64 protein-coding genes, 2 tRNA genes and 2 pseudogenes (1 of these 68 only partly in view) are annotated in these 55800 nt (G+C 40.5%); 52 read left to right on the top strand and 16 right to left on the bottom strand.

The annotated features are described in order from the left end of the window. The 9 genes from dxs to AC1PJP_RS07585 form a co-directional block, all read left to right on the top strand. A protein-coding gene (dxs, locus tag AC1PJP_RS07625) for a 1-deoxy-D-xylulose-5-phosphate synthase (RefSeq protein WP_479766756.1) crosses the window boundary here: on the top strand, positions 1-1464 show its 3' portion. Its footprint begins 441 nt before the window's first position; 1464 of the gene's 1905 nt are visible here — the last part of the coding sequence; its start codon lies off the left edge, out of view; its stop codon occupies positions 1462-1464. Between the two features lie 117 nt (positions 1465-1581). Beyond that, on the top strand, positions 1582-2412 hold the full coding sequence (locus tag AC1PJP_RS07620) for an inositol monophosphatase family protein (protein WP_479766755.1): 831 nt from the start codon (positions 1582-1584) through the stop codon (positions 2410-2412). Positions 2413-2820: 408 nt separating this feature from the next. Then, positions 2821-4755 carry a DEAD/DEAH box helicase gene (locus AC1PJP_RS07615; RefSeq protein WP_013196768.1) on the top strand — a complete coding sequence of 645 codons (1935 nt, stop codon included), beginning with the start codon at positions 2821-2823 and terminating at the stop codon, positions 4753-4755. Between the two features lie 108 nt (positions 4756-4863). After that, complete coding sequence (locus tag AC1PJP_RS07610) at positions 4864-5073, top strand: hypothetical protein (RefSeq protein WP_192835015.1); 210 nt, start codon at positions 4864-4866, stop codon at positions 5071-5073. Between the two features lie 90 nt (positions 5074-5163). Continuing rightward, on the top strand, positions 5164-5982 hold the full coding sequence (locus AC1PJP_RS07605; RefSeq protein WP_005301184.1) for an ABC transporter ATP-binding protein: 819 nt from the start codon (positions 5164-5166) through the stop codon (positions 5980-5982). Further along, positions 5979-6758 carry a lipid asymmetry maintenance ABC transporter permease subunit MlaE gene (gene mlaE, locus AC1PJP_RS07600; protein ID WP_005301186.1) on the top strand — a complete coding sequence of 260 codons (780 nt, stop codon included), beginning with the start codon at positions 5979-5981 and terminating at the stop codon, positions 6756-6758. The genes AC1PJP_RS07605 and mlaE overlap by 4 nt, the downstream gene beginning before the upstream one ends. Beyond that, a complete protein-coding gene (gene mlaD / locus AC1PJP_RS07595; protein ID WP_005301188.1) occupies positions 6758-7441 on the top strand; it encodes an outer membrane lipid asymmetry maintenance protein MlaD in 684 nt (227 codons plus the stop codon). Before mlaE ends, mlaD begins: the two co-directional genes overlap by 1 nt. A 26-nt stretch (positions 7442-7467) precedes the next feature. Beyond that, positions 7468-8109 carry an MlaC/ttg2D family ABC transporter substrate-binding protein gene (locus AC1PJP_RS07590; RefSeq protein WP_004789665.1) on the top strand — a complete coding sequence of 214 codons (642 nt, stop codon included), beginning with the start codon at positions 7468-7470 and terminating at the stop codon, positions 8107-8109. 10 nt (positions 8110-8119) lie between these two features. Continuing rightward, positions 8120-8407 carry an STAS domain-containing protein gene (locus AC1PJP_RS07585; RefSeq protein ID WP_004789663.1) on the top strand — a complete coding sequence of 96 codons (288 nt, stop codon included), beginning with the start codon at positions 8120-8122 and terminating at the stop codon, positions 8405-8407. Positions 8408-8479: 72 nt separating this feature from the next. Here AC1PJP_RS07585 and AC1PJP_RS07580 read toward each other — a convergent pair whose 3' ends face one another. Beyond that, on the bottom strand, positions 8480-9493 hold the full coding sequence (locus AC1PJP_RS07580; protein WP_004789661.1) for a CorA family divalent cation transporter: 1014 nt from the start codon (positions 9491-9493) through the stop codon (positions 8480-8482). A 158-nt stretch (positions 9494-9651) separates the two neighbouring features. Between AC1PJP_RS07580 and AC1PJP_RS07575 the strand changes: the two genes are divergently transcribed. Together AC1PJP_RS07575 and AC1PJP_RS07570 are read left to right on the top strand one after the other, a co-directional pair. Continuing rightward, positions 9652-10233 (top strand): LOG family protein, encoded by a 582-nt coding sequence (locus AC1PJP_RS07575; protein ID WP_005301199.1) that lies wholly within the window; start codon positions 9652-9654, stop codon positions 10231-10233. 14 nt (positions 10234-10247) lie between these two features. Then, positions 10248-10646 (top strand): NUDIX hydrolase, encoded by a 399-nt coding sequence (locus AC1PJP_RS07570; protein WP_013196770.1) that lies wholly within the window; start codon positions 10248-10250, stop codon positions 10644-10646. 5 nt (positions 10647-10651) lie between these two features. On the opposite strand, the gene AC1PJP_RS07565 is transcribed toward AC1PJP_RS07570, so the two are convergent. Together AC1PJP_RS07565 and recG are read right to left on the bottom strand one after the other, a co-directional pair. Then, on the bottom strand, positions 10652-11281 hold the full coding sequence (locus tag AC1PJP_RS07565; RefSeq protein ID WP_479766754.1) for a ComF family protein: 630 nt from the start codon (positions 11279-11281) through the stop codon (positions 10652-10654). Then, complete coding sequence (gene recG / locus AC1PJP_RS07560) at positions 11274-13319, bottom strand: ATP-dependent DNA helicase RecG (protein WP_479766753.1); 2046 nt, start codon at positions 13317-13319, stop codon at positions 11274-11276. The genes AC1PJP_RS07565 and recG overlap by 8 nt, the downstream gene beginning before the upstream one ends. A gap of 20 nt (positions 13320-13339) precedes the next feature. On the opposite strand from recG, the gene AC1PJP_RS07555 reads away from it, so the two are divergent. After that, the gene (locus tag AC1PJP_RS07555) at positions 13340-14155 is read left to right on the top strand and encodes an NAD(P)H-binding protein (protein WP_479766752.1); all 816 of its coding nucleotides are present in this window, start codon (positions 13340-13342) and stop codon (positions 14153-14155) included. Between the two features lie 79 nt (positions 14156-14234). Next, a complete protein-coding gene (locus tag AC1PJP_RS07550; RefSeq protein WP_479766751.1) occupies positions 14235-15218 on the top strand; it encodes a putative solute-binding protein in 984 nt (327 codons plus the stop codon). A 46-nt stretch (positions 15219-15264) separates the two neighbouring features. Here the strand turns inward: AC1PJP_RS07550 and plsB are convergent, their stop codons facing one another. Further along, on the bottom strand, positions 15265-17838 hold the full coding sequence (gene plsB / locus AC1PJP_RS07545) for a glycerol-3-phosphate 1-O-acyltransferase PlsB (RefSeq protein ID WP_479766750.1): 2574 nt from the start codon (positions 17836-17838) through the stop codon (positions 15265-15267). A 277-nt stretch (positions 17839-18115) separates the two neighbouring features. On the opposite strand from plsB, the gene AC1PJP_RS07540 reads away from it, so the two are divergent. Further along, complete coding sequence (locus AC1PJP_RS07540) at positions 18116-18988, top strand: acyl-CoA thioesterase (RefSeq protein WP_003653674.1); 873 nt, start codon at positions 18116-18118, stop codon at positions 18986-18988. 108 nt (positions 18989-19096) lie between these two features. After that, a complete protein-coding gene (locus AC1PJP_RS07535; RefSeq protein WP_005301217.1) occupies positions 19097-20362 on the top strand; it encodes a dicarboxylate/amino acid:cation symporter in 1266 nt (421 codons plus the stop codon). 46 nt (positions 20363-20408) lie between these two features. Here the strand turns inward: AC1PJP_RS07535 and AC1PJP_RS07530 are convergent, their stop codons facing one another. The 7 genes and pseudogenes from AC1PJP_RS07530 to AC1PJP_RS07500 all read right to left on the bottom strand — a co-directional run bounded on the left by AC1PJP_RS07530 (position 20409) and on the right by AC1PJP_RS07500 (position 26574). Further along, positions 20409-21359 (bottom strand): metal-dependent hydrolase, encoded by a 951-nt coding sequence (locus tag AC1PJP_RS07530; RefSeq protein ID WP_151988639.1) that lies wholly within the window; start codon positions 21357-21359, stop codon positions 20409-20411. Between the two features lie 123 nt (positions 21360-21482). Continuing rightward, positions 21483-22259, bottom strand: coding sequence for a ribosome biogenesis GTP-binding protein YihA/YsxC (yihA, locus tag AC1PJP_RS07525; RefSeq protein ID WP_479766749.1), 777 nt, complete (start codon positions 22257-22259; stop codon positions 21483-21485). A 100-nt stretch (positions 22260-22359) separates the two neighbouring features. After that, a complete protein-coding gene (locus AC1PJP_RS07520) occupies positions 22360-22797 on the bottom strand; it encodes an RrF2 family transcriptional regulator (RefSeq protein WP_479766748.1) in 438 nt (145 codons plus the stop codon). 85 nt (positions 22798-22882) lie between these two features. Continuing rightward, complete coding sequence (locus AC1PJP_RS07515; protein WP_107882025.1) at positions 22883-23647, bottom strand: globin domain-containing protein; 765 nt, start codon at positions 23645-23647, stop codon at positions 22883-22885. A 2-nt stretch (positions 23648-23649) separates the two neighbouring features. After that, positions 23650-23762, bottom strand: a pseudogene (locus tag AC1PJP_RS07510) (hypothetical protein); the annotation flags it as partial. A 30-nt stretch (positions 23763-23792) separates the two neighbouring features. Continuing rightward, positions 23793-25340, bottom strand: a complete 1548-nt coding sequence (locus AC1PJP_RS07505) for a helicase HerA-like domain-containing protein (RefSeq protein ID WP_479766747.1) — start codon at positions 25338-25340, stop codon at positions 23793-23795. 43 nt (positions 25341-25383) lie between these two features. After that, entirely contained in the window at positions 25384-26574 is a 1191-nt protein-coding gene (locus AC1PJP_RS07500; protein ID WP_111855008.1) for a PLP-dependent transferase, read from the bottom strand. 168 nt (positions 26575-26742) lie between these two features. Here AC1PJP_RS07500 and AC1PJP_RS07495 point away from each other — a divergent pair, with 168 nt between their 5' ends. The 30 genes and pseudogenes from AC1PJP_RS07495 (at position 26743) to AC1PJP_RS07350 (ending at position 42954) form a co-directional block, all read left to right on the top strand. Beyond that, positions 26743-27471 carry a type 1 glutamine amidotransferase gene (locus AC1PJP_RS07495; protein WP_004789634.1) on the top strand — a complete coding sequence of 243 codons (729 nt, stop codon included), beginning with the start codon at positions 26743-26745 and terminating at the stop codon, positions 27469-27471. 252 nt (positions 27472-27723) lie between these two features. Continuing rightward, complete coding sequence (gene rpsJ, locus AC1PJP_RS07490; RefSeq protein WP_000070912.1) at positions 27724-28035, top strand: 30S ribosomal protein S10; 312 nt, start codon at positions 27724-27726, stop codon at positions 28033-28035. 58 nt (positions 28036-28093) lie between these two features. Further along, entirely contained in the window at positions 28094-28732 is a 639-nt protein-coding gene (gene rplC, locus AC1PJP_RS07485) for a 50S ribosomal protein L3 (RefSeq protein ID WP_004639526.1), read from the top strand. An 11-nt stretch (positions 28733-28743) separates the two neighbouring features. After that, complete coding sequence (gene rplD / locus AC1PJP_RS07480; protein ID WP_003653663.1) at positions 28744-29346, top strand: 50S ribosomal protein L4; 603 nt, start codon at positions 28744-28746, stop codon at positions 29344-29346. After that, a complete protein-coding gene (gene rplW, locus AC1PJP_RS07475; protein WP_003653662.1) occupies positions 29343-29663 on the top strand; it encodes a 50S ribosomal protein L23 in 321 nt (106 codons plus the stop codon). Before rplD ends, rplW begins: the two co-directional genes overlap by 4 nt. Positions 29664-29674: 11 nt before the next feature. After that, on the top strand, positions 29675-30499 hold the full coding sequence (gene rplB / locus AC1PJP_RS07470) for a 50S ribosomal protein L2 (RefSeq protein WP_004789629.1): 825 nt from the start codon (positions 29675-29677) through the stop codon (positions 30497-30499). A gap of 13 nt (positions 30500-30512) precedes the next feature. Next, positions 30513-30788, top strand: a complete 276-nt coding sequence (gene rpsS, locus AC1PJP_RS07465) for a 30S ribosomal protein S19 (protein ID WP_001138119.1) — start codon at positions 30513-30515, stop codon at positions 30786-30788. Positions 30789-30799: 11 nt separating this feature from the next. After that, a complete protein-coding gene (gene rplV / locus AC1PJP_RS07460; RefSeq protein WP_004639524.1) occupies positions 30800-31129 on the top strand; it encodes a 50S ribosomal protein L22 in 330 nt (109 codons plus the stop codon). 1 nt (position 31130) lies between these two features. Beyond that, positions 31131-31947 (top strand): annotated as a pseudogene (gene rpsC, locus AC1PJP_RS07455) (30S ribosomal protein S3). Continuing rightward, positions 31887-32300, top strand: coding sequence for a 50S ribosomal protein L16 (gene rplP, locus AC1PJP_RS07450; RefSeq protein WP_002049688.1), 414 nt, complete (start codon positions 31887-31889; stop codon positions 32298-32300). Before rpsC ends, rplP begins: the two are co-directional and overlap by 61 nt. Continuing rightward, positions 32300-32497 carry a 50S ribosomal protein L29 gene (rpmC, locus tag AC1PJP_RS07445; RefSeq protein ID WP_000849928.1) on the top strand — a complete coding sequence of 66 codons (198 nt, stop codon included), beginning with the start codon at positions 32300-32302 and terminating at the stop codon, positions 32495-32497. The genes rplP and rpmC overlap by 1 nt, the downstream gene beginning before the upstream one ends. After that, a complete protein-coding gene (gene rpsQ, locus AC1PJP_RS07440) occupies positions 32494-32751 on the top strand; it encodes a 30S ribosomal protein S17 (RefSeq protein WP_001291845.1) in 258 nt (85 codons plus the stop codon). The genes rpmC and rpsQ overlap by 4 nt, the downstream gene beginning before the upstream one ends. 92 nt (positions 32752-32843) lie before the next feature. Further along, entirely contained in the window at positions 32844-33212 is a 369-nt protein-coding gene (gene rplN, locus AC1PJP_RS07435) for a 50S ribosomal protein L14 (protein ID WP_001982634.1), read from the top strand. Positions 33213-33221: 9 nt separating this feature from the next. Beyond that, the gene (rplX, locus tag AC1PJP_RS07430; protein ID WP_002116820.1) at positions 33222-33539 is read left to right on the top strand and encodes a 50S ribosomal protein L24; all 318 of its coding nucleotides are present in this window, start codon (positions 33222-33224) and stop codon (positions 33537-33539) included. Between the two features lie 15 nt (positions 33540-33554). Then, positions 33555-34091 carry a 50S ribosomal protein L5 gene (gene rplE / locus AC1PJP_RS07425; RefSeq protein WP_004789621.1) on the top strand — a complete coding sequence of 179 codons (537 nt, stop codon included), beginning with the start codon at positions 33555-33557 and terminating at the stop codon, positions 34089-34091. 9 nt (positions 34092-34100) lie between these two features. After that, a complete protein-coding gene (gene rpsN / locus AC1PJP_RS07420) occupies positions 34101-34406 on the top strand; it encodes a 30S ribosomal protein S14 (protein ID WP_004789619.1) in 306 nt (101 codons plus the stop codon). Positions 34407-34417: 11 nt separating this feature from the next. After that, positions 34418-34813, top strand: coding sequence for a 30S ribosomal protein S8 (gene rpsH, locus AC1PJP_RS07415; protein ID WP_004789617.1), 396 nt, complete (start codon positions 34418-34420; stop codon positions 34811-34813). A 13-nt stretch (positions 34814-34826) separates the two neighbouring features. Beyond that, positions 34827-35360, top strand: coding sequence for a 50S ribosomal protein L6 (gene rplF / locus AC1PJP_RS07410; protein WP_005301272.1), 534 nt, complete (start codon positions 34827-34829; stop codon positions 35358-35360). Positions 35361-35374: 14 nt separating this feature from the next. After that, positions 35375-35725: a 50S ribosomal protein L18 gene (rplR, locus tag AC1PJP_RS07405; protein ID WP_003653654.1), complete on the top strand. Its 351-nt coding sequence runs from the start codon at positions 35375-35377 to the stop codon at positions 35723-35725. Between the two features lie 2 nt (positions 35726-35727). Continuing rightward, complete coding sequence (gene rpsE / locus AC1PJP_RS07400) at positions 35728-36225, top strand: 30S ribosomal protein S5 (RefSeq protein WP_003653653.1); 498 nt, start codon at positions 35728-35730, stop codon at positions 36223-36225. Between the two features lie 6 nt (positions 36226-36231). Next, positions 36232-36408, top strand: a complete 177-nt coding sequence (gene rpmD, locus AC1PJP_RS07395; RefSeq protein ID WP_000849088.1) for a 50S ribosomal protein L30 — start codon at positions 36232-36234, stop codon at positions 36406-36408. Positions 36409-36411: 3 nt separating this feature from the next. Further along, positions 36412-36852: a 50S ribosomal protein L15 gene (rplO, locus tag AC1PJP_RS07390; protein WP_004789613.1), complete on the top strand. Its 441-nt coding sequence runs from the start codon at positions 36412-36414 to the stop codon at positions 36850-36852. A gap of 45 nt (positions 36853-36897) precedes the next feature. Continuing rightward, the gene (gene secY, locus AC1PJP_RS07385) at positions 36898-38217 is read left to right on the top strand and encodes a preprotein translocase subunit SecY (RefSeq protein WP_171056864.1); all 1320 of its coding nucleotides are present in this window, start codon (positions 36898-36900) and stop codon (positions 38215-38217) included. A gap of 20 nt (positions 38218-38237) precedes the next feature. Next, the gene (gene rpmJ / locus AC1PJP_RS07380; protein WP_000867907.1) at positions 38238-38354 is read left to right on the top strand and encodes a 50S ribosomal protein L36; all 117 of its coding nucleotides are present in this window, start codon (positions 38238-38240) and stop codon (positions 38352-38354) included. A 105-nt stretch (positions 38355-38459) separates the two neighbouring features. Continuing rightward, positions 38460-38816: a 30S ribosomal protein S13 gene (gene rpsM, locus AC1PJP_RS07375; protein ID WP_004789609.1), complete on the top strand. Its 357-nt coding sequence runs from the start codon at positions 38460-38462 to the stop codon at positions 38814-38816. 19 nt (positions 38817-38835) lie between these two features. Next, positions 38836-39222 carry a 30S ribosomal protein S11 gene (rpsK, locus tag AC1PJP_RS07370; RefSeq protein ID WP_001040166.1) on the top strand — a complete coding sequence of 129 codons (387 nt, stop codon included), beginning with the start codon at positions 38836-38838 and terminating at the stop codon, positions 39220-39222. Between the two features lie 12 nt (positions 39223-39234). Beyond that, on the top strand, positions 39235-39861 hold the full coding sequence (gene rpsD, locus AC1PJP_RS07365; protein ID WP_005301294.1) for a 30S ribosomal protein S4: 627 nt from the start codon (positions 39235-39237) through the stop codon (positions 39859-39861). 17 nt (positions 39862-39878) lie between these two features. Further along, positions 39879-40886: a DNA-directed RNA polymerase subunit alpha gene (locus tag AC1PJP_RS07360; RefSeq protein ID WP_003653641.1), complete on the top strand. Its 1008-nt coding sequence runs from the start codon at positions 39879-39881 to the stop codon at positions 40884-40886. A gap of 18 nt (positions 40887-40904) precedes the next feature. Further along, positions 40905-41282 carry a 50S ribosomal protein L17 gene (rplQ, locus tag AC1PJP_RS07355; protein WP_002049717.1) on the top strand — a complete coding sequence of 126 codons (378 nt, stop codon included), beginning with the start codon at positions 40905-40907 and terminating at the stop codon, positions 41280-41282. Between the two features lie 181 nt (positions 41283-41463). Then, entirely contained in the window at positions 41464-42954 is a 1491-nt protein-coding gene (locus tag AC1PJP_RS07350; RefSeq protein ID WP_479766746.1) for a flavin-containing monooxygenase, read from the top strand. A gap of 51 nt (positions 42955-43005) precedes the next feature. On the opposite strand, the gene AC1PJP_RS07345 is transcribed toward AC1PJP_RS07350, so the two are convergent. Beyond that, positions 43006-44178, bottom strand: coding sequence for an acyl-CoA dehydrogenase family protein (locus tag AC1PJP_RS07345; RefSeq protein WP_192835005.1), 1173 nt, complete (start codon positions 44176-44178; stop codon positions 43006-43008). A gap of 189 nt (positions 44179-44367) precedes the next feature. Between AC1PJP_RS07345 and AC1PJP_RS07340 the strand changes: the two genes are divergently transcribed. From AC1PJP_RS07340 to AC1PJP_RS07320, 5 genes are all read left to right on the top strand, one after another. Continuing rightward, complete coding sequence (locus tag AC1PJP_RS07340) at positions 44368-44625, top strand: FAD assembly factor SdhE (RefSeq protein ID WP_479766745.1); 258 nt, start codon at positions 44368-44370, stop codon at positions 44623-44625. A gap of 6 nt (positions 44626-44631) precedes the next feature. Beyond that, positions 44632-45021, top strand: coding sequence for a hypothetical protein (locus AC1PJP_RS07335; RefSeq protein ID WP_479766744.1), 390 nt, complete (start codon positions 44632-44634; stop codon positions 45019-45021). A gap of 769 nt (positions 45022-45790) precedes the next feature. Beyond that, positions 45791-46879, top strand: coding sequence for a hypothetical protein (locus AC1PJP_RS07330; protein ID WP_013196784.1), 1089 nt, complete (start codon positions 45791-45793; stop codon positions 46877-46879). Positions 46880-46962: 83 nt separating this feature from the next. Further along, positions 46963-47538, top strand: coding sequence for a rhombosortase (gene rrtA / locus AC1PJP_RS07325; protein WP_004789598.1), 576 nt, complete (start codon positions 46963-46965; stop codon positions 47536-47538). A gap of 177 nt (positions 47539-47715) precedes the next feature. Next, positions 47716-49911: a TRAP transporter large permease subunit gene (locus tag AC1PJP_RS07320; protein WP_005301316.1), complete on the top strand. Its 2196-nt coding sequence runs from the start codon at positions 47716-47718 to the stop codon at positions 49909-49911. Between the two features lie 160 nt (positions 49912-50071). Here the strand turns inward: AC1PJP_RS07320 and AC1PJP_RS07315 are convergent, their stop codons facing one another. The 4 genes from AC1PJP_RS07315 to rnr all read right to left on the bottom strand — a co-directional run bounded on the left by AC1PJP_RS07315 (position 50072) and on the right by rnr (position 55361). Then, positions 50072-50497, bottom strand: a complete 426-nt coding sequence (locus AC1PJP_RS07315; RefSeq protein ID WP_151823102.1) for a hypothetical protein — start codon at positions 50495-50497, stop codon at positions 50072-50074. 11 nt (positions 50498-50508) lie between these two features. Then, positions 50509-50718 (bottom strand): YheV family putative zinc ribbon protein, encoded by a 210-nt coding sequence (locus AC1PJP_RS07310; protein WP_004639498.1) that lies wholly within the window; start codon positions 50716-50718, stop codon positions 50509-50511. Between the two features lie 40 nt (positions 50719-50758). After that, on the bottom strand, positions 50759-52813 hold the full coding sequence (locus AC1PJP_RS07305) for a M3 family metallopeptidase (protein ID WP_479766743.1): 2055 nt from the start codon (positions 52811-52813) through the stop codon (positions 50759-50761). 133 nt (positions 52814-52946) lie between these two features. Next, positions 52947-55361 carry a ribonuclease R gene (gene rnr, locus AC1PJP_RS07300; RefSeq protein ID WP_192836316.1) on the bottom strand — a complete coding sequence of 805 codons (2415 nt, stop codon included), beginning with the start codon at positions 55359-55361 and terminating at the stop codon, positions 52947-52949. Between the two features lie 261 nt (positions 55362-55622). Here rnr and AC1PJP_RS07295 point away from each other — a divergent pair. Together AC1PJP_RS07295 and AC1PJP_RS07290 are read left to right on the top strand one after the other, a co-directional pair. Next, positions 55623-55713 (top strand) — tRNA-Ser (locus AC1PJP_RS07295). Between the two features lie 10 nt (positions 55714-55723). Continuing rightward, positions 55724-55800 (top strand) — tRNA-Arg (locus AC1PJP_RS07290).

Genomic DNA, 55800 nt, shown 5'->3' with positions numbered 1-55800 from the left:
CCATGTGAAGTCGTTTGTATTGTTGGTGATGGTGCAATGACAGCAGGTATGGCGTTTGAAGCCATGAACGACGCTGTTGCACATGATGCTGATTTAATTGTTGTGCTGAATGACAATGACATGTCAATTTCTTGTAGCACAGGCGGTTTTGCTAAACATTTAGCTGCAATTTGGGAAAAAGGCCATTTAGTAAATGTAGATGAACATGGTGAGGCTTACATTCAGCCACATCCAAAATGGACCTATAACTCTCGTTTACATCAATCGGCAACAGATGCGGCAGACAATTTATTTAAAGCGATTGGTTTTGATTATTTTGGTCCATTCGATGGCCATGACGTAAATCAACTGGCCCAAGTATTTAATGCTCTCAAGAAGCGTAAAGGCCCACGTTTAGTCCACGTCTATACTAAAAAAGGTAAAGGTTTCACTCCAGCAGAAGCGGATCCGATTACCTACCATGCAATTAGCAAAATTAATGCAACTTCAGCAGGTAAAACACCACCTAAATATTCTGATGTATTTGGTCAGTGGTTATGTGATGAAGCAGCACAAGATGAGCGTCTACTTGCGATCACACCAGCAATGTGTGAAGGCTCAGGGATGGTTCAGTTTGCTAAAGAATTTCCGCAGAGATTTTTTGATGTTGCGATTGCTGAGCAGCATGCAGTAACACTTGCAGCAGGAATGGCTTGTGAAGGCTTAAAACCTGTTGTTGCGATCTACTCAACATTCTTACAGCGTGGTTATGATCAGCTTATTCATGATGTCGCATTACAAAACCTTGATGTGACTTTCGGAATTGACCGTGCAGGTTTGGTTGGTGAAGATGGTCCAACTCATGCAGGTGCATATGATTATGCATACATGCGTACAGTGCCAAACATGGTCATCATGGCACCAAAAGATGAAAATGAATGCCGTCAGATGCTTCATACAGCCTATGTCTATAATGGACCAGCGGCAGTACGTTACCCGCGTGGTGCAGGTGTAGGTGTTGAAATTCAGCAAGAGTTGACTGCTATTGAGTTAGGAAAAGCTGAAGTCGTTGCTGAAATTAAATCTGCTTGTGATGAACAGATTACAATTTTGGCATTTGGTAGCCGCGTTATGGTTGCCATAGAAGCTGCTGAACAATTTGCACAAAAACATGATGTGGGTGTGCGTGTTGTAAATATGCGTTTTGTGAAACCACTTGATGAAAAAATTATTCGTGATTTGGCTGAGCACACACATTTATTTGTCACTGTTGAAGAGCATGCCATTATGGGTGGTGCGGGAAGTGCGGTAAATGAGTTCATGGTTCAAGAACAAATTGTGAAACCTATCATTAATTTAGGCCTGCCAGATTTGTTCTTACAACAGGCTTCACATGGACAAATGCTGCAAGACTGTGGTCTAGATGCAAAGGGTATTTTGAGCTCAATTGAGAAAGTTTGGATCAAGTTAAACCAGGTCGTTTAACCCGCAATAAAATTTTTGAAACATTTTCCCCCTAAAAGCGCATATATTTGCTAAAATATTTGCGCTTTTATGCATTATTCTTTGTCAAAATCTTCAAATTTGTCTAGTGGGTGTTCAATGGAACCTATGGTGGTTATGGCTGCGCGTGCGGCTCAAACAGTTGGTCAAGAGCTTTTAAAAGCGCATCAAAATCGTCATAAACTCGATTTACAAGTTGAAGAGAAAGGCATTGATGGCCCAGTAACACGTGTAGATCGTTATTTAGAACAGTTAGCGATTGATACGTTGCGTAAAAGTTATAAAAACCATAGCTTCTTAGGTGAAGAGTTTGGTTTACAAGAAGGCAAAGGCCATGATGCAGAGTGGTGCTGGGTAATTGACCCGCTTGATGGCACACAAAACTTTATTAATGGTTTCCCTCATTTCTGTATTTCTATTGCAGTTCAGCATAAAGGTGTTACTCAACACGGCGTAATCTACGATCCAGTACGTGATGAGTTATTCTCTGCAAGCCGTGGTCGCGGTGCAGTTATGAATCAACGCCGTATTCGTGTAAATGTAAAAGATAGTTTAGAAAATACATTCTTGGCAGTAGGCCATCCTTACCGCGCTAAACGTGCTGGTGAAATCGTATCTTATGCGGAGCAGCATTTCGCATCATTATTAGCTGTTACTGAAGCTGGCGCACAAATCCGTCGTGGTGGTTCAGCTGCTCTAGATTTAGCGTATGTAGCTGCAGGTCGTTTTGATGGTTTCTTTGAGCTTGGTTTAAAGCCATGGGATATCGCTGCTGGTGAACTTATTCTTAAAGAAGCGGGCGGTGTAGTTGTTGACGCGCGTGGTGGTAATAATTCACTTGAAAATGGTCAAGTACTCGCATGTTCGCTTAAATTGCTAAAACCTTTAATGCAAAGAGTTGTTCCAGCTTGGGATAAAGCTGCAAAATAATTTGGTTCATTATTAATAAAACCCTCTGTAATCAGAGGGTTTTATGTTTTAAATAAAGAGTAAAATTAAGTTAATTTAAGAAATATGCATAAAGTTGATTAAAACAGGTGACTTTTAAATTATTTCTGCTATAATCCGCCAACGCACTTAAATTTCCGTTCATTACCTGAACATTCTGTTCTATTCATTGTAAGCGCACGCTGTCCATAGAGAGGACCATTACTTGCGCCCCAATCGCTCAGCGATTCTTCAGGTTCGGCCGTAATCAAGCGTGCGTTTAGTCCACATCGTCGTTACTCGGATTGCTACTGAAAAAACGTTTCAGCTAATTTTGCTTTGCCGCTTTTTGCCGATGTCTATTTTTTTGTATTTATTAAAAATGGAGCACCCACAAGGGTGAAACTCTCTATGAGCAAAACTTTTGCCGAATTTTCTTTGCATGAAACCTTACAACAAGCGCTTGAAGGTTTAGGTTTTACTGCCCCGACTCCTGTGCAAGAACAAGCAATTCCTGCTGCTTTAGAAGGTAAAGACCTTCTTGTATCAAGCCAAACTGGCTCTGGTAAAACTGCTGCATTCTTACTCCCAACATTAAATGCTTTAGCTGGTCAAGAGACTGTTGTACCGTTCAAAGACCGTATGAAAGCAGTAACTCAACCGAATATCTTGGTAATTTCACCAACTCGTGAATTGGCTCAGCAAGTAAGTCAAGATGCAATTGCATTTGTACGTCATATGAAAGGTGTTCGTATTGCTGCCATTATGGGTGGTATGCCATTTGCAAAACAAATTCAACAATTAAAAGGCGCGCAAGTTGTTGTTGCAACACCTGGTCGTTTACTTGACTTGGTAAATCGTCGTCAAATTAAATTAGATCAAGTAGATGCTTTAATCGTTGATGAAGCAGACCGTATGCTTGATCTAGGTTTCTCTGAAGACTTAGAAGCAATTAGCGAATTAGCGGCTAACCGTAAACAAACATTAATGTTCTCTGCAACATTTGCTGACCGTATTATTCGTCTTGCATCATGCATGATGAAAGATCCTATGCGTATCGCAATTGAAACAGGTCATTCAACCAATACTGATATTACACAAACATTGCATTGGACTGATGGCTTCGAACATAAGAAAAAATTACTTACCCATTGGTTAAGTGATGAAAACTTAGATCAAGCTGTTGTTTTTGCTAGTACGCAAGAAGATACAGATATGTTGGCAGAAGAACTTGCTGAAGCAGGTCATTCTGTAGTTGCACTTCATGGTGCAATGCCACAAACAGTTCGTAACCGTCGTTTACGTAGTATTCGTGAAGGTCGTGCAAAAATCTTAGTTGCAACTGACGTTGCTGCTCGTGGTCTTGACGTTCCGACAATCTCTCACGTAATTAACTTCGGTCTTCCGATGAAGCATGAAGATTATGTACACCGTATTGGTCGTACTGGTCGTGCTGGTCGTACTGGTCAAGCAATTACTTTAGCGACTTATCGTGAACGCGGTAAGATTCGTGCACTTGAAGAATATTTAGAAGCGCGTTTAAGTGTTTCTGAAATTGAAGGCTTAGAGCCATCTCCACCTCCTGCTCGTTCAGGTCGTGATGGCGGTGGTCGTGGTCGTGGCGGTAATGGCGGTAGCCGTGATGGTCGTCGTGGTGGCGGCGGTTTCGGTGGCGGTCGTCGTTTTGAAGGCGAAAGCAACTTCAAACGCCGTGAAGGTGGTCGTGATGACCGTCCACGTCGTAGCTTCGATGATAAACCACGTGGTGAGCGTCCAGCATTTGGTGGTGAAGATCGTCCACGTCGCGAGTTCAATTCAGACCGTCCACGTCGTGAAGGTGGTTTTGAAGATCGTCCACGTCGTGAGTTCGGTTCAGATCGTCCGCGTCGCGAAGGTGGTTTCAATGATAAACCGCGTTTTGACTCGAATGATGACAACCGTGGTAATCGCGTAGATTATAAACCACGTCGTGAAAGTGGTTTTGGTGATCGTCCAAAACGTAGCTTCGGTGGTGAAGATCGTCCACGTCGTAGTTTTGATGACAAACCACGTGGCGAGCGTCCAGCGTTTGGTGGTGAAGATCGTCCACGTCGTAGTTTTGATGACAAACCACGTGGTGAACGTCCAGCGTTCGGTGGTGAAGATCGTCCGCGTCGCGAGTTCAACTCAGACCGTCCACGTCGTGAAGGCGGTTTCAGCGATAAGCCACGTCGTAGCTTCGATGACAAACCACGTGGTGAACGTCCAGCGTTTGGTGAAGATCGTCCAAAACGTAGCTTTGGTGGTGAAGATCGTCCGCGTCGTAGTTTTGATGATAAACCACCGCGTCGTAAGTTCGACCGCTAATCAATATTTAGTTTGAAAAAAAAGGCCAGTAAAAATACTGGCCTTTTTTATTTTTCAGTTTTGTTATAAACTAACAAAATGTGAATTGGTTCAATTTCTTATTAAATAATGCGTAAAAGTAAGCGAAAAGAGACAATAATGGCACAGTTGAAGAACCTTCTGGTTCAGCATGGGTTGCCTTATCTTTTTATTGCACTCGTTTTGTGTAATGGGGTTTACTTCGCCTACGCTTTTCTAAATGGAAGTTCTGTTGAGCAATTCCAAGCTTCTGAATTGACCTCTTTTTACGAACATACTTCTTCGACTTCTCTCAAGTAAGTTAGCTTTGCTTTTGTTAAAATTACAACAAGTTTGCTAATTTTCAGTGTTATAGTATGCGTGCATAAAAGTGCAGGAACGATTGCCATTATGAATAATAAAACTCCTCTCTCGACTCAACCGCTTATTGAAGTGAAAAACTTGAGTTTTAATCGAGGGGAACGCGTCATTTATGACAATATTAGTTTAAATATACGTCGAGGCCAGATTACGGCCATTATGGGACCTTCTGGTACAGGTAAAACAACTTTATTACGTCTGATTGGTGGCCAGTTAGTTCCAGATCAGGGGGAAGTTTTACTCGACGCTAAAGATATTGCCAAAATGTCTCGTCAGGAACTTTTTTCCGCTCGTGCACGTATGGGCATGTTATTTCAGAGTGGAGCTCTATTTACGGATATGTCCGTTTATGAAAATGTGGCGTTTCCAATCCGAGCGCACACAAAGCTTCCTGAAAATCTCATTGCTGAACTGGTTGCATTAAAACTTGAATCGGTGGGTCTACGTGGTTCTGAACAATTAATGCCGACAGAACTTTCAGGTGGTATGAATCGTCGTGTAGCATTGGCTCGCGCGATTGCACTTGATCCCGATTTAATCATGTACGATGAACCTTTTGCTGGTCAAGACCCAATTGTGAAAGGTGTTTTGACACGTTTAATTCGTTCACTACGTGAAGCGTTAGATTTAACAACAATTATTGTTTCGCATGATGTTGCAGAAACATTATCGATTGCTGACTACATCTATGTGGTAGCTGAAGGAAAAATTCAGGGAGAGGGTACACCTGAAGAGTTGCAAAAACATGCTTCTCCATTTGTACACCAATTCTTAACAGGTTCGGCAGAAGGACCAGTTGAATACCAGTTTAGTCATCTAGCTTATTTAAATAACGAGGTTCGTCCATGAATACGATTGCCTGGTTAGGTAGACTCGTTATTGAGCGGATTCGAGGCATTGGTGCTGCGGCACATATGCTCTTGCAGATTATTTTTTCACTTCCTAGCAAGGGTGGTTTTGGTCGTTTTGGTTACCAAATGCACCGCGTAGGTGTGATGTCCTTACTTATTATTACCGTTTCTGGTTTGTTTATTGGTGCGGTTCTTGGCTTGCAGATGTATAGCATTTTGGTCACTTTCGGTGCTGAGTCGATGTTGGGTACAGCGATTTCGTTAACACTGCTCCGTGAGCTTGCTTCTGTGGTTGCTGCATTGCTATTTGCAGGACGAGCAGGTTCTGCATTGACTGCCGAAATTGGTTCAATGAAGCAAAGTGAACAGCTTGCCAGTATGGAAATGATTGGTGTTGACCCTTTGAAGCAAATCGTATCGCCACGTCTTTGGGCCGGTATTGTCAGTTTGCCAATGTTAACTGTGATATTTGCAGCCATTGGTATTATTGGTGGCAAGATGGTCGGTGTTGACTTTTTAGGTGCTGATGAAGGCTCCTTCTGGAGTGGTATGCAAAATACAGTGCGTTTCGGGCATGACATTATCAATGGCACGATTATTAAAAGTATTGTTTTTGCTTTGATTTGTACATGGGTCGCTGTTTATCAAGGCTATGCCTGTGATCCGACACCAGAAGGCATTGCAACGGCAATGACCCGGACGGTTGTGTATTCTTCATTATGTGTTTTAGGTTTTGATTTCGTGTTGACTGCGGTCATGTTCGGAGGGATTTAATGAAATCACGTAGTAGTGAACTGGCCGTTGGTATCTTTGTTATTATCTTCGGTATTGCATTGTTTTTCTTAGCAATGAAAGTTAGTGGGCTTGTTGGTACGAACTTAAGTGATAGTTATACCATGAAGGCTCAATTTGATAACGTCAATGGGCTAAAGCCACGTGCTAAAGTGACAATGAGTGGTGTTACAATTGGCCGTGTTGATTCAATTACGCTTGATCCGGTTACGCGTTTGGCTACCGTAACATTTGGTTTAGATGGAAAGTTGACAAGTTTCAATCCTGAACAATTAAAAGAAGTTCAGAAGAATGCGTTGGAAGAGTTGCGTTATAGCTCAGATTATACTCAAGCTTCTCCAGAGCAACAAAAAGCAATGGAACAGCAACTGACCAGTAACATGACCTCCATCACAAGTATTGATGAAGATGCTTATATAATGGTAGCAACCAATGGTTTGTTGGGTGAAAAATATTTGAAAGTTGTACCTGGTGGTGGTGTGAACTACTTGAAACGAGGTGACACGATTTCAAACACTCAAGGAACTATGGATTTAGAAGATTTAATTAGTAAATTTATTACTGGTGGTGGGGCTGGTAAAGTTGCTGCCGGTTCAGGCTCAACAGAAGCGAGTGCTCCTGCAAGCACTGATAAAGATAGTGCACAAGCCTCATTTGTTGAGTAAAAGATTATTTGAAGGAGTGGTTCCTGGTGAATACGTTGTTTAAACAAACCCTGACAGCAAGTCTTTTGTCTACCATGATTGCAGGTACAGCATTTGCTGCACCTTCAGAAGCACCACCTGATTTTATCAAGCGTGTTGCTGATGGTTTGATTGCTCGTTTGAAAGCTGATCATGCAAAATTGCAAAGTAATCCAGCATTAGTGAAGAGCATCGTACGTCAGAATTTAGACCCGTATGTTGATTCACAAGCATTTACTCGTATTGTAATGGGTACTTATGCAACAAATCAGTATAGTACAGCGGCACAGCGTGCTCAGTTCGAGACTAACTTCCGTAATACTTTAATTGAAAATTACGGTAGTGCATTTGCTAAATATACGAATCAAAGCTATACCATGCGCCCTTACAAGGCAACTGCGGGTAAAAACCCAGTAGTGACATTGGACTTCAGTCATAACGGCGACAAAATTCCTGTATCTTTCCAGTTAGCTGATAAAGGTACCCAATGGAAAATCCGTAATATCAATGTTTCTGGTATTGATTTGGGATTACAGTTCCGTAATCAGTTTGCTGCAACAGTGAAACGTAATGGTGGCGATTTGAATAAAGCAATTGCAACCTTCCAACCGGATGCAGACGCTGCTGTTAATCAGAACAAACAAAAATAGTAGGTGAAGAGTGGTTCAGTATCTCAACCAACAATTGGTTGTTTCGGGAAAAATTGATTTTGAAAATGCGGAACAACAGTATCAGGCAGGTTTAGCTATCATCAAGAAGCAGCAAAGCTTTCCTCTGGTGGTAGATTTAACAGAGCTTGAGCATGGTAGTACCTTGGCATTGGCTGTTTTAGTTCAATGGTTGCGAGTGACTCCACAAAAAGCTGGTTTGCATTTTAAAAATGTACCCGAAAAAATGCTGAAGATCATTCAAGCCTGCCATTTGCAGGAAGATCTACATTTGATCTGATGTTCAAGATATAAAAAAGCACCTATATTTAGGTGCTTTTTTATGCTTTGGACTAGCATTTTATTACAAAGCTTAAATCCATTTTTTCCAGCGGAAATAAATAATAGGGCCAATAAAGAAACCGATAATAATCAGTAAAACGATGATGAAACTAGTTGTACCATGTGCAAAAGGCAATACATCTGTGTTCATCCCATAGATGCTGGCAATAAGCATCGGAGGGGCTAACATACTTGGTAAGATCGAGAATCGACGGATCGTGTCATTCTGTTCGGTATTAATGAACCCAGACGTTGTATCAAGCAAGAATCGTACTTTTTGGAATAAGAAAGCATCATGTTCTACGAGTGAGCGGACATCTTCACTCAATTCTCGAATATCAGCATCGTAAATATGACTGCCTAATGCTCGAGGGCGTGATAAAAAAGTAAGTACACGTCGTAAATCAATTAAACAGAGCTGAGCTTTTCCTAGCATATCTTCTTGTTGAGCTAGGCGCGTAATCATGTCATCTAAGTCTAGAATTTGTTCACGTTGGTGATTGTTAAGAACCTCTGTCGAGTATTTTTCTAAATCTTTGTGGATATCTTCTAAGATATCCGCAAGCTCATCGAGTTTTGCTTCAAGAAGACCTAATAAAATCCATGTTGGATCTTTATAGTCCATGTCGTAGTCATTTCGGCGAGCACGCGCACGAAAGGCACGAAACGCAACTAATTTTTCTCCCCGCATCGTAAAGAGACGGTCTTTATGTAAAATAAATGCGACCGTTTGTACCATCGCTAAAATGTGTGATGAATCTTCTGCATCACCATCCACTTGATAGTTTTTATTTTTCGTTAAAAAATAAGTACTGATATGCAAAATACCATCATCATCACGGTAGAATCGTGCTGAGGATGAAATATCTTCCAGCGATTTTAGTGTGGGTAAATTTTGGTCATAGGCATCTAGTACCCATTGTTGCTCTTCTTGCGAGGGTGCAATAAGATCAAGCCAGACTAATTCGGGATGTAGATCAAATCCACCATTGATGGTGGCATCTTCCAGACTTCCGCGTTCTGTGGCATAAAAGGCTTCAAGCATGTGTCTTTTTTCCTCACGCAGTCTGATGGAAATGGATGGGTGTATTTTAGACAAGGATTTGCCGAAAAACACTTGCCAATACGCTATTTTGCAAAAAAAAACTCTATCGATAGTTTAGTTTGTCAGCATGACAGTTCAATAAAACGGTTTTTTACACTATGAATTCAATTTGTATTTTCTGTGGTTCATCTCTTGGTTCAAACCCAATTTTCCAACAAATTGCCAAAATTACAGGTGAGGCTATTGCAAAACAAGGTAAGACCTTGGTTTATGGCGGCGGTCGCTCAGGCTTAATGGGCGTTGTCGCTGATAGTGCCTTGCAGGCAGGTGGACAAGTCATTGGCGTGATTCCTCGTGCTTTGGTCGATCGTGAGTTAGCTCATCCGGGCTTAACCAAATTATATGTGGTCGAAAATATGCATGAGCGTAAAACCAAAATGGCGGATCTCTCCGATGGTTTTATTGCTTTACCTGGTGGTGCGGGTACATTGGAAGAAATCTTTGAACAATGGACATGGGCGCAATTAGGTATTCATCAAAAGCCATGTGCTTTCTTAAATGTAGCTGGCTTTTATGAAGATTTACTTAAAATGATTCAAGGAACGGTAGATAATGGATTTAGCCAAGCACGGTTCGTTGATAAATTGATCGCATCAGACAAAATTGAAGATATTCTTCAACAATTTGAGCAATATCAGCCTCCTGCTCCAAAATGGACAAATGCAGATGTTCAACCATAGACGAGGTTAAATAAGTGAAAACAATTACGGTCGCTGCTGCAGTGATCTTGAACGAGCAAAATCAGTTGTTGCTCGTGAGAAAGCGTAACACCCATGCTTTTATGCAAGTAGGTGGCAAGCTGGAAGCCAATGAAGCGCCAGATGTCACAATGCAGCGAGAAATTTTAGAAGAAGTTGGAAGTTCTTGTGTAATTGAACAATTTCTTGGTCGTTTCGAAACAGCAGCTGCCAATGAACCAGATCATATTCTAGTTAGTCATTTATATCTTGTTCAGCTCGATCAGGCTCCCAAAATCGCAGCCGAAATTGCAGAAATGAAATGGGTTGACTTAAATGATTCAGAAACGCACCTTGCACCATTAACTCGTGAAATTGTTATTCCTTGGTGTGAGCAGCATTTATCTACAGTTTAATCGTTTTAACTGGTCAGAGTTGCCGCTAAACAAGCGGCATAGATAGATGTGCAGCCTAATTGTTTAAGTGCTTGACTGAGCGCATGAATAGAGCTTCCAGTGGTTATTACATCATCAATAATAAGAACACGGCGATAACGCCGTTTTTCTTCAGAAAGCGCAATAAATTGTTGCTCAATGTTCTCAAAGCGTTCAAGTCGAGAAAGCCCTTTTTGCGAATGTTCAGCAAGACGTTGTACTGGCTGCCAAACAGGTATTTTTAATTGTTTGCTTAAGATATTTGCGAGTAACAACGACTGATTAAAACCACGTTCGATTAAACGTTGATTTGAAATAGGCATAGGTACGATAGCTTGTACCTTGGGAAATTTGAGTTGTTGTAAAATTTCACCTAACAAAATTTCATAATGTAATTTTTGTTCATATTTAAACTGCTGAATGATTCGGCTAACTGGATAAGCATAATCACAGGCCACAAGAACTGATTGATCATTGCGTTGAATTGTTTGTTTAAGCCAAGGTAAATGCTTCCAACAATCCTTACAGAGCGAATGTTTTCCTCGTACACCTGACTCACATAACAAACAAGGTGAGAGTAATTGAATAAGATGCTGTGGATTTAAGAAACTAAACATACGCGTAACGAGGCGCTTCTGGAAGCCAGCGTTTTAATAATGCATCTGCTTGTTCTGGATAATCTTTTAAGACTTGCTGAGCTACATAATGAGCTTGACTGAGTAAGTGATCATCTCGCTCTAAACGAGCAACTCTAAACCCCATATCCCCAGTTTGTTTCGTACCTAGTAATTCACCCGGTCCGCGTAACTCAAGATCTTTTTCTGCGATCACAAAGCCATCATTACTTTCTCTTAAAATAGAAAGTCTCTCTTGCCCATTTTGAGAAAGAGGCGTTTTATATAAAAGTACGCAAAAGCTGGCTTGAGCGCCTCGACCTACGCGACCCCGTAATTGGTGTAGCTGAGAAAGTCCTAAACGTTCGGCATTTTCAATGACCATAATAGAAGAGTTGGGAACATCGACACCAACTTCAATGACAGTGGTTGCAATAAGAAGCTGTAACTCATTATTTTTGAACGCTTGCATGACCGACTGTTTTTCGTCAGCTTTCATTTTGCCATGCACTAAGCCAATATTAAGCTCAGGAAAGCGTTCCTTCATTTCTTGATAGGTAGCTTCGGCGGCTTGAGCATCTAAAGTTTCAGACTGCTCAACCAGTGTACATACCCAATATGCCTGTTTCCCATCTCTACAATTAGAAGCAATTCGTTGAAGTACTTCTTCGCGACGATCAAGTGGAATCGTAACGGTTTGAATTGGAGTACGGCCTGGTGGTAATTCATCAATAATTGATGTGTCTAAGTCGCCATACGCACTCATTGCTAGTGTTCTTGGGATAGGAGTGGCTGTCATGACGAGTTGGTGCGGGGTGAATTGCTCAGCACCTTTATTACGTAAAGCTAAGCGTTGATCCACACCAAAACGATGTTGTTCATCAATGATTACTAGCCCTAATTTAGCGAAGCAAATATTGTCTTGAAATAAGGCATGTGTACCAACAATAAGTTCCGCGTGGCCTTCTTTAATCTGTTGTTCTGCTTGGGCACGGGCTTTACCTTTTTGTTTGCCAGATAGCCACGCAACTGTAATGCCTAATGGTTCAAACCAACGTTTAAAATTCAAATAGTGCTGTTCTGCAAGAATCTCAGTCGGGGCCATTAATGCAACTTGCCAATCCGCTTCTAAAGCATGGCAAGCTGCTACAGCAGCAACTAAGGTCTTTCCGGCACCTACGTCACCTTGTACTAGGCGCAGCATAGGTTGTTGTTGTTTTAAGTCATTTAGAATTTCTTTAGATACACGTTTTTGTGCATTGGTCATTTGAAAAGGTAAAGCTTCTAAAAGCTTTTTAGCTAATATTTTACTGCTTGAGAAAGCAGGGGATGCAATTTGACGAATATAAGCACGGCGATTAAGCAAACTAATCTGGTGTGCAACCAGTTCTTCAAAAATAAGTCGTTGTTGGGCTGGGTGTGAACCTTGGGCCAACTGGAGCATATTGGCATCAACAGGAGGCTCATGAATGTAATACAAAGCCTCTTTAAGCGCATAGCCATTAGTATATTTTTTGGGGAGCAGCTCTGGTAAGGCATCACTATGGTGCTTTAAAGCTTGTTTTACATATTCGCGCAGTTTGGGTTGAGTTAGCCCATCCGTACTTGGATAAATTGCTGTAAGCTGAGTTTTTGGTAGAGGTGTCTGTTCATGAATGAGCTGAATTTCGGGATGATACATCTCAAGTCCGCGAGCGCCGACACGAACTTCACCAAAAATACGTAAGCGATGACCAGGCTTTATTTTGTCAGTCAGGTTTTTATAAATATGATAAAAGCGTAAGGTGACTTTACCGAATTCATCTTGAACCAAGGCTGCCATAGATTTTCTTTTCCCCGGAGGAAAATCAATTGATCTGACTTCACCTTCAAGTAAATAGCTACGCCCAACCACAAGTTGATTCATTGCAATAATCGTACTGCGGTCTTCATAATCACGTGGCAGATGAAACAGTAAATCATCTGTGGTAAAAATATTTAGTTTTTCGAGTAGGGCTGCTGAAGCCGATCCAACGCCTTGTAACTGATGGACTGAAGTCATGTCCCCTCAACGAGTTTTCTATGCATATATTATTTATCGGTTATGGTAAAACATCTCAGCGTGTTGCTAAACAACTATTTGAGAAAGAACATCAAATTACCACAATCAGCCGTAGTGTAAAAACGGATAGTTACGCAACACATCTTGTTCAAGATATCTTTAAACTTGATTTAAGTAAAATTGAACCTGTAGATGTCGTATATATTTTACTTTCTCCAAACGAGAGTACGGTTGAGGGCTACCAACATACTTATGTAGATAGTATTGAACCGATTCGAGATGCATTAAAAATACATCCAGTAAAAAAAATAATCGTAGTGTCGTCTACGCGGGTATACGGCGAAAATGCAGGGGAGATCATTGATGATTTTAGTGAAATTAAGCCAAATGATGCACAAGGCCATATATTGCGTAATATGGAACTCCTTTGGCAAAAACACTATCCAGCACAATTTGTAATTGTTCGCCCAACTGGGATTTACGGAACCTCAGTTGCCCGTTTAAAAAAGATGGCTGAAAATAGTCAAAGTTATCCAAATATACATTATAGCAATCGAATACATATTGATGATTTAGCAAAGTTTTTGGCTTTTATGGCGGACTATGAAAATCATCAAGCCAGCTATATTGTGACTAATAATCAACCATTGCCTTTGCATGAAGTTATCGTATGGTTCCAAAAACAATTGGGTTTACCAGAGTTAACGTTAGAATCAAACCAAATCTCAGGTAAACGAATTTATGCGAAACATTTGCCTGAAACGGGTTTCCAATTAGAGCATCCAATTTGCTTTAATGACTATTTATTATGTTTAAATGTTCATAGCACTAAATAAAATTTTGATTAAACTTTAAATAAGAACAGAAATACCTGATGAGGCAGTCAAATTGCCGATAAAGATAAAAAGTTTGAAAGTGAAAAGAATTTGTTTAGCTCTTATTTTGAGCGTAACAGCTGTTGTGAGTTGGGCCGAGGATCAGGTGTGGTGTGCATATGATCCGATTGGTTCCCAAGGGGATATTACACGTCGTTTAAATGACATTCGGTTATATGCTCAGCAGTATCAAGTCAAATTTAAAGTGGTGACCTATCAAAAAGAACAACAGGCCATACAAGCTTTTGATGAGGGTAAATGTTCAGGTTTAGCGGCATCTAATTTTAATACTTATCGCTATAACCAATTTATGGGAAGCACTGCTGGTATCGGGCTTATTCCTAATAATCGTACCGCTAAAAGCTTATTACAGCTTTTGAATCATCCAACAGTCGAAAAAAGATTAATTTCTAAGGACTATGAAGCGGTAGGAATGATTCCTGTTGGTACGGCCTATATGGTTCTAAAAAATAAAAAAATCTCTAGAGTTGCTCAATTAAGAAATCAACGTATTGGCGTGTTACCAAATAATCCACCACAACAAGCATTGGTACGAAGTGTAGGTGCTCAGCCAGTTTATGTTGATTTATCTAATGCGATTGTGCAATTTAAGCAAGACAAAATCGATATTGTTCCAGCTCCGATATATGGGTTATTACCATATAATTTACAAAAAGAATTTGGACCGGATGTCCAAGTCATTAACTTTCCTTTGGCATATTTTGGCGTTAATTTAATTATTAAGCCACAAGCTTATCCTGCTAATTTTGGTCGAAAAATTCGAGGATGGTTTGTTCAAAATAGTCAATTGCTGACTAACCGTGCAACCCAGTGGGAAAACCATTTACCTGCTTATTATTGGGTAGATGTCTCTTTTTATGAAAAGCAAAGTTATGAGGTGATGGTTGCCAAAATACGTAATCAGTACGTGCTTTCAGGTTATTACGATGCTTATTTTGTTCAACTTATGAAGCGTCTACGTTGTATGGATGACCCACGCTATTTTGAATGTCCAATTCGCTAATAAAATAAAAGGCAACCGAAGTTGCCTTTTATTTTGAGTAAAAATCTTAAGACTTTTTACGCTTTAAACGTCGTTTTGCTTGTTGAGAGGCCATAGCTTCAAGCGCATCTTTTAGCTCTTCGTCGGTAAAGGTGGTGATGTGCTGCAACATTTGTAAGGTTACTTCATCAAGAACCAACTGTGCGCCAGCAGCCATTTGACGGAAATTATCATCAAACTCGATTTGGCCTTGGTCGTTGGTACGAATGTAATTTTGCTGTGTAAGAACTTTTAAGAAGCTTTGGAATAAAGCTTTGTCGAAGAACTCTGGCGAATTAAATTCATATAGAACTGACAAGCGTTGTCCGAGTAAATGACTTAATTCTTCAACCTGTTTAGCAGAAATATTACCCGAACCACGTTGAGTAATGAGCGCAAGCGTCATGTAGTAACGCTCAAGACTTTGCTTAACAGGCGTAGCTAAAACAACAAGCTGATTATGCTCTTCAGTGTTTGGTGCAGAGCTAATTAAATTATCTTCATCATCTTGCTGAATAAGGTTTGATTGAACCAATGCATTTGCATATTGCTCAATTTGTTCTTTAAGTTCGTTACTCTTCCATTTAAGGAATAACTCTGCTTTCAAGAATGGATACAGGGTGTAGATCACATTGGTTAAATCTGAACGGCTGATTTTTCCATTATGTTCAACAAGTGATGCAACCAATGAAGGTAAAACAAAGGCATGCAAAATGTTATTACGGAAATAGGTTAGAAGAACAGCTTGGTTATCTTCAATTGCAATAATATCGCCGAGTGCATGCTGAACTCGTTTAATGAGTTTAAGCTTTAAACCATAAGCAATAATTTCTTTACCAGAAAGCGGCGTTACTTCCATACGTTGGTCATATGGGAAGTTCGATGCCAGATTGCGGTAAGCTTCAAGCTGCTTAATACAAATTTCTTCATCAAGCGTATGCTTTGGAGTTGCAAGCAAAATAATAGAAAGTAAAGAGACAGGGTTAATCACCACAGCTCGGTTAATATTTTCTAAAATTGCATGTGCAGAGCTATTTACTGCATCTGAAACCGCTTGAGGAATTGGGTCGTCATTTTTCTCGATAAAAACATTTTCTGCATTATGCTGTTTAAGCAGATCATCAAGGAAAACAGGTTCACCAAAGTTCACATGGACTTTACCAAAAATACGTTCAATTTTTCGTAAGGTTTTCACAATACCAAAAATTGATTCAGCTTCTTTCGGTTTACCTTGCATTTCCCCTACATAGGTCGAGCCTTCCATGAGGCGTTCATAACCGATGTAGGTTGGCACAAATACAATTGGCTTTGTACGGCCACGTAAATGACTATGAACCGTCATAGCAAGCATGCCAGTCTTAGGTGGTAATAGACGTCCTGTACGCGAACGTCCACCTTCAATAAAGTACTCAAGTGGCGTGTTACGTGACAAAATACTATATAAATATTCTTTAAATACCGTTGTATAAAGCCCATTACCACGGAAAGAACGGCGAATAAAGAATGCACCACCACCACGTAAAAGCTGACCAACGAAAGGCAAGTTTAGGTTATCACCCGCCGCAATATACGGAACCATAAGACCACGTCTATAAATCACATAAGACAATAATAAGTAGTCAATATGGCTGCGGTGGCAAGGTGTGTAAACCACTTCATAATCTTTTGCCAGTTCACGAACGGTACTGAAGTTATGCACATCTACGCCGTCATAAAGCTGGGTCCATAAGCGCGTTAAAGCAAGATCGGCAAAGCGCACTGCTGAATGTGAATAATCCGATACGATTTCATTGACATAACCAATCGCACGACGTTCAGCTTCGAGCATACTCACTTTCCCGCGAATACTTTCACGGCGGATTGCTTCTTGAACATCACGAGATTTGACAACCGACTGCATGACATTACGTCGATCCGATAAATCGGGGCCTAACACCACTTCACGCTGACGATCTAAGTAATCATTTAACGTACTTACAATATAAGTGGCTGGTGAAAGGTTTGGATAATGCTGTTGAGCATATTCAACCAATTCACGTAGCGATTGTGGTTCATGAAACTCTAAGTAAGATTGACGACCATGTAAGCCAATGTTGACCAATTGCTTAACAGTGCTTGGTGTAGCCCATGTATCTGAAAATAAAAGCTTAAACCAAGAGTCTTCTTTATCTGGAGAACGACCCCATAAAACGGTAACTGGAACAAGCTCTATATCAAGTTCAGGATTTTCTTGTAAGACTTCAATCAGTTTTAGTAAGCGTGGTGGAAAAGCATGAGGAGGAGGATTCAGTAAATTATTTTCATCATTGTGCTGTAAAAATAAAACTGATGCTTTTTCCTGATGAGTGCCAACAACTAATGGGTCTAACGCAGGTTTTAAATTTAAACGACGCGTTTCTCCATCAACCACCAAAGCATTGCTTCGAGAGTGGTTTTGTAAGACATAGCACACCACTTTTTGGCGGTCAGTCTTTGCTTCTGCTTCTGTTGTTTCTGATACTGGTTCAGTAGGAACTTCCCCAAGAACATGTGGTGTTACCACGAGGTCAAGTAGTTTACTCGAAAGCCGACGATACATTTGACCAAACCCACTCTTGGACATAAGAACTCCTACTTCTTAAAGACAAATCCCAGCACCAAATGCGGAGGGTAATTATTTTGAGGCATTTATTAAAAAAAACAATATGCTACTTTCTTATAAATTATAATGCTTTTGGCATATTTTATCGTTAAAAATCGTATTTTTAGCTGTTATATGAGCAATGTTCATTAGAAGTTGACTGATTGTTCCATGTTCAAATAGTTTTTTATGGCACAATAGATTCTACACATCTGTCCTTTAATACGATTTTTTTACCTGAAATATGAAGGTATCTCTCATGAATGCGTTAACCCAAGAACTAGTCGAGCTTCTCACTTTAGAAAAGCTAGAAGAAAATATTTACCGTGGCATGAGCCGTAATCTTGTCGGTAAACGTGTCTTTGGTGGACAGGTTTTGGGTCAGGCTTTACGTGCAGCATCTTATACAACTGATCGCCCAGCGCATTCTTTACATGCATATTTTTTGTATGGTGGCGATATTAATGCCCCAATCATCTACGAAGTAGATCGTTTGCGGGATGGAAAAAGCTTTGTAAGTCGTCAAGTTCGTGCGATTCAGCATGGGCGAGTTATATTTTCAGCAATGGTGTCTTTTGCCAATCCAGAAGAAGGCTTAAACTATCAACATCAAGAACCTGAGTACCCAGCACCAGAAACGCTTAAATCTGAAAATGAGCTAAAACAGGGTATTTTAAACTTTGTACCTGAAAATGTTCGTGCTAGTTTCATGCGTGAGCGTCATGTAGAAATTCGCCCAATTGATCCGGTAAACCCGTTTCAGCCGCAACCAGAAGCTCCCTATAATGCGCACTATATTCGTACCCATGATCGTATTCCAAAACAATTAGATGATATTGCTTTGCATCAGGCAATTGTTGCGTTTTATTCTGACTTTACCTTAATGACAACAGCTTTAAGACCGCATGGCTTAAGTTATATTTCTCCAAGTTTGCAATGTGCAAGTATTGATCATGCAATTTATTTCCACCGTCCATTGCGCGCAGATGAGTGGATGCTTTATGACATGGAAGCTACAGTGAGTGCGGCTTCAAGAGGTCTTAATTTTGGTCGTATGTGGCAAAATGGCCAGCTTGTATGCAGTACCGTACAAGAGGGTTTAATTCGTTTGCGGGAAATTGAAACTCAATAGGACTATTGAAGAGCCATCTAACCAGATGGCTTTTTTATTTTTAATGGGAACGATGTGACAAAAAATTGCTCGAATGAAAAGCAACCTCATGTCATATTGTAAATAGGTATGCCAACTGAAAAAAATAATGCTGATATGAACTTAAATACACAAATTCTGATTGCCGCCATTTTAGGTTTAGCCTTTGGTTTCCTACTCACCATGTATCCAGACACAGCTTTTGTAAAACATAGTTTATATGGGCTTGGAATATTAAGTAGTGTTTTTATAGGGCTTCTTAAAATGCTTTTGGTGCCTTTAATTTTCAGTTCGATTGTTGTGGGGGTATCAAACCTACAAGCGGGCGGACAGTTAGGGCCAGTCTGGAAAATCACATTTTTATGCTGTTTAACTACAACGACTTTAGCCCTAATTTTAGGTATTAGTTGTGCTCATTTATTTGAGGTGGGGCGTGGCATAGATATTTCTATTTTTCAGACATCTATGCAAAATTATCAAGCACCAGATAGTTTAAACCCAGCAAGTTTTTTCACAAATTTTATTCAAAATACTTTAATTAACCCATTTAAAGCATTTAGTGATGGTAACGTTTTAGCCGTTGTGGTCTTTGCTTTATTTGTTGGTGTTGCTTTGGTGCAGGGTGGGGAACGTTTTAAAAGTATTCGTGTATTGAGCCACCAGTTCTTTGAAATGATGATGCTGCTCGTTGGCTGGGTCATGAAATTAGCACCTTTGGGTATTTTTGCTTTATTAGCAAAGTTGATGGCAACCGAAGACATTTCAGTATTAAGTCGCTTGGCTGAGTTTGCAGTTGTTGTAACAGGCACAACCATTTTTCATGGTGCTGTTGTTTTACCCCTCTTACTTTGGATTTTTGGTCGCATGAGCCCTTGGACTTTTTTCAAAGGGACACGTACAGCATTAATTACAGCATTTGCAACCAGTTCTAGCTCTGCCACGATGCCGCTTAGCATGAAGTGTGCACAAGAAAACTTAGGCGTGCGTCCTCAAACAGCGGGATTTGTTATCCCACTTGGCACGCAGCTTAATATGGATGGTACTGCTTTATATGAGGCGGCAGCTGCACTGTTTGTGGCAAATTTAGTGGGACTAGATTTAAACCTGACACAGCAAATTATCGTGTGTTTAACAGCAATGATTGCATCACTTGGTGCTCCTGGAATTCCGAGCGCTGGCATGGTGACTATGATTATGGTTTTACAATCGGTAGGTTTACCAGCTGAAGCAATTGCCATTTTACTGCCAATTGACCGCTTACTAGATACGGTGAGAACGGTGGTAAATGTACAGGGCGATATGATGATTAGTGTGGTTGTAGATCGTTATACCAAAGATAAAGATATCAGTGTCTAATATCTCGAAATAAAAAAGCAGGATTTAAAATCCTGCTTTTTTATTTTTAAGCAGCTTGAAGTTCTGCTCTTTTTGCTGCTGGAGATTGCGATAAATAACTAACCGCATCTTCAGTGCTACCTTCTTTTACTGGATCATACCAAGGCATGAGGTAATCAATTTGTTGAGCAATAAGCCAAAATGGATTTGGTAATACTTGGTTATCTTTGCGACTAATCTTAAGCCATTCTATAGCAACCCATACTGGGAAAAATCTTGACTTGGCTGCATCAGCAAAACGAGGGTCTTGTTTCATAATATGTGCAGCACCGTCTACCCATAAACCCAGTACCAGTACAATCACTGCGAGGCTTAAATAGTAGCGTGGAATATATCCACCACCCAAATGGCGGTACAAATCAAAGGCTACGGTACGGTGTTCAATTTCTTCTGAACCATGCCATTTAACCAGATCGACCATTTCAGGGTCAGCGCCTAATTCTTCCCAGCGCTTATTATATAGAGCATATTTGCCTAATACACAGGTCATATGTTCAACAGTGGCAATAACGCCTAAACGGAAAAGGTCCCATTGCTCTTGTAGAGCTTGAGGGACTTCTTTATCGAAAGGCTTATCTGCTAAGGCTTTGGTAAATAGATAATTCATAATGTCCAGATTTCTCTGGATATCAATATTGCGCGCACTTAAATATTCTTTATTGGCAGAAGTATGTGCATTGGCATGCATAGCTTCCTGACGTATAAATGCTTGTACATCCTGCTTGAGTTTTTCATCTGTGATTTGCGGTAAAACCTTGTTATACAAACGGCAAAACCAGAACTCTCCAGCAGGCAAGATGTTATTAATCTCATTAATAAAATAACTTGCGAAAGGCTGATTAGGAATCCAGTCGACAGGGGTATCTTTCCAGTCAAATTTCACTTTACGTGGAAGAATTTTATAATCAATAGAAGAACCTAAAGCCTTGTTCTTCAAAAAAGATAACAATTTCATCATTTAGTCCTGATTTTTAACTCGATGAAGTTATAACGAGTATAAAAAAAGCCCCTACATTTGTGTTTAGCAATAGGGGACAATTGAGTATAAATTTAATGAAAAAATTGTATCTGTTATGACAAATTAGCTTTCAGCATCTTCATCTGTCGCTTCAGGGATTAAATCGACATCAAATTCTGGTTGTTGATCTAGCGTAAAATGCAGACGTCCACCCATGACACTTGCAAGCTCTTCCAAACCTAATTTGTTAAGTGAAGAGAAAAGCTGAATGGAAAAATCAAGCTTCATTTTTTTAAGTTGTTGTTTAACTTCAAGCAATACTTTATTTGCAGGACCACGATTAAGTTTATCTGCTTTCGTTAAGAGAATATGAACAAATAAATGACGCGAATAAGCCCACTCTAGCATCATCATGTCAAAATGCTGTAGAGGATGGCGAATATCCATAAGTAAGACTAAGCCTTGTAAGCTTTTACGGTGAATTAAATAGTTTTCTAATTCCTTTTGCCATACCTTTTTCATATCTTCAGGTACAGCTGCATAACCGTAACCTGGAAGATCGACTAAACGCTGATCAGGATTACCTAGACTAAAGAAGTTAATCATCTGAGTACGACCAGGCTTTTTAGAAGCACGGGCAAGTTGTTTCTGATTGGTTAATGCATTAATAGCACTAGACTTACCAGCATTTGAGCGTCCTGCAAAAGCAATTTCGTAGCCACTATCTTCAACACAAAGTGCCAATTTAGGTGCACTCATTAGAAACTCAGCTTGGCGTAACCAGTTTAGAGATTGCACAGCATAGGCTGTGATCGCCGGATCTGGTGCTTTTTCATAGCTGATCTTTTGCTTGGGTGCGAGTCTGGCTTTGGTGTCTTTCGATTTTTCACTACGACGCATAAAAAATAACTTTTTAAATGAGAGGGCTCGCGCCTAGTATAAAGGAGCTTGGGTATTCTTGCTAATTTTCAATAAATCAACTTATGAAAATCAATAGAAGTTAGATTTCTAAAAAGGCAATAGGGGAGTTAGTAGGAGCAGATTTTGACTGCTGCAAAACTTCTCCGAGTGTGTATTGGTCTAGGCTTTGATAAAAGCTCTCTAGAGCTTGATCTAAAATACCTTTTAAACCACAGTGACTGCGTAATACACAAGGTGGTGTATTGCATTCAACGATTTGATTGTCGCCTTGTAATATTCGAACAATTGAACCTAAATTGGAGTTAAGTGCATCTGGGTTTAAGCGAATTCCACCGCCTTTTCCACGAATGGTAATAATCCATTCTTGTTTGCCCATAAAGTGAACAACTTTAACCAGATGGTTTTGTGAAACATGCAAATCTTTCGCGATTTCTGCAATCGTGTAGGGTGCATCACTTGGGCGTGCAACATACATTAATATTCGTAATGCATAATCGGTAAATTTATTAAGCTGCATGATCACCAAAAATGGAAGAGAAAAAGGATGATCATCTTAGCCTGAAAGTTTAAATAAGAAAACTTTCAGGCAAGAGGTTTTTACATTACAGCGTTAAAGGAGCTGAAACCTGTACTTGATCACCAACTCTATAATGCTCAAGCAAGATGTTCGAAACTGAAAATTCAGTATGGTTTTCTTCAGGCTGAACTTCAAAGTGATATGAGTTATTTTCTTGAGCTTCTGTAAATTTAAAAGCTTTCGGCTGTTCAAGCTGTTGCTCTGGGACTTGTACTTTTACCGAAATAAAAGCATTTGCAGGACTGGTTAGTATGTCCTCATGATCAGTTGCTTTTAAAGTGAAACGTTTGCCAGATTCAAGAGGATCAATTTGTGTAATTTCAAATGGACGCCAGCCAGCCCATCCACCTTTTAAGCTCTCAAGTTGTTCATATTTTTGTTTTTCAACGCCAATCAAGATATCGGCCAATTGTAGATAAGCCTGTTTCCACGCTTCGATAAGTTCTGATTCAAATGGCACGTTAAGTACTTCACTAATTGAATGAAGTAGGTTGTCACCAACAATTGCATATTGATCAGGCTGAATATCCAAGCTCACATGTTTAGTGGTGATACGTTCAACAGCTTTAGCTAGAACAGTAGGGTTCTCAATATTTTCTGCATAAGCAAGAACGGCAGCTGCAAGCGCACGTGGCTGACGTAAGCTAGTTTGGTCATCTAAGTTAAAAACATTTTTTAATTCGGGATTGTTATTCAGCATACGCTTATAAAAGTATGTAGTCAGCGTAACACCGTGTTCACGTAAAACCGGTACAGTAGATTTAACAAGTTCAATTTGTTGTGGAGTCATGGCTAGACCTTATTTATCTGGCTATATAAGATGTATTTAAAATACATCTTTAAAAAATTAATGGCAATAGCTTTTCGAGAAAAACCATAAAAAAATTAGGGGATATAAAATCCCCTTAAATTAACGTTATGTTATTAAATATTTTTTATTTACCAAATAAAGAGCCAAGTAGGCCTCGAACAAGTTTTTGACCTGTACTTCCTCCTAAACTGCGCGCAGCACTTTTTGCAAAAGTTCCAACAATATCTTGGGTGAGTTTTGCTCTTTCACGTGCTGCTCGTTCTTCCTCTTTTAATTGATCACGTGCCAATCTTTCTTGCTCTTTCGCCTGCTGTTTTGCTAGGGTTTCTTGCTCTTTCGCTTGTTGTTTTGCAAGCTCGGCATTTTGTTGCTGCTGTTTGCGTTCAGCCACTTTATTTTGTAGCATTTCATAGGCGCTATCACGATCTACAACCTGCTCATAAACTCCAGCAATAATACTTTGTGAGATTAAAGCTTGACGCTCTTCTGGAGTGATTGGTGTAAATGCAGAGTAAGGAGGCATGACCCAACCACGCTCAACAATTTGTGGAGTACCTTTCTCATCTAGGCAACTAATGAGTGCCTCACCAACACCAAGTTCAGTAATCGCTTCATCAACTTTAAAGTTTGGATTGGCTCGGAAAGTATCTGCTGCGGTTTTTACCGCTTTCTGATCTTTAGGGGTAAATGCGCGTAGGGCATGTTGAACGCGATTACCAAGTTGACCTAGAACACTTTCAGGTAAATCGAGTGGATTTTGGGTAATGAAATAGATACCTACTCCTTTAGAACGAATTAAACGTACAACTTGTTCAATTTTGTCTTGGAGTGCTTGGCTGGCATTGTCAAATAATAAGTGAGCTTCATCAAAGAAAAACACAAGTTTAGGTTTATCCATATCACCGACTTCTGGAAGCTGTTCAAATAATTCTGAAAGCATCCATAAAAGGAAAGTGGCATATAGCTTAGGTGTATTCATGAGCTTGTCAGCCGCAAGAATATTAATGTAGCCATGACCATTTGCATCGGTTTGAATAAAATCTAAAATATTTAAAGCAGGTTCACCAAAAAATTGCTCTCCACCTTGGTCAGCAAGGGCGAGTAAATTGCGTTGAATAGCGCCTAGGCTTGCTGGAGATAAATTGCCATATTCTGCTTTAAACTCGGCTGAATGTTCACTCACAAAAGTGATCATGGCTTTTAAATCTTTAAAATCTACTAATAGTAGACCTTGGTCATCTGCAATACGGAATACAGCAGATAGCACACCCTCTTGAGTATCATTTAAATTGAGCATACGAGCCAATAAAATTGGCCCAATTTCAGAAATGGTAGTGCGAATAGGGTGGCCTTGTTGGCCAAATAAATCCCAAAAAACAACTGGATTAGCTGCGAAAGGAACGCTATCAATCTGCAAAAGCTTTAGTCGTTCATTAAATTTATCTGAAGCTTCTCCGGCTTTTGCGAGACTCGAAACATCACCTTTAGCATCGGCAAGAAATACCGGTACACCAATTCGAGAAAAACTCTCTGCTAGAACTTTTAACGTAACTGTTTTACCTGTACCCGTGGCGCCTGCAATAAGTCCATGGCGGTTAGCAAACTGGGAAAGTAAAACAATTTCTTTGGATGTGTCATTAATATTTTTAGCAATAACAATCGGTGTACCCATATATTTTTATCCTGTGGTTCGAGTCACTATGATCTTGTCGTTTTTACAGTTGTTTCAGTGCATTTTCGATATCTTGTATTAAATCTTGTGGATCTTCTAGTCCTATACAGAAGCGAACCAATAATCCTTGTTGTAAATGTGTATTCTCAAGTTTTCTCATCATTTTTAAATCATAAAGCATAATCAGACTAACGGGTCCTCCCCAGCTAAAACCAAGCTTAAATAACGCTAAGGCATCGCAGAAGCGACGTACTGCTGTAATGTCATATTCAGGTTTGAAAATAACACTGACTAGACCAGCACTTTGACTATCTATGCAGATTTCTTGCCAATATTGATGGCCTGGGGCGGCCTCATCACTTGGATGTAGAACTTGTGCAAATTGAGATTGGTTTTTTAGCCATTTAAGTAAAGTTTGAGCATTGGCTGATTGTTGTTCATAACGTAAAGACATATGAGCAAGACTACGTTGGACTTGAGCTGCATCGTCTCCTGAAACTGCAATACCTAAAATGGCATGCGTACGGAATAGGCGGTGATGAAGTTTCTCATCACGAGTTACAATGCTACCCATTAAGATGTCACCGCCGCCACTCGGATATTTGGTGAGTGCATGCACGGTTAAATCGACTGATAGATGTTCATCAGAAAAATTAAAAGCATTAAACGCAAGCCCGGCTCCCCAAGTGTTATCTAGCGCCGTTAATACACCGTATTTTTTGGCTTTTTTGACTAGATTCTTAAGATCAGGAAATTCTAAAGTAACTGAGCCTGCTGCCTCTAACCACAACAGTTTACTTCTTTCAGTTGGTTGGAAGCTTGAGGCGTCAATAGGGTTGTACACTTTGACAATAACGCCATATTGATTTTGCAGATGATTTAAATGCTCAAGGTTTGGTCCATAAATGTTGTCTGGTACCCATACTTCATCATTAGTGCTTAAAAATGCTGAGTTCACAACATTAATTGCTGATAAGCCACTTGGTGCAAGCAAACAATGCAATCCACCTTCAATTTGCGCAATATTGTCGCCTAAGGTGAAGGTAGTGGGGGTGCCATGTGTCCCATAGCTATAGTCATAGTCATCCGTCCAATGACGATCAAAAAGGTGCGAAGTTGATTTAAAAATAATAGTAGATGCACGAAATAAGGGTGGTTGCACTGTTTCAATAAATTGTGGAGCCTTTCTTTGTGCATGAATGAGGCGAGTCTGGAAGTCGTTATGCTTTTTCATAGTGCTTTGCATTTTAAATAATAAAGTTAGATTAAGAGAAATTTAGATTCTTCGCTAGATTTACGAAGTTTTATAAGACGTTTCGTTACAGTAGGCTCATAAAATAAAAACTTGGCTTTATTTTTGCAAAGACCACTACAACATTCTAACAACAATAGGTTTAAGCGCATGAAGTCGCATTTACGTGTTCACTATTTTCAACATATCGCGGGTGAGGGATTTGGAAGTTGTTATTCATTTTTAAAAGCCCACCACGCGACAATTAGCTCTACAGAGTTTTTTGCACTTCCGGTTGATCGGTCACTTGAAATAGAAGCTTTACCTCGAATTGATGAGGTTGATTTACTATTGGTCATGGGTGGCACCATGAGTGTAAATGATGAGGCAAACTTCCCATGGCTAAAAATAGAAAAAAGATGGTTGCGCCGTTATTTGGCAGCGGGAAAGCCAGCTATTGGTCTTTGTTTAGGGGGGCAGTTAATTGCTAATGCGTTAGGTGCTGCGGTAAGCCGTAATCGCTATCAGGAACTTGGATGGTCAACAGTTCAGAGAGTTGCGAATCTACCTCAAGAAAGCTTCCCATTACCAGAGAAGATAAAGGTGATGCAGTGGCATAGCGAGACATTTGAAATACCTAAAGGTGCTATACATTTGGCTGAAAATCAGGCCTGTCGCAATCAGATGTATCAGATTGGAAAAAATGTACTGGGTTTTCAGTTCCATCCAGAGATGACACCAGCAGCTCTAGCGCTTTTACTTGAAGATGAAGAAGAGCTTTCTATTTTTGATGGAGAATATGTTCAATCTACGCGTGAACTATATTCTTCCGAAGCACAAAAATTTGAACAAGGTAATCAACTTCTAAATAAAGCGATTGAATTTGTAATAAGTGCTTAGTTTAGTTCCCTATACTCGATTAAAGCAGGTTTTGTGGAGAAAATAGAAAAAGAGAATTGCATAAGACTTAAACAATCGTTATAATGAGCGACCCTCAATAGGAGGGGCATTTACTGCGAAGAAAGTGGTAAATGTGCATTACAGTCGTGGCATCGATCATGACCTTAGTGATTTTCACTGCCTTTGACACTTACCAATGGGTGAGATGCGTCAAAGGTGATTCTTTATATGTTTGGCTTGGAGTTTACTGGTATGTCTAACCAGAGAATTCGTATCCGTTTGAAGTCTTTTGATCATCGTCTGATTGATCAATCTGCTCAAGAGATCGTAGAAACCGCTAAGCGTACTGGCGCACAAGTTTGTGGTCCAATTCCGATGCCTACTCGCATCGAACGCTTCAACGTTCTTACTTCACCGCACGTTAACAAAGATGCGCGTGACCAGTACGAAATCCGCACCTACAAACGTTTGATCGACATCGTTCAACCTACAGATAAAACTGTTGATGCATTGATGAAATTAGATCTTGCGGCTGGTGTTGATGTTCAGATCGCTTTGGGTTAAGGCTTTCGGTTGATTAACTTTTAAGTTAATTAGGCCGCTTTTTTAGAGGTTTATGCACATGGCTATTGGTTTAGTCGGTCGCAAATGTGGTATGACTCGCATCTTTACAGATGCAGGTGTTTCTGTACCTGTTACAGTCATCGAAGTCGATCCAAACCGCATTACGCAAATCAAAACACTTGAAACTGATGGTTATCAAGCTGTTCAAGTAACTACTGGTGAACGTCGCGAATCTCGCGTAACTAACGCTCAGAAAGGTCACTTCGCGAAAGCTGGTGTTGCTGCTGGTCGTTTAGTTAAAGAGTTCCGTGTTACTGAAGCTGAGCTTGAAGGTCGTGAAGTTGGCGGTACTATTGGTGTTGATTTGTTCACAGTTGGTCAAGTAGTTGACGTAACTGGTCAATCAAAAGGTAAAGGTTTCCAAGGTGGTGTTAAACGTTGGAACTTCCGTACCCAAGACGCTACTCACGGTAACTCAGTTTCTCACCGTGTATTAGGTTCTACAGGTCAAAACCAAACTCCTGGTCGCGTGTTCAAAGGCAAAAAAATGGCTGGTCACTTAGGTGATGAACGCGTAACAGTACAAGGTCTTGAAATCGTATCTATTGACGCTGAACGTTCTGTTTTAGTTGTTAAAGGTGCAATTCCTGGTTCAACTGGCGGTGACGTGATTGTACGTCCTACCATCAAGGCCTGAGGGGAAATACCGTGAATTTGAAAACTGTTTCCGGCTCTGCTGTTGAATTGTCTGAAGTTGCTTTCGGACGTGAATTTAACGAAGCTCTTGTACACCAAGTTGTTACTGCTTACTTAGCAGGTGGTCGTCAAGGTACTCGTGCTCAGAAGTCACGTGCAGACGTTTCTGGCGGTGGTAAAAAACCATTCCGTCAAAAAGGTACTGGTCGTGCTCGTGCGGGTTCTACTCGTAGCCCAATCTGGGTTGGTGGTGGTAAAACTTTTGCTGCTCGTCCACAAGATTGGTCTCAAAAAGTAAACCGTAAAATGTATCGCGGTGCAATGCAATGTATCTTAGCTGAACTTGTTCGCCAAGATCGTCTTGTACTAGTTGAAGAGTTTGCTATTGCAGCTCCAAAAACTAAAGAATTGCTTGCAAAGCTTGGCGATTTAAATGCCGCTCGTGCATTGATCGTTACTGAAGCTGTAGATGAGAACTTATATCTTGCAGCACGCAACCTTCCGCATGTAGATGTGGTGGATGCTACTGCAATCGATCCTGTAAGCTTGATCGCGTTTGATAAAGTTGTGATGTCTGTAGCTGCTGCTAAGAAAATTGAGGTAGAACTCGGATGAACAACGAACGTATCTATCAAGTCCTTAAAGGACCAGTCTTCTCAGAAAAGGCACAAGTTTTAGGTGATACTGTTGGCGTTCAAGTATTTAAAGTAGATATTAATGCTACTAAACTTGAAGTTAAAAAAGCAGTTGAAAAACTTTTTGGTGTAGAAGTTGTTAAAGTTAACACTACTATTACTAAAGGTAAAACTAAGCGCTTTGGTAAAACATTAGGACGTCGTTCTGATGTTAAAAAAGCATACGTCACCCTGAAAGCTGGCCAAGATGTTGAAATGGCTGACTTGGGCGATACCGCTGAAAGCGCAGCGGAATAAGGACGAAAATTATGCCGATTCAAAAATGTAAGCCAACGTCTCCAGGACGTCGCTTTGTAGAGAAAGTGGTTCATGACCACCTTCACAAAGGCGCGCCTTACTCACCGTTGGTTGAAGCAAAAAAACGTACTGGTGGTCGTAATAATAACGGTCACATTACAACTCGTCACGTTGGTGGTGGTCATAAGCAACACTATCGTATCGTTGACTTTAAGCGTAATAAAGACAGCATCCCAGCTGTTGTAGAGCGCATTGAATACGATCCTAACCGTACAGCACATATTGCTTTGTTGAAATATGCTGATGGTGAGCGTCGTTATATCATTGCTCCTAAAGGCTTACGTGCTGGCGATAAAGTACAATCTGGTAACGATGCTCCAATTCGTCCAGGTAACTGCTTGCCACTTCGTAACATGCCTATCGGTTCTACCCTTCATAACGTTGAACTTAAAATTGGTAAGGGTGCGCAATTAGCGCGTTCTGCTGGTGCTTCTGTTCAGTTGTTGGGTCGTGATGGTTCTTACGCGATTGTTCGTCTTCGTTCAGGCGAAATGCGTAAAATTCATGTTGAATGCCGCGCTGTAATTGGTGAAGTTTCTAACCAAGAAAACAACCTTCGTTCATTGGGTAAAGCTGGTGCTGCGCGCTGGCGTGGTGTTCGTCCTACCGTACGTGGTATGGCGATGAACCCAGTTGATCACCCGCACGGTGGTGGTGAAGGGCGTAACAAAGGTATTCAACCTGTAAGCCCATGGGGTCAAAAAGCTAAAGGGTACAAGACACGTACCAATAAGCGTACGACTAAGATGATTATTCGCGACCGTCGCGTCAAGTAAAGGAATCTGACTAATGCCTCGTTCTCTGAAAAAAGGCCCATTCGTCGATGCGCACTTGTTCGCTAAGGTTGAAGCGGCTGTTGCTAGTAACTCTCGCAAGCCGATTAAAACTTGGTCTCGTCGTTCGATGATCCTTCCAGATTTTGTTGGTTTAACAATTTCTGTTCATAATGGTCGTAATCACGTTCCAGTAATTGTTACTGAGCATATGGTTGGTCATAAACTCGGTGAATTCGCGCCAACTCGTACCTATCGTGGTCACGGTGTTGACAAGAAGTCTAAACGTTAATAGGTGTCATGATGGAAGTAACTGCTAAATTACGCGGTGCCGCTATCTCGGCACAAAAGGCACGTTTGGTTGCAGATCTTATTCGCGGCAAATCTGTTGCGCATGCTTTAAATATCTTAAACTTCAGCAACAAAAAAGCTGCTGTTTTAGTAAAAAAAGCATTGGAATCTGCGATTGCAAACGCTGAACACAATAACAGTTTAGATGTTGACGATCTTAAAGTTTCTACGATTTACGTTGATGAAGGTGTTAGCCTTAAACGTATTATGCCACGTGCTAAAGGCCGTGCAGATCGTATTACGAAGCGTACTTGTCACATCACCGTTAAGGTAGGGGTTTGATATGGGTCAGAAGGTTCATCCAATCGGTATCCGCCTAGGTGTTGTGAAACGTCATAACGCTAACTGGTATGCGAGTCCGAAACAATACGCTGAATACTTGCTTAAAGATCTTCAAGTTCGTGAGTTTTTAACTAAAAAACTTAAGAATGCGATGATCAGCAATATTCTTATCGAGCGTCCATCAGGCGCTGCTAAAGTAACAATTAGCACAGCTCGTCCTGGTATCGTAATCGGTAAAAAAGGCGAAGATATTGAGAAATTACAGCGCGAACTTACCAGCATTATGGGTGTTCCTGCGCAAGTAAGTATCAATGAAATTGATCGCCCAGACTTAGATGCGCGTTTAGTTGCTGAAGCAATCGCTTCTCAATTAGAAAAGCGTGTAATGTTCCGTCGTGCTATGAAGCGTGCGGTTCAAAACACTATGCGTGCTGGTGCTAAAGGTATCAAAGTTGAAGTGTCTGGCCGTTTAGGTGGTGCAGAGATTGCTCGTACTGAATGGTATCGTGAAGGTCGTGTACCTTTGCATACATTACGTGCAGACATTGATTATGCAACTATGCGTGCAGAAACAACTTACGGTACGATTGGTGTTAAAGTTTGGATTTTCCGTGGCGAGATTTTAGGTGGCATGAAACAAGTCATGAACCCTGCTCCTGCTGAAGATCGTCCAGCTAAACGTGGTCGTGGTCGTGGTGAAGGTCAAGAGCGTCGTGGTCGTCGCGGTGACCGTGCTGCTGACAAGGGAGAATAATCCATGTTGCAACCTAAACGTACCAAATTCCGTAAGGTGCACAAAGGCCGTAATACTGGTCTAGCGCATCGTGGTAGTACAGTATCATTTGGTTCGATTGCAATCAAAGCAACTGAACGTGGTCGTATGACTGCGCGTCAGATTGAAGCTGCACGTCGTACTATTAGCCGCCGTATTAAGCGTGGTGGTAAAATCTTTATTCGCGTATTCCCAGATAAACCAATTACTCAAAAGCCTCTTGAAGTGCGTATGGGTAAAGGTAAGGGTAGCGTGGAATACTGGGTTTGCCAGATCCAACCAGGTAAGATCCTGTACGAAATTGAAGGTGTGAACGAAGAATTAGCGCGTGAAGCATTTGCTTTAGCTGCTGCTAAACTTCCGTTTAAAACCACTATCGTGACTCGGACGGTAATGTAATGAAAACTAAAGATTTACGTGAAAAGTCGGTAGAAGAGTTGAAAGCTTTGCTTGATGAGCAACAGCTTAACCAATTCCGTCTTCGTATGGCGAAAGCAACTGGTCAGTTGGGTAAATCGCACGAAGTGCAAGTTGCTCGTAAGACAATTGCTCGTATTAAGACACTCCTTACCGAAAAACAGGGGAACGGACAATGAGTGAAAAAACAGTCCGCACGTTAACCGGCAAAGTCGTAAGTGACAAAATGGATAAATCTATTGTTGTTCTTATTGAACGCCGCGTTCAACACCCGTTGTATGGCAAGTCAATTCGCCGTTCAACTAAGTTACACGCTCATGATGAGAACAATGTCGCTAAAATTGGTGATGTTGTGACAATCAAAGAAAGCCGCCCAATTTCTAAAACTAAAGCTTGGACTTTAGTGGAAGTAGTTGAAGCAGCTGCTGAGTAATTCGACGTTCTTGTTGCATCATCGGTCAATTTCGAGTACTCTTTGAGCCTTTCGAAATTGTGACCGGTGATGCTCGGTTTTGGAGTAGGGCAATGATTCAAACCGAAACTATGCTCGACGTAGCAGACAACAGTGGTGCTCGCCGCGTACAATGTATTAAAGTACTTGGTGGTTCACATCGTCGTTATGCTTCTGTTGGCGACATTATTAAAGTTACTGTAAAAGAAGCAATCCCACGCGCACGTGTTAAAAAAGGTGACGTGATGAATGCGGTTGTAGTTCGTACTAAATTCGGCATTCGTCGTCCAGATGGTTCTGTGATCCGTTTTGATGATAATGCTGCAGTTATTCTGAACAACAACAAAGCTCCGATTGCTACTCGTATCTTCGGACCAGTGACTCGTGAACTTCGTACTGAACAGTTCATGAAAATCATTTCATTGGCTCCTGAAGTTCTATAAGAGGCAATCATGGCTAAGATTAAAAAAGGCGATCAAGTTATCGTGATCGCAGGTAAAGAAAAAGGCAAACAGGGTACTGTATTGTCTGTTTCTGAAGACCGCGTTAAGGTTGAAGGCCTTAACTTAGTGAAGAAGCATCAAAAGCCGAATCGTGTAACTGGCGCTGAAGGCGGTATCGTTACTCAAGAAGCTTCGCTTCATATTTCAAACGTGGCAATTTTAAATGCTACAACCCAGAAGGCTGACCGTGTTGGTTACCAAGTGATTGATGGCGTGAAAACTCGCGTTTATAAATCAAATGGTGAATCAGTGGCGGTAGCGAAGTAATAGGTTGAAAAGGCAATGGCCAGACTTAAAGCACGTTACAATGATGAACTTAAAGCAAAGTTAAAAGAAGAACTTAGCATTAAGAACGTGATGGAAATTCCACGCATCACAAAAATTACCCTAAACATGGGTGTAGGCGCAGCTGCAACTGATAAGAAATTATTAGATGGCGCTGTAGTCGACATGCAATTAATTGCTGGTCAAAAACCAGTAATTACACTTGCTCGCAAATCTATCGCTGGTTTTAAAATCCGTGACGGTTGGCCGATTGGTTGTAAAGTTACTTTACGTGGCGACCAAATGTACGAATTCTTGGACCGTTTGATCTCAATCGCAATCCCTCGTATCCGTGACTTCCGTGGTTTCTCTTCGAAATCATTTGATGGTCGTGGTAACTACTCAATGGGTTTGAAAGAGCAAATCGTTTTCCCTGAAATCGATTTCGATAAGATTGATCGTATTCGTGGTATGGATATTACTATTACTACGACTGCTCGCACCGATGACGAAGGCCGTGCGCTTATGCGTGCATTCGGCTTCCCGTTCAAATAAGAGGTCGATATGGCTAAGAAAGGTATGGTTAATCGCGAATTGAAACGCGAAAAAACAGTTGCTAAATACGCTGCAAAACGTGCTGAATTAAAAGCTACGATTGCAAACGTAAATGCAAGTGAAGAAGAACGTTTCGAAGCGATGTTAAAGTTACAAGCGTTGCCACGTAATGCATCTCCGGTACGTCTTCGTAACCGTTGTGGTTTAACTGGTCGTCCTCATGGTTACTTCCGTAAGTTCGGTTTAAGCCGTAACAAATTACGTGACACAGTAATGCAGGGTGATGTACCAGGCGTTGTTAAGGCAAGCTGGTAAGGAGCGACTAAATGAGTATGCAAGATACCGTTGCCGACATGCTAACACGTGTTCGTAACGCACAAATGGCTAAGAAACAAACTGTTTCTATGCCTTCTTCTAAGTTGAAAGTTGCAATTGCAAACGTACTTCAACAAGAAGGTTATGTTTCAAACGTAGAAGTTGCTCAAGAAGAGACAAAATCTACTTTGACAATTACTTTAAAATATTTCGAAGGCAAACCAGTTATCGAAATGGTTAAGCGCGTAAGCCGTCCAGGTCTTCGCCAATACCGTGGTAAAGATAAACTTCCAAGCGTTAAGCAAGGTTTAGGTATTGCAATTGTTTCTACAAGCAAAGGCATCATGACTGATCGCGCTGCACGTGCTGCGGGCGTTGGTGGTGAAGTTATTGCTTTTGTTTCTTAATAGGTGATTCCTCATGTCTCGTGTGGCTAAAGCCCCAGTAACTGTACCGAATGGTGTAACAGTTACTCAGAACGGCCGGCAGGTCGAAGTGAAAGGCAGCAAAGGTACGTTGTCTTTCAACCTGCATGCGCTGGTCGAGCTAAAACAGGAAGAAGGTAAACTTCAACTTGCTCCAGTTAAAGAATCGAAAGATGCTTGGATGCAAGCTGGTACTGCTCGCGCTGTATTGAATAACCTTGTAAAAGGGGTTAGTGAAGGCTTCGAACGTAAGTTGCAGCTAGTTGGTGTTGGTTATAAAGCTGCGGTTAAGGGTACTGTTGTAAACCTTAACCTTGGTTACTCACACCCAATTGACTACGCTTTACCTGAAAGTGTAACAGCGGAAACTCCAACTGCAACTGAAATCATTTTGAAATCAGCAAACAAGCAGTTGTTAGGTCAAGTAGCGGCAGAAATCCGTGCGTATCGTGCTCCTGAACCATATAAAGGTAAAGGTGTTCGCTATTCGGATGAAGTCATTCTTCGTAAAGAAGCTAAGAAGAAATAAGGCGCGAGGTTCTTATGAACGAAAAGAAACAAACCCGTTTGCGTCGTGCGAAAAGCACACGCTTGCACATCCGTGCATTGGGTGCGACTCGTTTGTGTGTAAACCGCACTCCGCGTCACATCTATGCTCAAGTTATTTCAGCAGATGGTGGCAAAGTTTTAGCGCAAGCTTCAACTTTGGATGCATCTTTACGTAGCGGTACTACAGGTAATGTAGACGCGGCTACTAAAGTAGGTGCTTTAATCGCAGAACGCGCGAAAGCAGCTGGTGTAACTAAAGTTGCATTTGACCGTTCTGGTTTTAAATATCATGGTCGTATCAAAGCCTTGGCTGATGCTGCTCGTGAAAACGGCTTGGAGTTCTAATCATGGCTAAAGTTGAACAAAACGAAGGTCTTGTTGAAAAGCTGGTTGCCGTTGATCGTGTAGCCAAAGTTGTTAAGGGCGGTCGTATCTTCTCTTTCACAGCATTAACTGTTGTGGGTGATGGTAATGGTCGTGTTGGTTTTGGTCGTGGTAAAGCACGTGAAGTTCCAGCTGCTATTTCTAAAGCACTTGAAGCTGCACGTCGCAACATGATTACTGTAGACCTTGCAGGTACTACTTTACAACACCCTGTGAATGCTCGTCATGGCGCAAGCCGTGTATACATGCAACCTGCTTCTGAAGGTACTGGCGTAATCGCTGGTGGCGCAATGCGTGCCGTTCTAGAAGCTGCGGGCGTGCATAACGTACTTGCTAAATGTTATGGTTCTACTAATGCTGCAAACGTAGTAAACGCAACTTTCAAAGGTTTGCGTGATATGACTTCTCCTGAGAAAGTCGCTGCGAAACGTGGTAAATCAGTAGCAGAAATTCAAGGGTAATCAATCATGAAAACGATTAAAGTTACCCAGACTAAATCTTCTTCACATCGCTTGAAAAATCACAAGCTTTGCTTACAAGGTTTAGGTCTGCGTCGTATTGGTCATACTGTAGAAGTGCAAGATACGCCTTCTAACCGCGGTATGATCAACAAAGTCTACTATATGGTTAGTGTAGAGGAATAAGCCATGACTCTGCGTTTAAATGAGCTTGCGCCTGCGGAAGGTGCAAAACGTGAAAACCGTCGTTTAGGCCGTGGTATCGGTTCTGGCGTTGGTAAGACTGGTGGCCGTGGTGTCAAAGGTCAAAAATCACGTAAAAGTGGTGGCGTTCGTCCAGGCTTTGAAGGCGGTCAAACAGCGATTTATCGTCGTTTACCTAAATTCGGTTTCACTAGCCAAATCGCTTTAAAAACTGCTGAAGTACGTTTATCTGAGTTAAGCAAAGTTGAAGGCGACATCGTTAGCCTAGAAACTTTGAAAGCTGCGAATGTTGTTCGTCGTGACCAAGTTCGTGCTCGTATCGTACTTTCTGGTGAAATCACTCGTGCATTCACTGTTCAAGGTGTTGCATTGACTAAAGGCGCTAAAGCTGCAATTGAAGCAGCTGGCGGCAAAGTCGAGGAGTAATCTCGAGTGTCTATGTCTCCTAGTTCTTCAGGTCATGTCAACATGATGAAAGGTCAGCCATTTCACGTGAAATATCGTGAAATTATTCGCCGGATGAGTTTTCTAATCGGTGCATTGCTGGTCTTTCGACTAGGAGCGCATATTCCAGTACCAGGCATTAATAATGCTGCGTTAGAAAATTTATTTCATGCGAACCAAGGAACTATTCTTGGGCTATTCAATATGTTTTCTGGCGGTGCTTTAGAGCGAATGTCTATTCTTGCTTTAGGAATTATGCCTTATATTTCTGCATCAATTATTGTGCAGTTAATGTCTACGGTAATTCCTTCACTAGAAGCCTTGAAAAAGGAAGGTGAGCAAGGTAAGCGTAAAATTAATCAATATACGCGTCAGGGTACGTTGTTGCTTGCAGTGGTTCAGGCAGTTGGTATGTGCGCAGGTTTGATTGGTCAGGGTATTACTCTGTCAGTTGGTCTTGAGTTTTATATACCAGCGGTTACTTCACTTGTCGCTGGAACTATGTTCTTAATGTGGCTAGGTGAACAAATCACTGAACGAGGTATTGGTAACGGTATCTCAATGATTATTTTTGCTGGTATTGTTTCTGGTTTGCCTAAATTAATTATGCAATCAGTTTCATCAGTAGATAATGGTCAGACAAGCTTAATTGGTCTTGTGATCTTTGGTCTTTTGTCTGTAGGTGTGCTGGCTGCCATTGTGTTTATTGAAAAAGCACAACGTCGTATTCCAGTAAATTATGCACAAAAGCAACAGGGTCGTCGTATATTTACAGCACAGCAGACACATTTGCCATTAAAAATTAATATGGCTGGTGTGATTCCTGCGATTTTTGCAAGTTCTTTACTATTGTTCCCAGCGAGTCTTGGTCAATGGGTAGGAAGTGCAGATGCAAATGCTGGATTAATTAAACGTAGCTTACAAGATTTAGCTTTAGTATTGTCGCCTGGACAGCCTTTGTATTTGGTGCTCTTTGGTGCGTTAATTATCTTTTTCTGTTACTTTTATACGGCTTTAGTATTTAGCCCTAAGGAAGTATCAGAAAATCTAAAACGCAGCGGAGCTTATGTGCCTGGTATTCGCCCAGGTGAGCAAACTGCTCGTTACTTAGATCATATTCTTAATCGTTTGACGTTTATTGGTGCGATTTATATTACGGTCATTTGTTTAATGCCAATGATTCTACAAAGTTCTTTTGGAATCCCATTCTCTTTGGGTGGTACATCATTACTAATCGTAGTTGTCGTTGTTATGGACTTTATGGCTCAGCTACAAGCGCACTTAACATCTCATCAATATGATAATCAAACATTAATGAGAAAAACGACTGCTCATCCTAAGGGATAAGCGCACTTAGAGGTTTCATCATGAAAGTACAAGCTTCTGTAAAGAAAATTTGTGGTAGCTGTAAAGTTATCCGTCGTAATGGGGTTATTCGCGTAATTTGTAGCGCAGAACCTCGTCATAAGCAGCGTCAAGGTTAATCTAATCAAGACCTGTTGATTTCAGTAGGCGAATTGGGTTAATATCCGCCCCTCAAGATTTTGTGGGGCGGTTGATTATCTCTACTGCCTTTTTGGAGAAAGTGAATGGCTCGTATTGCCGGTGTAAACATTCCGGATAACAAGCATGCTGTTATCTCCCTCACTTACATCTTTGGTGTCGGTCGCCATACTGCTAAGAATATCTTAGCTACAGTTGGTATTACTGAAACTACTAAGATCCGTGAGTTGGACGATGCTCAGCTTGATGCGATTCGTGCAGAAGTTGCTAAGGTTCCTACCGAAGGTGACTTACGTCGCGAAATTTCCATGAACATTAAACGTTTAATGGATTTGGGTTGCTATCGCGGCCTTCGCCATCGTCGCAGCTTGCCTGTCCGTGGTCAACGCACCAAAACTAACGCACGTACCCGTAAAGGTCCGCGCAAACCGATTAAAAAGTAAGATTTCTGGAAGCTAAAAGATGGCTAAAGATACTCGCACACGCAAGAAGGTCACTCGTACCGTCTCTGAAGGTGTTGCACACATTCACGCGTCTTTTAATAACACCATTGTTACGATTACTGATCGTCAAGGTAATGCATTGGCTTGGGCCACCTCTGGTGGACAAGGCTTCCGTGGTTCACGTAAATCAACTCCGTTTGCTGCTCAGGTAGCTGCTGAAGTTGCTGGTAAAGCAGCTTTAGATTACGGTTTGAAAAATCTGGATGTCCTTGTAAAAGGTCCTGGTCCAGGTCGTGAGTCTGCGGTTCGTGCATTAGGCGCAGTGGGTTATAAAATTAACAGCATTACCGATGTGACGCCAATTCCTCACAACGGTTGCCGTCCACCTAAAAAACGTCGCGTGTAAGGAGAAACATTCATGGCTCGTTATATTGGTCCAAAATGCAAACTCTCTCGCCGCGAAGGGACAGACCTGCAACTTAAATCTGGCGTTAAACCTTTTGACGTCAAAACTAAAAAAGCTAACAAAGCACCTGGTCAACATGGTCAGGCACGCGGTGGTAAGCAATCTGAGTATTCACTACAATTACGTGAAAAACAAAAAGTCCGTCGTATTTACGGTGTGTTAGAACGTCAATTTAGTAACTACTATAAAGAAGCAGCTCGTGTTAAAGGCGCAACAGGTGAGAACTTGTTGAAATTGCTTGAAAGCCGTCTTGATAACGTTGTTTATCGCATGGGTTTTGGTTCTACACGTGCAGAAGCTCGTCAGTTAGTAAGTCACCGTAGCATTACTTTGAATGGTCGTCGTGTAAACATCGCATCTATTCAAGTTAAAGCTGGTGATGTAATTGCGGTTCACGAAGGTGCTAAACAACAATTGCGTATTAAAAACGCGATTGAGTTAGCTGCACAACGTGGTATTCCAGCTTGGATCGATGTTGATCATTCTAAGCTTGAAGGTACGTTTAAAGCTGCACCAGATCGTGCTGATTTACCTGCTGAAATCAATGAAAGCTTGATTGTAGAATTGTATTCTAAATAATCCTTGAGGTAGCAATAATGACGCGTACTGCAAACGAGTTTCTAACTCCGCAAGCGATCAAGGTCGAAGCGGTTAGCGGGACCTCGGCAAAAGTGATTCTAGAACCTTTAGAGCGTGGTTTTGGCCATACTCTAGGTAATGCTTTACGTCGCATTCTATTGTCTTCTTTACCTGGCGCTGCTGTGGTTGAAGTAGAGATAGAAGGTGTCGAGCACGAGTACAGTACTTTAGAAGGCTTGCAGCAGGACATCGTCGAGCTCTTGCTGAACCTAAAAGGATTGTCTATTAAGCTGTTCGATCAAAATGAAGCATATTTAACATTAGAGAAACAAGGTCCTGGCGAAATTACTGCTGCTGACCTTCGTTTACCTCATAATGTTGAAGTGGTTAACCCAGAACATTTGATCGGTACTTTGAGTGCTTCAGGCTCATTAAAAATGCGCTTGAAGGTTGCTCAAGGTCGTGGTTATGAAACATCTGATTCTCGTTTCCCTGAAGGTGAAACACGTCCTGTTGGTCGTTTGCAATTAGATGCTTCTTATAGCCCGATTAAGCGTGTTTCTTACACCGTTGAAAATGCGCGTGTAGAACAACGTACCGATTTAGATAAACTGGTAATCGACCTCGAGACAAATGGTACGGTTGATCCTGAAGAAGCAATCCGCAAAGCGGCAACAATCTTGCAACAACAAATTGCAATTTTTGTTGATCTTCAGAAAGACCAAACTCCAGTTGCTCAAGAGCCTCGTGAAGAAGTTGACCCAATCTTGCTTCGCCCAGTAGATGATCTAGAGCTTACTGTTCGTTCTGCTAACTGTTTGAAAGCAGAAAATATTTACTACATTGGTGATCTTGTTCAACGTACTGAAGTTGAGTTGTTAAAAACTCCTAACCTTGGTAAAAAATCGTTAACAGAGATCAAAGATGTTTTGGCATCGAAAGGCTTACAACTCGGTATGCGTCTTGAAAACTGGCCACCAGCTAGTCTTCGTATGGACGACCGTTTTGCCTATCGTAGCCGTTAATTAAGTAGGACTATCACCATGCGTCATCGTAATAGTGGTGTGAAATTAGGCCGTACAAGCAGCCATCGTAAAGCGATGTTCCAAAACTTGGCTAATTCTTTATTTGAACACGAGTTGATCAAAACAACTGTTCCTAAAGCTAAAGAATTACGTCGTGTTGCTGAGCCTTTAATCACTCTAGCAAAAAACGATACTGTAGCAAATCGTCGTTTAGCATTTGCTCGTACTCGTAATGCTGCAACTGTAGGTAAATTATTTACCGTACTCGGCCCTCGTTACAAAGAACGTAACGGCGGTTATCTACGTGTTCTTAAAGCGGGCTTCCGTGCTGGTGATGCAGCACCGATGGCTTACGTTGAGCTAGTAGATCGTGAAGTGAATACTTCAGCTGAATAATTGATTTTATTCAAAAAAGACCGGTTTTATACCGGTCTTTTTTATTTTTGATAATTACTAAAATTATAAAAATGTCCTCAAGTGACATAAAAAAACGGATAAATGGTCAAACTTGACATTGTGTATTGTCAAAATTGTGCTTTAATAAACTTATATTCTCAACAATGGGTATAAAAATAAAATGGAAAAGCAAGTTGATATTTTAATCATTGGCGCAGGTATCTCAGGAATTGGAGTTGCTGCCCATTTATCAAAAAATTCTCCACAACGCCAATTTGAAATTTTAGAGCGTCGTGAATCTTTTGGTGGAACATGGGATCTTTTCCGTTATCCAGGTATTCGCTCAGACTCAGATATGTCCACATTTGGTTTTAATTTTAAGCCGTGGTGTAAAGCGAATGTATTAGCTGATGGTGCTTCTATTAAAGGATATCTAGGCGAAGTTATTGATGAATATAAATTAAAAGAAAAAATTCACTTTGGTCATCGTGTACTTTCTGCTAATTATGATTCTGAATCAAAGAAATGGCAGGTTGTAATTGAAGATAGCAAGAAAAAACAACAGACTTGGATTGCTAATTTTGTTGTAGGGTGTACTGGTTACTATAACTATGATCAAGGATATGCGCCTTGTTTCCCAAATCAAGAAGCATTTAAAGGGCAGATCATTCACCCGCAGCATTGGCCTGAAAATTTAGATTACACAGGTAAAAAGGTCGTTATTATTGGTAGTGGCGCAACAGCGATTACTTTAGTACCAGCAATGGCGAAAGGTGGGGCTGGTCATGTAACGATGCTGCAGCGTTCACCAACGTATATTGCTAGTGTACCGTCTATCGACTTTATTTATGAAAAAACGCGTAAATTTATGTCTGAAGAAGCGGCTTATAAATTTACCCGTGCACGTAATATTGGTATGCAGCGCGCTATTTATGCATTGTCTCAGAAGCATCCAAAGACTGTACGTCGTTTACTCTTAAAAGCAATTGAAGTGCAGTTAAAGGGTAAAGTTGATATGAAGCATTTTACACCTTCATACAATCCTTGGGATCAACGTCTATGTGTGGTACCAGATGGTGACTTATTTAAGATTTTGCGTGAAGGTAAAGCGAGTGTAGAAACAGATCAAATTGAGAAATTTACTGAAAAAGGTATTTTACTTAAATCTGGTAAACATCTTGATGCGGATATTGTGATTTCTGCAACTGGTTTGCAAGTGCAAATTATGGGTGGGGTTCAGGCTACTATTGATGGTAAAGCTCTTAATTCATCTGAACATATGCTTTATAACGGCGTGATGTTGAGTGATGTACCAAATATGGCCATGATTATTGGTTATGTAAATGCATCATGGACGCTTAAGGTTGATATCGCTGCGGAATATATTTGTCGCTTGTTAAACTATATGGACAAAAATAGTTATGATGAAGTAGTTCCGTCTGGTGATAAGACTGAAATGGAAGAAGATACTGTAATGGGTAAATTATCTTCAGGTTATATCAGTCGTGCGGCACATGAACTTCCAAAACAAGGTAAGCATGCTCCATGGCAAGTTACTAATAACTATTTAGAAGATAGAAAGTCGCTTAAAAATTCAAAATTTGAAGATGGTGTTCTACATTTTCATAAACGTTCAGAAACGAATGAGCGTAAGCCAAAACTAGTATCTTAATAGATACTAGATAAATAAAAGGGGCGTAATGCCCCTTTTATATTGAATTTATTAAAGCGTTCTAGAGATTAATTCTTTCATAATTTCATTGGTACCTGCATAAATTCGATTTGCTCGATGATCTATGTAGGCACGAGCAATTGGATATTCAAGCATGTAACCATAACCACCATGTAATTGAAGACATTCATCTACAACTTTTGAGAACATATCTGAAATTTTATATTTAGCAGCTGCAGCAGCTTCCACACTCAATTTTTCTTCAAGTTGTAATTCCATACAGCGATCTAGATAGGTACGGCAGAAATCTATTTCTGTTCTCAGTTCAGCAAGTTTAAAACGCGTATTTTGAAATGCACTAACAGGTTTGCCAAATGCTTTACGGTCTTTTGTATATTGGACAGTATGTGCAAATGCAGCTTCAGCACCTGCCTGACAAATAATAGCGACTAGCATTCGTTCCCAAGCCAATTCTTTCATGAGCATGATAAAGCCCATGCCTTCCATACCTAAGAGATTTTCTTTAGGAACACGAACGTTATCAAAAAATAATTCGCACGTATCTTGGCCTTTCATTCCAATTTTATTCAGAGGCTTGCCTTTGCTAAAACCAGCCCTGTCTGCCTCAACAATAATAAGTGATAAGTTTGCTGAACCTTTGTCGTTATTACCCGTTTTACAAACAACTACGACCATGTCACATAAGTAGCCATTGGTAATGAAAATTTTAGAACCATTAATGACATAATCATCACCATCAAGTACAGCGGTGGTTCTCACTGCTTGTAAATCAGAACCAGTACCAGGCTCAGTCATGGCAATAGCCGTGACCACTTCTCCGGTTGCCATTTTTGGTAACCACTTTTGTTTTTGTTCTTCATTACCAAAGTTATTTACGTAATTGGCAACAATATCTGAATGCAAAGAAAAGCCTGTACTAGAATCCATAGCATAAGCTTGCTCTTCAATTAAGATCATACTGTATAAGCGGTCTACTCCAGACCCACCATATTGCTCTGGCATTGTGGTGCAAAGAAGACCTAATTCTCCAGCCTTATTCCAAAGATCTCGATCAACATGTTGCTGTTTTTCATATTTCTCAATATTGGGAACGACTTCTTTTTCATAGAATTTACGTACTGTCTCGCGGAAAGCTTCATGCTCTTCGTTAAATAGTTTTCTCGGTAACATATTTGGAATAGGACGGATGGCACCAGATTGCATTTGTATTTCTTCCTTGGTTCAGGTGTGATGTTATTTCTTTAAACATACGGAAGCATTTCATGACGAACAATGTGATGAATGCTCAATTATGAGGACAAGATGATAAATTTGGTCAATTTGATATTTTTAGCGATCTTTGGAATGTGATCAGGTAAACTAGGCGCACTATCAACGCAGATGGGGAAATAAATGTCTGACGAAATGACCTTGGAAGAACGTAAAGTAGTTTATCGAGCACGCCGCGGCTTGAAAGAAATTGACGTCTATTTTGACCCTTATGTAAAAAACTATTATCTAACTGCGGATCCGGCAGAGAAGGCTTTATTTGCAGAATTAGTGGAACAAGAAGATCCAGATTTGCTAGATTGGTTCATTGAAGTTTCTGAACCTCCACGCACAGAATTACGTGAATTTATTTATAAATTAAAACAGTACGTACATGGCTAAACTGTTTTGATAAAAGAATTGAATTTTGAGCTGAAATATAGTCGTTTCTCGATAATATTTCAGCTTTTTATTGGCTTGTGTTTAGCAATCCTACTTTATCAACTGTTATCACCGATGTGGTGGCTATTTAGTCTGATCCTTTTATCTATTAGTTTCCTATTGTTTTTAAAACAATCACGAATTTCTCAAATTGCGTATTTAGATCAAAAATCTTGGTCAGTTGTTTATCTTCCTAAAAAAGTGATTCACCGTGTAGAAATTAATAAAATAATTGATTATCAGCTATTTATGGTTATTTATTTAGAGAGAGCACCTACGAAAGTAGCCATAATCTGGTTTGATCAACTTTCTTTGCAGTATTGGAAAAAGTTAAAAGTTCTACAGAAACTTCATTAATTGTTAGACAATTCTACATTTGTATATTTATTTAAAAATTATAAAAAACAATAATTTAATCTTTATTTTTTTGCTTGTGCACAGGATTGTCTAATTAAAATATAGAAAAAAGCTAAGGAAATACAATTGTCTGACAATTTCACCTATGGGTATCTATTTGATCGGTTAAAGTACAAACACCAACGTAAAGTGTGTCGGAGGTCTCAAAATGGAGATGCCAACATGGTCGTTCTTGGTCATTGCCATCATTCTGGCAGTGGTGATAGGAAGAGCAGGAACTTTACTCAGGGAACATCTTAACAGAGTTAATTTTAACAAAGTTAAGAGACAGAGGATGCAAGGTCGTCGATCAGTCAATTATTAAATTGGTTAGTCGATTAATTTCATCAAGTGTCCAGTTTATAACTGGGTGCGATTGTAGTAAGGAGGTCTCTCATGGAGATTTCAATGTGGATGTTTCTGTTAATTGCAGTAGTTATGGCTGTGGTAGTAGGAAGAGCAGGAACTTTACTTAAGGATTATATAGAACAAAAATAATATAAGCCGTTAAAAGCTTATCTCAGTTAATAAGTAGCATGTGCTGAACCGTCGCAATGCTACTTTTTTTTGCCTAAAATTTCTGTTTCCCTGAAAAACTGTCAATTTTATCTGCTGTGAAGTGTGTCAAAGTATAAGCGCTACAATTAGAGTAATTACTCTTTTATTCAAGATATGCATCTGCTAATGTACATCTGAAAAGGAAAAAACAAATTACATAGAGGACAGGAAGATGTCTAAAGTCCAAAAAATAAGCCAAGGTTTGGCGATGAGTTTTCTTGCAGCTTCAGTTTTATCAGGTTGTTCATACGTCGTGAAAACCGGAGCAAATGTTGCTTTAGGTTTTACGGAAAAGCACGTCGTTCCGCCTATTCTGGCAATGCAAGATGCTGAAATGGTTTGTAATACTGGTAGTGCCTTAACACCAGCAATCATGTCTACTAAAGGTATGGGTGCAGATCCAACGCGTGTTGCGGTATTAATGTATGCAGCTTCAGGTGTATGTGCTGAAAATCAAGCATTAGAACAGGAGTTGCGTTATTTGCGTGCATCAAAAGCAGGGCAAGTAACTGAAGCTCAAGATGCACGTATTGCACAAAAGCGTTGGGCAGCAATTGCTGCTGAGCGTCAATATACAGGCTATAAGTTGTTCGCTGATCGTTGGGAATCTAAATATAAATACCATTTAGGTGATTCTTGTCCAACGATGCGTAGTGATACTGATCAAACAGTTTATTTACTTGGAATGATTAGTGGCCTTCAGGCTGTGACCAATGATATTAACTCTGGTGGCGCAGTCAATGTTCCAAAAGATATCGCTGCTATTGTAGAGCGTGGCATGGTCTGTCTTGATAATGAAAAATTCTGGGGAGCACCTAACGCAACGCGTGCTGTTATCTGGACTTTATTACCTGGGGCAGATGAAGGAAAACCTGATCCATATCAGACATTAAAGCAATCAGTGCAAATCGGTGAGCAAAAAGGTGTTCGCTTATCTCATGCGTTATATGCGGTAGCTGCTCAAGCAAGTGGTGATGATGCAAAAATCCGTGATGCATTAAGATCCTATGCTGCCTCTCAAGCTGATGATAAGCCTGTTAATCCGAACTTTAAGTTAATCGATAGTATGGCTGGTCTGATTGTACGCGGTATTTCTGACCGTTACTGGACTGAGCATACAGGTGTGCGTACTGGAGATGATGGTATGTCACATTTCTGGGATGATAAGAACGAAGGTGCAGCAGAGCTAGATGAGTTATTTGATGGCGGAGCCGCATCTGAAGCTCCAGCGGATTCATCTGCGCCACCAGCAGCACAGTAAACATATTTGAAAGACTAACTTCTTGCGAGTCTATTGTTAAGTTCTACAATAATTGTAAGAAGTTTAATTTCAAGGAGTGTGCCATGAAAGATCATGTACTGAATAATAAAGTGCTTTTGGTCGCAGTGTGCATTTCCATATCTGCATGTCTACAAGTATTTCCTGATACTTTTATTTATTGGCGGGAAAGTTTACTTGGTGAATTCTGGCGTTTATGGACTGCACATTGGGTACACGTAGGGTGGATTCATTTCCTTTTAAACATGATGGCATTCGCCTGTTTACCGTTTATCTTTCCGCACACCAAAGCGTGGCATCTTTTAAGTCTACTTTTACTGTTGCCACCGTTTATTAGCTTGGTCTTCTATTTTTATTTACCTTATATCGAGGCATATGCTGGTTTGTCAGGTGTTTTACATGGGCTATATACAGCAGTTGCTTTAGTTTATTTGCAATATCGTAAAGAACGGAATTTTGCTTTTCTGGTCTTAGGATTAATTATTGCAAAACTGATATGGGAAAATACTTTTGGACAAACAGGAACTGCCCAGTTAATAGGGAGCCCAGTCTTAACTGAAGCTCACTTATATGGAGCAATTGGTGGAGCAATCTTTGGGGGCTGCTATTGGCTTGCTCAAAGATTAAAAAAGAAATATTGACAATACAAACTGTTAAAAAAGTGATTTTAGTCATTCTTTATTAACAAAGTTTGATGCAAATTTGATCGTTGAATAAAGGGATTGGTAGAAGGGGGAAGGAATTAACCCCTGACCAAGAAAATTGCATGACTCAAGCTCCTGTTTTCAGGTTTTTGAGAGAACAAAATTGGAATATTTATGCAAGAACATCAGGAAAAAAGATCTGGATTAGGTCTGTTGGGTTATATCTGGAACGAATGGATCTCAACATTCGTCATCCTCATTCTACTATTAATGACACTAATCATTGGTACCGGGGAGATGATCCACGGGCAATTATTACGTATCGGGGAGCGTCTTTATGGTGATCCTGCGATAGGCATGCAATATTCATTTTTGCGTGCTGAACCTGAAAAGCCGACTTGTGATCGACATCCAAATATCGATGCTCAAGTAAAAGAACAAATGAAAGCGAATGCATCTGATGATTTTTCGAGTTTCTTTGGTGCAGCATCGGAAAGTGATGTCCGTGCATCGCTTCTTGCAGCGCAGCAACAATGTGACGAGAAATATCAGGCATATGATAAGACAATTAAATATATCGAAGCTAACCCTGGTGTGCGTACTTACCGTGCCATCGAGACAGGTTTCTTTGGTATTTTTAAATTTGGTACAGAAAACCGTGCAATTTTACTGATTTTCATGGTTCTAATTTCTGCGATTACCGCATCGTTAAAATTTCACCATATTGGCTTACGTAATCCAGCAACAAAAATAGATTACAAAGTCTATTCAATCTTTATGGTGATTGGTAATGCGCTACTCAGTTTCTCTGTAATTAGTCAGTATCGTTCAGTCATTAACTCTGGTGTGACACCTACCTATGAAACAGTAACTATTTACTGGATTTGGATGATTCTATTCGTTGTTCTGACTTTAATTAGTCTTTATCAACTATTTTTTTCACCACCAGCAAAACGTGAAGGCGGTAATATTGGTTTAGCCTTATTAAGTGTACCTTTGTATGCTTACATGGCTTTGATTACGGGCATAGTATTCACATTCTTTATGGATTATCCAATGGGGCAAGGGATTTACCTTGGCTTGTTGGTTGAGTTCTCAGGTATTTTCTTAAACCTTGCCTTGTTTATTTGGGCCGGTATGCTTTTAACTCAAACACGCGTTATGGACTTGTTCCTTAATGTGCTTCGCCCATGGAACTTGGCACCAGAAACCTTAACATGGTTAATTCTAATTGCAGCTGCGGTACCGACGGCTTATACAGGCGCGTCAGGTATTTTCGTTATTGCAGCAGGTGCAATTATTTATAAAGAAGTATGGAATGCGGGTGCTCGCCGTCAATATGCATTGGCTGTATCTGCAATGTCAGGCTCTTTAGGTGTGGTGGTACGTCCATGTCTACTGGTCGTTTTAATTGCGATGCTGGACAGCCGTCATGTAACGTCCGATGAGTTGTTTGGCCATGGTGTTTATGTATTTTGGTTAACAGCATTTATTTTCTTGGGTGTTTCATTACTCTTGGCTGAAGAGAAGTTCCGTGTAAATTCGCCAAAAGTTGCGATCCCGGGCATGATGCGCGCCTTTGTACCTGTAATTCCATACATTCTGATCACTGCTGTTGTTCTTGCTATTTATAAATATGCGTTAGACACAGGAATGAATGAATTTACTGCACCAGTAATTTTGCCATTAGTTCTGATTGCAATGATTTTGTATGACAAATTGGTCGCTACAAAAGAAACTCCTGCGATCAATATTCATGAGGCGATTGTTCGTGAACACGAACAGAAATCACCATTCCTTCGTGCACATGATCCGCATAGTTCTCAATTCCGTCTTGGTTTTGGTGGAGCGCTTCGTTTTGCAACTTCAGAAACTGTGGGCCATATTGGCGCACTAATTATTCTGATGGCATTGTCTGCAAGTGTTGGTGGTTTAATTGAACGTTCTGAAGTGGTTGAATTATTGCCGACTCATTTAGGCAGTATCTATATATCACTGGCATGTATTGCCCTGTTACTTGCTATTATTGGTATGTGTACAGATCCATTTGGTGCTGTAATTTTAGTTGCTGCAACCATTGCGCCTGTAGCATACGAAAATGGTATTCATCCAATTCACTTCTGGATGATTGTGTTGGTTGCATTCGAATTTGGTTATGTAACTCCACCAGTTGCCTTGAACCATCTACTCACGCGGTTGTCTGTCGGAGATGATGAAGTGAACGCTGCTGATGCTGAAGCGAAAGAGAAATATACAAGCTTCTACTTCCGTTATGAGCGCTGGTTGCTACCAATTATTGTCTTGTTCTCATCACTGGTATTAGTTACTTATGTACCATATGTATTTAAGTTATTCGGTTGGTATCATTAACTTAAATTAAAGTATCAGTTATATAAAAAGCCTTCCTAAATGGAGGGCTTTTTTATTAAGAAGATTCAATAAATTTAGGAAAAACAATGGCTGGAGTTATTAATTAAAATAAAAAAGCTAAAGTTATCTATCTTTAGCTTTTTTATTTCCCATTGAAAAACTATTGCTGTTTGAGCTGAGCTTCAAGCAATTTAACTTGTTCTTCTTTGAGTTTAGTTAATTGATCAGCATCAGCATGCTGAGCTTTTAAAGTTGCTTCCTGATCTTTTAGCTGGCGATGGATGTCATCGAGTTTAGACACTTCTTCTTTTGCTAAAGACTCTTGAGCTGGTACAGGCTGTTTGAGTACATCTTCATTCACAAGCTGTTGTGAACTTGCAGCTTCTGCTACGGGCTCTGAACTTGGTAACGGATCAGTAGTTTTAGCAGGAGCGGGAGTCGAAACAGGTTGAGGATCAACCATTGGTGCGGATGACTCGGTTTTTTTGAAAAACCATTGTGCAGCTAAAAAAAGCACTACAAGAATGCTTAAGCCCCCAATTAAAATCCACAATAGTTTTGAGTTTTGTTTTCTTTGTAGTGGCATCTCTAAGACCTTTAGTCAGGACGACGAGGCTTGAACTGTATTACTCCAACTTCATCAGGTACAGCGGGTGCTTCAGGCTCATCAATATGAGTCGGACGATTTTCACTATAACCGCATTCGATACATTCAATCCATTCGTCTTCAGCGGTGGTTAGCATGACAATCCGATCTGTTGCTTCACATTTTGGACATTTAGCCCCAGCAATGAAACGTTTTTTCATCTTTATCACCCTAACCACACGATCAATTTAGGCCCATAGTTTAAGCGGTTTTACTGTCATTCGTCCAACCTTGATGACGTAACAGTGCATCAATTTTAGGTTCACGGCCACGGAAACTCACAAATGCTTCAAGTGCAGTATCTTTACCACCCACTGCTAAAATTGCCTGACGGAATTCTTTGCCAGTTTGAGTGTTGAAAATACCTTCATGTTCAAAGCGGTCAAATGCATCACTCGCTAAAACTTCTGCCCATTTGTAAGAGTAATAACCCGCCGCATATCCACCAGCAAAAATATGACTGAAGCTATGTTGGAAGCGGTTGTAATCTACAGCAGGAACAACTGCATACTGCTTACGAATGTCATCTAAGGTCTGCTGAATTTGCTCACTATTCAAAGCAGGTGTTTTAGTGTGAATAGTCAAATCAAACAATGCAAATTCAAGCTGACGTAAAGTTTGCATACCAGACTGGAAGAATCGCGCATTTAATAAAGCATCGAGTAATTCTTGTGGCAAAGTTTTTTTACTATCGATGTGTTCACTTAATACATCTAGGCTTTCTTTATCCCATGACCAGAATTCCATGAACTGGCTTGGTAGCTCTACTGCATCCCAAGCAACACCATGAGTTCCTGCAACTGAAATATTATCTACTTCGGTTAGCATATGATGTAAACCATGTCCAAACTCATGGAATAACGTGATCACTTCATCATGGGTGAGTAAAGCAGGCTGATCACCTACTGGAGGCGTGAAGTTACACACCATGTAGCAAATTGGTTTTTGTAAACCATGAACAGTTTGCATGCGTGAGCGGAAACCATTCATCCACGCACCGCCACGTTTACCCGTACGTGCATAGATGTCAAAGAAGAAGCCACCAATCACTTGGCCTTGGTCTTCTAATTCAAAATAACGTGCATCTGGATGCCAGACTGGTGCTTGTCTTTCGATGATACTAATACCATATAAGCGCTGCACGATCTGGAATAAACCTTGAATGACTTTAGGTGCAGGGAAGTACGGTTTTAATGCCTCTTGCGATAAGTTGAATTGTTGCTGTTTGAGCTTTTCAGAATAGTAAGTACTATCCCAAGGTTTAAGTTCGTCAACACCATCTTGCTTGGCAATCTCTTGAAGTTCAGCAACTTCTTGAAGAGCAGGGGCACGAGCATGCTCAGCGAGATCAACTAAAAAGTCATGTACCGTTTTTACATCTGGTGCCATTTTGCTTGCAAGAGAATATTCAGCGTAGTTATTGAAACCAAGTAGCTTCGCCATTTCCTGACGAAGACTTAAAATTTCTTCCATAATTTTGCTGTTATCAAACTCAGTTTGTTCAGACTGATCAGATGCACGAGTAACATAGGCTCTGTAAAGCTCTTCACGCAAAGCGCGGTCATCTGCATACGTCATGATTGCAAAATAAGCTGGGAAATCTAGAGTTGCTACAGCTTGATCGAGTTCACGTTGTTTACCGTATTGTTTTAATAACTCAACATTACTTTCAGGAAGACCTTTTAGCTCAGTTTCTGTAAGCGGTTTAAAGTATGCTTGTGTTGCATCAAGCACATGGTTAGAAAAATCAGAAGAAAGCTGTGAAAGGCGAGCAGAAATATCTGCATAGCGTTTTTTCTCTTCACCCTCTAAAGCCACACCAGAAAGTTTAAAATCACGTAAAGCAAGTCGAATAGCACTTTGTTGGGCTGGACTAAGAGAGGTATAACCCTGACCATCATGGATATGCTGATAAGTTTGATAGAGCGCCGTGTGTTGACCAAGTTGAGTGTAATATTCACTCAAAGCTGGCAATAACGATTGATAGACTTCTCTGGTTTCAGCATTGTTCATTACCGCATTTAAATGTGATAAAACACCCCATGATTCACTAAGGTTATTTTCAAGTGTATCGACTTGTTCAAGTACGGCAAGTTGTTGAGCGGTATCGGTAGGTACAGCGGTAAGTGTATTTAAAAATTCTTGGCCTGCTTGAATCGCTTGTTGGATGTCTTGTTTTAAATTTTCTAATTTAATTTCATCAAAACGCGGGGTTGGTAAGGTCGCTTGCTGTAAAGTCATTGCTGTTAGCCACATTATTTTTTAACATGTTATTAGATGTAGGTCCTCTCAAGCCAGAAATCAAGTTTAATGTGCAAAATAAGCTTTCTAAAAAGAAAGAAGTCCCAAATCGGGACTTATTTCTAGACTGGCAACATCTAATGTTTAATTATTCAGCCTTTGATTTTGCATTGGCCTTTTTCTTTTTAGGCTTAGACTTTTTCTTTACTTTTTCTGGTTTACTTTCGGCTTTTGCAGAAGGTTTTTTACCAGACTTTTTAGTATAAGAACTCGCCTTGGCTTTTTCTTTCTTTTTGTGAACAGGTCTTTCGCCATCGCTACTTGTTGGTTTACTGAAAACTTCTTCAGTTGCCTGTGAAGATGTTTTAGTTGTGCGTGGAGCTCGGCTACGAACGACTCTTCCTGCATGCGTGACTTGTTGAAGAAGCTGGAAGTCAATTTTACGTTCTTCAAGATTTACGCCAGCAACCTGAATTTTAACTTCATCGCCTAAACCAAAGACTTGACCACGATTTTGACCTACCAGATTTTGGCTCGCTTGGTCATAAATAAAGAAGTCATCGCCGAGTTGGCTAATATGAATCATGCCATCGACATATAGATCTTTAAGTGTAATGAATAAACCAAATTCGGTTACTGCACTTACGATACCAATAAACTCGTCACCCAAATGCTGTTGCATGTAGTGACACTTTAACCAAGTTGTTACGCTACGAGAAGCTTCATCTGCACGGCGTTCAGTTTGAGAAAAATGTTCACCGGCATCATCAAGCGCTGCACCAGAGAGTGGATAAGGCTTTTGTTTCAAGTGTGCTTTAATAGCACGGTGCAACAATAAATCTGGGTAACGACGAATTGGCGAAGTGAAATGAGTATAGGCTTCATAAGCCAAACCATAGTGTCCCGCATTTTTTGCGCCATAATAAGCTTGCATCATTGAGCGTAATAAAACGGCATGAATACTTGGTGCATCAATACGGTCTTTGGTCGCTTCAATAACTTTTTGATAGTCTGCTTGAGTTGGTTGGTCAGGGAAGGGTAGACCGAGCAACTTCACAAAGTCTTTTACTTTCTGAATACGTGAAAACTCTGGAGCTTCATGCACACGGTATAACATGGGAACATCATGTTCTAATGCATATTCAGCTGCAGCAACGTTAGCAAGCAACATACATTCTTCAATGAGCTTATGTGCTTCATTACGTGTACGTGGCAAAATTTCTTTAATCCCGCCCAGCTCATCAAAAGTCATGTACGTTTCAATGGTTTCAAATTCCATTGCATGGCGGTCGGCACGCAAGTTTTTCAAAATTTGATAAAGCTGGAAAAGTGTATTTAAAGATTTATGAACATCACGATCTTTTGGAATCGCATCTGTTGCGCCTTCAAAGTATTGCGCTACCTGTGTATAGGTCAAACGTGCTTTTGAGTGCATAACTGACGGATAAAAATCGTAACCAGTTACACGGCCTGAACGAGAGAGCTTAAGGTCACAGACCATACATAAGCGGTCTACATGAGGGTTCAGAGAACACAAGCCGTTTGACAAAGCCTCTGGTAGCATTGGTAATACGAAGTGTGGGAAATATACCGAAGTGCCTCGTTCCTCAGCTTCTTCGTTAAGGGCTGAGTCTAAGCGTACATAATGGCTGACATCTGCAATTGCGACGACAACACGGTAACCACCACCCGGACGTTTTTCTGCATAAACTGCATCGTCAAAATCTCGAGCGTCTTCACCATCAATTGTAACTAATGCCAAATCTCTTAAATCAATACGACCTTCACGGTCTTGAGCAGATGGTTCTTTAAAACTTTCTGCTTCTTTTAATACCTGATCTGGAAATTCATATGGCAAACCAAATTCAAGAATGGTTTGTGGAATGATAATTTCTGTATCAGCTTTGTCTGCCATAGACTGAATAATATGTGCTGTTGAAAACTCTTCACGGGTTGGATAGCTATCAATTGCAACACGTAGCATATCGCCAACATTCGCCTCAGCATGTTTTACGAGTTCTTTTTCTAAAGGAATAGGCTGATGCTGATTGGGATTGTTGGGTTGAATAAAATATTCACCCTCATGAACTGACAATTTACCAATTAATTGCTTAACGCGATGTTGTAAAACTTCTGTGATAAAACCCCAAGGTTTACCTTTACGGTCTACTGAAGTCTGGCGGACTCTAACTCGGTCACCATTAAATACTAAACGTAATTCACGTTCAGGAAGTAAAAGATCAGTTTGACCATCAATATGTGCTGTACCTAAACCTTTACTATTAATATAAACAGTTGCTTCATATGTTGGTTGATCTGCCACCAACTGAAATTTAAAACCGTCTTTCATGATTTGACCATCACGAACCATAGCACTTAAACGATGACTTAATGCTTCGATACTTTTTTGGTCATGAATATTAAAATGATCGACAAGCTCTGCATGAGATTGTGGTGTTTGCAACTGCTCCAACGTATCTAAAATCAGAGTACGGCTTGGAATAGGATTGTCATAACGTTCAGCTTCAGCTTTCGCTTCAGGGTCAGCCCAGTTTTTTGTCATGTCGTTTTGTTTCACGCTTGGCAGATAAGTTTAGCATAAGCCATGCAGACCCGAACTGCACGTTCAGGTTTGCAATAATGTGTTATGCACTACAGTATTTTGATGAAGAAATAATATCTATCTTAACAAGCGTTTGATCGAAAAAGACGAAAATAATGAGGAAATTGCTTAAAAAATAATTCATTGAACTAAAAAACAAGAAAATTTCAGTATGATGACTTGAACAATGTGGTTTTAGTTTGTATTATGGCGGCTCGTTCCGGTGAGGTGGATGAGTGGCTGAAATCACTTCCCTGCTAAGGAAGCATACCTATTACTGGTATCGAGGGTTCGAATCCCTCTCTCACCGCCATTTACTTAATGCGCTCATAGCTCAGCTGGATAGAGCACTTGGCTACGAACTAAGGGGTCGGGAGTTCGAATCTCTCTGAGCGCACCA

Source organism: Acinetobacter sp. V116_7, assembly GCF_056735735.1.
The sequence above is the reverse complement of the archived record's forward strand: the minus strand, read 5'-3'. Positions and strand labels throughout refer to the sequence as shown.

What these genes read in the sequence shown, in the direction of transcription:
- rplC (WP_004639526.1), top strand. Translation starts at nt 28,094, where the DNA reads ATGGCTATTGGTTTAGTCGGTCGCAAATGTGGTATGACTCGCATCTTT.
- rplB (WP_004789629.1), top strand. Translation starts at nt 29,675, where the DNA reads ATGCCGATTCAAAAATGTAAGCCAACGTCTCCAGGACGTCGCTTTGTA.
- AC1PJP_RS07575 (WP_005301199.1), top strand. Translation starts at nt 9,652, where the DNA reads ATGAATTCAATTTGTATTTTCTGTGGTTCATCTCTTGGTTCAAACCCA.
- AC1PJP_RS07340 (WP_479766745.1), top strand. Translation starts at nt 44,368, where the DNA reads ATGTCTGACGAAATGACCTTGGAAGAACGTAAAGTAGTTTATCGAGCA.
- mlaE (WP_005301186.1), top strand. Translation starts at nt 5,979, where the DNA reads ATGAATACGATTGCCTGGTTAGGTAGACTCGTTATTGAGCGGATTCGA.
- rplN (WP_001982634.1), top strand. Translation starts at nt 32,844, where the DNA reads ATGATTCAAACCGAAACTATGCTCGACGTAGCAGACAACAGTGGTGCT.
- plsB (WP_479766750.1), bottom strand. Translation starts at nt 17,838, where the DNA reads ATGTCCAAGAGTGGGTTTGGTCAAATGTATCGTCGGCTTTCGAGTAAA.
- rplP (WP_002049688.1), top strand. Translation starts at nt 31,887, where the DNA reads ATGTTGCAACCTAAACGTACCAAATTCCGTAAGGTGCACAAAGGCCGT.
- rpsJ (WP_000070912.1), top strand. Translation starts at nt 27,724, where the DNA reads ATGTCTAACCAGAGAATTCGTATCCGTTTGAAGTCTTTTGATCATCGT.
- AC1PJP_RS07620 (WP_479766755.1), top strand. Translation starts at nt 1,582, where the DNA reads ATGGAACCTATGGTGGTTATGGCTGCGCGTGCGGCTCAAACAGTTGGT.
- AC1PJP_RS07315 (WP_151823102.1), bottom strand. Translation starts at nt 50,497, where the DNA reads ATGCCACTACAAAGAAAACAAAACTCAAAACTATTGTGGATTTTAATT.
- AC1PJP_RS07345 (WP_192835005.1), bottom strand. Translation starts at nt 44,178, where the DNA reads ATGCAATCTGGTGCCATCCGTCCTATTCCAAATATGTTACCGAGAAAA.
- AC1PJP_RS07555 (WP_479766752.1), top strand. Translation starts at nt 13,340, where the DNA reads ATGCATATATTATTTATCGGTTATGGTAAAACATCTCAGCGTGTTGCT.
- rpmD (WP_000849088.1), top strand. Translation starts at nt 36,232, where the DNA reads ATGAAAACGATTAAAGTTACCCAGACTAAATCTTCTTCACATCGCTTG.
- AC1PJP_RS07360 (WP_003653641.1), top strand. Translation starts at nt 39,879, where the DNA reads ATGACGCGTACTGCAAACGAGTTTCTAACTCCGCAAGCGATCAAGGTC.
- rrtA (WP_004789598.1), top strand. Translation starts at nt 46,963, where the DNA reads ATGAAAGATCATGTACTGAATAATAAAGTGCTTTTGGTCGCAGTGTGC.
- rpsM (WP_004789609.1), top strand. Translation starts at nt 38,460, where the DNA reads ATGGCTCGTATTGCCGGTGTAAACATTCCGGATAACAAGCATGCTGTT.
- rpmC (WP_000849928.1), top strand. Translation starts at nt 32,300, where the DNA reads ATGAAAACTAAAGATTTACGTGAAAAGTCGGTAGAAGAGTTGAAAGCT.
- AC1PJP_RS07520 (WP_479766748.1), bottom strand. Translation starts at nt 22,797, where the DNA reads ATGCAGCTTAATAAATTTACCGATTATGCATTACGAATATTAATGTAT.
- rpsD (WP_005301294.1), top strand. Translation starts at nt 39,235, where the DNA reads ATGGCTCGTTATATTGGTCCAAAATGCAAACTCTCTCGCCGCGAAGGG.
- rnr (WP_192836316.1), bottom strand. Translation starts at nt 55,361, where the DNA reads ATGACAAAAAACTGGGCTGACCCTGAAGCGAAAGCTGAAGCTGAACGT.
- rpsH (WP_004789617.1), top strand. Translation starts at nt 34,418, where the DNA reads ATGAGTATGCAAGATACCGTTGCCGACATGCTAACACGTGTTCGTAAC.
- yihA (WP_479766749.1), bottom strand. Translation starts at nt 22,259, where the DNA reads ATGCGTCGTAGTGAAAAATCGAAAGACACCAAAGCCAGACTCGCACCC.
- AC1PJP_RS07495 (WP_004789634.1), top strand. Translation starts at nt 26,743, where the DNA reads ATGAAGTCGCATTTACGTGTTCACTATTTTCAACATATCGCGGGTGAG.
- rplQ (WP_002049717.1), top strand. Translation starts at nt 40,905, where the DNA reads ATGCGTCATCGTAATAGTGGTGTGAAATTAGGCCGTACAAGCAGCCAT.
- AC1PJP_RS07540 (WP_003653674.1), top strand. Translation starts at nt 18,116, where the DNA reads ATGAATGCGTTAACCCAAGAACTAGTCGAGCTTCTCACTTTAGAAAAG.
- secY (WP_171056864.1), top strand. Translation starts at nt 36,898, where the DNA reads ATGAAAGGTCAGCCATTTCACGTGAAATATCGTGAAATTATTCGCCGG.
- rplO (WP_004789613.1), top strand. Translation starts at nt 36,412, where the DNA reads ATGACTCTGCGTTTAAATGAGCTTGCGCCTGCGGAAGGTGCAAAACGT.
- AC1PJP_RS07565 (WP_479766754.1), bottom strand. Translation starts at nt 11,281, where the DNA reads ATGTTTAGTTTCTTAAATCCACAGCATCTTATTCAATTACTCTCACCT.
- AC1PJP_RS07320 (WP_005301316.1), top strand. Translation starts at nt 47,716, where the DNA reads ATGCAAGAACATCAGGAAAAAAGATCTGGATTAGGTCTGTTGGGTTAT.
- AC1PJP_RS07500 (WP_111855008.1), bottom strand. Translation starts at nt 26,574, where the DNA reads ATGAAAAAGCATAACGACTTCCAGACTCGCCTCATTCATGCACAAAGA.
- AC1PJP_RS07610 (WP_192835015.1), top strand. Translation starts at nt 4,864, where the DNA reads ATGCGTAAAAGTAAGCGAAAAGAGACAATAATGGCACAGTTGAAGAAC.
- AC1PJP_RS07305 (WP_479766743.1), bottom strand. Translation starts at nt 52,813, where the DNA reads ATGTGGCTAACAGCAATGACTTTACAGCAAGCGACCTTACCAACCCCG.
- rplX (WP_002116820.1), top strand. Translation starts at nt 33,222, where the DNA reads ATGGCTAAGATTAAAAAAGGCGATCAAGTTATCGTGATCGCAGGTAAA.
- rpsS (WP_001138119.1), top strand. Translation starts at nt 30,513, where the DNA reads ATGCCTCGTTCTCTGAAAAAAGGCCCATTCGTCGATGCGCACTTGTTC.
- AC1PJP_RS07515 (WP_107882025.1), bottom strand. Translation starts at nt 23,647, where the DNA reads ATGACTCCACAACAAATTGAACTTGTTAAATCTACTGTACCGGTTTTA.
- AC1PJP_RS07580 (WP_004789661.1), bottom strand. Translation starts at nt 9,493, where the DNA reads ATGCTTGAAGCCTTTTATGCCACAGAACGCGGAAGTCTGGAAGATGCC.
- rplE (WP_004789621.1), top strand. Translation starts at nt 33,555, where the DNA reads ATGGCCAGACTTAAAGCACGTTACAATGATGAACTTAAAGCAAAGTTA.
- rpsK (WP_001040166.1), top strand. Translation starts at nt 38,836, where the DNA reads ATGGCTAAAGATACTCGCACACGCAAGAAGGTCACTCGTACCGTCTCT.
- rplV (WP_004639524.1), top strand. Translation starts at nt 30,800, where the DNA reads ATGGAAGTAACTGCTAAATTACGCGGTGCCGCTATCTCGGCACAAAAG.
- mlaD (WP_005301188.1), top strand. Translation starts at nt 6,758, where the DNA reads ATGAAATCACGTAGTAGTGAACTGGCCGTTGGTATCTTTGTTATTATC.
- rpsE (WP_003653653.1), top strand. Translation starts at nt 35,728, where the DNA reads ATGGCTAAAGTTGAACAAAACGAAGGTCTTGTTGAAAAGCTGGTTGCC.
- rpsQ (WP_001291845.1), top strand. Translation starts at nt 32,494, where the DNA reads ATGAGTGAAAAAACAGTCCGCACGTTAACCGGCAAAGTCGTAAGTGAC.
- rplF (WP_005301272.1), top strand. Translation starts at nt 34,827, where the DNA reads ATGTCTCGTGTGGCTAAAGCCCCAGTAACTGTACCGAATGGTGTAACA.
- AC1PJP_RS07615 (WP_013196768.1), top strand. Translation starts at nt 2,821, where the DNA reads ATGAGCAAAACTTTTGCCGAATTTTCTTTGCATGAAACCTTACAACAA.
- AC1PJP_RS07350 (WP_479766746.1), top strand. Translation starts at nt 41,464, where the DNA reads ATGGAAAAGCAAGTTGATATTTTAATCATTGGCGCAGGTATCTCAGGA.
- rplW (WP_003653662.1), top strand. Translation starts at nt 29,343, where the DNA reads ATGAACAACGAACGTATCTATCAAGTCCTTAAAGGACCAGTCTTCTCA.
- AC1PJP_RS07530 (WP_151988639.1), bottom strand. Translation starts at nt 21,359, where the DNA reads ATGATGAAATTGTTATCTTTTTTGAAGAACAAGGCTTTAGGTTCTTCT.
- AC1PJP_RS07310 (WP_004639498.1), bottom strand. Translation starts at nt 50,718, where the DNA reads ATGAAAAAACGTTTCATTGCTGGGGCTAAATGTCCAAAATGTGAAGCA.
- rplR (WP_003653654.1), top strand. Translation starts at nt 35,375, where the DNA reads ATGAACGAAAAGAAACAAACCCGTTTGCGTCGTGCGAAAAGCACACGC.
- rpmJ (WP_000867907.1), top strand. Translation starts at nt 38,238, where the DNA reads ATGAAAGTACAAGCTTCTGTAAAGAAAATTTGTGGTAGCTGTAAAGTT.
- rpsN (WP_004789619.1), top strand. Translation starts at nt 34,101, where the DNA reads ATGGCTAAGAAAGGTATGGTTAATCGCGAATTGAAACGCGAAAAAACA.
- AC1PJP_RS07535 (WP_005301217.1), top strand. Translation starts at nt 19,097, where the DNA reads ATGCCAACTGAAAAAAATAATGCTGATATGAACTTAAATACACAAATT.
- AC1PJP_RS07330 (WP_013196784.1), top strand. Translation starts at nt 45,791, where the DNA reads ATGTCTAAAGTCCAAAAAATAAGCCAAGGTTTGGCGATGAGTTTTCTT.
- recG (WP_479766753.1), bottom strand. Translation starts at nt 13,319, where the DNA reads ATGACTTCAGTCCATCAGTTACAAGGCGTTGGATCGGCTTCAGCAGCC.
- AC1PJP_RS07505 (WP_479766747.1), bottom strand. Translation starts at nt 25,340, where the DNA reads ATGGGTACACCGATTGTTATTGCTAAAAATATTAATGACACATCCAAA.
- AC1PJP_RS07605 (WP_005301184.1), top strand. Translation starts at nt 5,164, where the DNA reads ATGAATAATAAAACTCCTCTCTCGACTCAACCGCTTATTGAAGTGAAA.